Annotated in this window: 46 protein-coding genes and 1 riboswitch (1 of these 47 running past the window's edge); of the genes, 33 read left to right on the forward strand and 13 right to left on the reverse strand. The window is 71.9% G+C overall.

Annotated elements, in window-relative coordinates:
• The 4 genes from ACWD1Z_RS27785 to ACWD1Z_RS27800 all read left to right on the forward strand — a co-directional run.
• Window positions 1–535, forward strand: the final stretch of a protein-coding gene (locus tag ACWD1Z_RS27785; protein ID WP_451122318.1) for a M16 family metallopeptidase. 857 nt of this gene lie to the left of the window's left edge; the window shows 535 of its 1,392 coding nt (coding positions 858–1,392); its start codon lies off the left edge, out of view; the stop codon is at window positions 533–535.
• Window positions 532–1,920 carry a M16 family metallopeptidase gene (locus ACWD1Z_RS27790; RefSeq protein ID WP_451122319.1) on the forward strand — a complete coding sequence of 463 codons (1,389 nt, stop codon included), beginning with the start codon at window positions 532–534 and terminating at the stop codon, window positions 1,918–1,920. The genes ACWD1Z_RS27785 and ACWD1Z_RS27790 overlap by 4 nt, the downstream gene beginning before the upstream one ends.
• 214 nt (window positions 1,921–2,134) lie before the next feature.
• Window positions 2,135–2,294: riboswitch (cyclic di-AMP (ydaO/yuaA leader) on the forward strand.
• A gap of 12 nt (window positions 2,295–2,306) precedes the next feature.
• The gene (locus tag ACWD1Z_RS27795; RefSeq protein WP_451122320.1) at window positions 2,307–3,071 is read left to right on the forward strand and encodes a M23 family metallopeptidase; all 765 of its coding nucleotides are present in this window, start codon (window positions 2,307–2,309) and stop codon (window positions 3,069–3,071) included.
• Between the two features lie 188 nt (window positions 3,072–3,259).
• Window positions 3,260–3,943: a GntR family transcriptional regulator gene (locus tag ACWD1Z_RS27800; RefSeq protein WP_389420046.1), complete on the forward strand. Its 684-nt coding sequence runs from the start codon at window positions 3,260–3,262 to the stop codon at window positions 3,941–3,943.
• A 137-nt stretch (window positions 3,944–4,080) separates the two neighbouring features.
• Here ACWD1Z_RS27800 and ACWD1Z_RS27805 read toward each other — a convergent pair whose 3' ends face one another.
• Window positions 4,081–4,362: an HPr family phosphocarrier protein gene (locus ACWD1Z_RS27805; protein WP_451122321.1), complete on the reverse strand. Its 282-nt coding sequence runs from the start codon at window positions 4,360–4,362 to the stop codon at window positions 4,081–4,083.
• Between the two features lie 181 nt (window positions 4,363–4,543).
• On the opposite strand from ACWD1Z_RS27805, the gene ACWD1Z_RS27810 reads away from it, so the two are divergent.
• The 4 genes from ACWD1Z_RS27810 to ACWD1Z_RS27825 are packed head-to-tail and all read left to right on the forward strand — an operon-like array spanning window position 4,544 to window position 10,107.
• Window positions 4,544–7,582, forward strand: a complete 3,039-nt coding sequence (locus tag ACWD1Z_RS27810) for a bifunctional acetate--CoA ligase family protein/GNAT family N-acetyltransferase (RefSeq protein ID WP_451122322.1) — start codon at window positions 4,544–4,546, stop codon at window positions 7,580–7,582.
• Window positions 7,583–7,632: 50 nt separating this feature from the next.
• Window positions 7,633–8,220, forward strand: coding sequence for a DUF5998 family protein (locus tag ACWD1Z_RS27815; RefSeq protein WP_389420044.1), 588 nt, complete (start codon window positions 7,633–7,635; stop codon window positions 8,218–8,220).
• Complete coding sequence (locus ACWD1Z_RS27820; RefSeq protein WP_451122323.1) at window positions 8,220–9,410, forward strand: alkaline phosphatase family protein; 1,191 nt, start codon at window positions 8,220–8,222, stop codon at window positions 9,408–9,410. The genes ACWD1Z_RS27815 and ACWD1Z_RS27820 overlap by 1 nt, the downstream gene beginning before the upstream one ends.
• 49 nt (window positions 9,411–9,459) lie before the next feature.
• The gene (locus tag ACWD1Z_RS27825) at window positions 9,460–10,107 is read left to right on the forward strand and encodes a thymidine kinase (RefSeq protein ID WP_451122324.1); all 648 of its coding nucleotides are present in this window, start codon (window positions 9,460–9,462) and stop codon (window positions 10,105–10,107) included.
• Window positions 10,108–10,135: 28 nt separating this feature from the next.
• On the opposite strand, the gene ACWD1Z_RS27830 is transcribed toward ACWD1Z_RS27825, so the two are convergent.
• Complete coding sequence (locus ACWD1Z_RS27830) at window positions 10,136–10,939, reverse strand: VOC family protein (RefSeq protein WP_451122325.1); 804 nt, start codon at window positions 10,937–10,939, stop codon at window positions 10,136–10,138.
• Window positions 10,940–11,236: 297 nt separating this feature from the next.
• Here ACWD1Z_RS27830 and ACWD1Z_RS27835 point away from each other — a divergent pair, with 297 nt between their 5' ends.
• Entirely contained in the window at window positions 11,237–12,088 is an 852-nt protein-coding gene (locus ACWD1Z_RS27835; protein ID WP_451122326.1) for a sulfurtransferase, read from the forward strand.
• A gap of 613 nt (window positions 12,089–12,701) precedes the next feature.
• Here ACWD1Z_RS27835 and sepH read toward each other — a convergent pair.
• From sepH to ACWD1Z_RS27850, 3 genes are all read right to left on the reverse strand, one after another.
• Entirely contained in the window at window positions 12,702–13,733 is a 1,032-nt protein-coding gene (gene sepH / locus ACWD1Z_RS27840) for a septation protein SepH (protein ID WP_451122327.1), read from the reverse strand.
• A gap of 393 nt (window positions 13,734–14,126) precedes the next feature.
• A complete protein-coding gene (locus ACWD1Z_RS27845) occupies window positions 14,127–15,446 on the reverse strand; it encodes a D-arabinono-1,4-lactone oxidase (protein WP_451122328.1) in 1,320 nt (439 codons plus the stop codon).
• Complete coding sequence (locus ACWD1Z_RS27850; protein WP_451122329.1) at window positions 15,406–16,650, reverse strand: MFS transporter; 1,245 nt, start codon at window positions 16,648–16,650, stop codon at window positions 15,406–15,408. Before ACWD1Z_RS27850 ends, ACWD1Z_RS27845 begins: the two co-directional genes overlap by 41 nt.
• A gap of 199 nt (window positions 16,651–16,849) precedes the next feature.
• On the opposite strand from ACWD1Z_RS27850, the gene ACWD1Z_RS27855 reads away from it, so the two are divergent.
• Both ACWD1Z_RS27855 and ACWD1Z_RS27860 read left to right on the forward strand, forming a co-directional pair.
• Entirely contained in the window at window positions 16,850–17,977 is a 1,128-nt protein-coding gene (locus tag ACWD1Z_RS27855) for a ferrochelatase (RefSeq protein WP_451122330.1), read from the forward strand.
• Between the two features lie 8 nt (window positions 17,978–17,985).
• A complete protein-coding gene (locus ACWD1Z_RS27860; protein ID WP_451122331.1) occupies window positions 17,986–18,801 on the forward strand; it encodes an inositol monophosphatase family protein in 816 nt (271 codons plus the stop codon).
• 91 nt (window positions 18,802–18,892) lie between these two features.
• Here the strand turns inward: ACWD1Z_RS27860 and ACWD1Z_RS27865 are convergent, their stop codons facing one another.
• A complete protein-coding gene (locus tag ACWD1Z_RS27865; RefSeq protein ID WP_015657365.1) occupies window positions 18,893–19,066 on the reverse strand; it encodes a hypothetical protein in 174 nt (57 codons plus the stop codon).
• A 418-nt stretch (window positions 19,067–19,484) separates the two neighbouring features.
• Here ACWD1Z_RS27865 and ACWD1Z_RS27870 point away from each other — a divergent pair, with 418 nt between their 5' ends.
• The 4 genes from ACWD1Z_RS27870 to ACWD1Z_RS27885 all read left to right on the forward strand — a co-directional run bounded on the left by ACWD1Z_RS27870 (window position 19,485) and on the right by ACWD1Z_RS27885 (window position 23,043).
• Window positions 19,485–20,138: a response regulator transcription factor gene (locus ACWD1Z_RS27870; protein ID WP_009191109.1), complete on the forward strand. Its 654-nt coding sequence runs from the start codon at window positions 19,485–19,487 to the stop codon at window positions 20,136–20,138.
• Window positions 20,139–20,144: 6 nt separating this feature from the next.
• Window positions 20,145–21,380, forward strand: a complete 1,236-nt coding sequence (locus ACWD1Z_RS27875) for a sensor histidine kinase (RefSeq protein ID WP_451122332.1) — start codon at window positions 20,145–20,147, stop codon at window positions 21,378–21,380.
• Window positions 21,381–21,791: 411 nt separating this feature from the next.
• Window positions 21,792–22,088, forward strand: coding sequence for a DUF4193 domain-containing protein (locus tag ACWD1Z_RS27880; RefSeq protein WP_005481602.1), 297 nt, complete (start codon window positions 21,792–21,794; stop codon window positions 22,086–22,088).
• A gap of 13 nt (window positions 22,089–22,101) precedes the next feature.
• On the forward strand, window positions 22,102–23,043 hold the full coding sequence (locus ACWD1Z_RS27885) for a hypothetical protein (protein WP_451122333.1): 942 nt from the start codon (window positions 22,102–22,104) through the stop codon (window positions 23,041–23,043).
• Between the two features lie 43 nt (window positions 23,044–23,086).
• On the opposite strand, the gene ACWD1Z_RS27890 is transcribed toward ACWD1Z_RS27885, so the two are convergent.
• Window positions 23,087–23,545 carry a DUF3093 domain-containing protein gene (locus ACWD1Z_RS27890; protein ID WP_451122334.1) on the reverse strand — a complete coding sequence of 153 codons (459 nt, stop codon included), beginning with the start codon at window positions 23,543–23,545 and terminating at the stop codon, window positions 23,087–23,089.
• A gap of 58 nt (window positions 23,546–23,603) precedes the next feature.
• Between ACWD1Z_RS27890 and ACWD1Z_RS27895 the strand changes: the two genes are divergently transcribed.
• The 5 genes from ACWD1Z_RS27895 to ACWD1Z_RS27915 all read left to right on the forward strand — a co-directional run bounded on the left by ACWD1Z_RS27895 (window position 23,604) and on the right by ACWD1Z_RS27915 (window position 28,930).
• Complete coding sequence (locus ACWD1Z_RS27895) at window positions 23,604–24,188, forward strand: PaaI family thioesterase (protein ID WP_451122335.1); 585 nt, start codon at window positions 23,604–23,606, stop codon at window positions 24,186–24,188.
• Window positions 24,185–24,736, forward strand: coding sequence for a dUTP diphosphatase (dut, locus tag ACWD1Z_RS27900; protein ID WP_451122336.1), 552 nt, complete (start codon window positions 24,185–24,187; stop codon window positions 24,734–24,736). The genes ACWD1Z_RS27895 and dut overlap by 4 nt, the downstream gene beginning before the upstream one ends.
• A 1-nt stretch (window position 24,737) precedes the next feature.
• The gene (locus tag ACWD1Z_RS27905; RefSeq protein ID WP_250071186.1) at window positions 24,738–25,499 is read left to right on the forward strand and encodes a DUF3710 domain-containing protein; all 762 of its coding nucleotides are present in this window, start codon (window positions 24,738–24,740) and stop codon (window positions 25,497–25,499) included.
• Between the two features lie 189 nt (window positions 25,500–25,688).
• Window positions 25,689–28,250: an ATP-binding protein gene (locus tag ACWD1Z_RS27910; RefSeq protein ID WP_451122337.1), complete on the forward strand. Its 2,562-nt coding sequence runs from the start codon at window positions 25,689–25,691 to the stop codon at window positions 28,248–28,250.
• Complete coding sequence (locus ACWD1Z_RS27915) at window positions 28,247–28,930, forward strand: response regulator (RefSeq protein WP_451122338.1); 684 nt, start codon at window positions 28,247–28,249, stop codon at window positions 28,928–28,930. The genes ACWD1Z_RS27910 and ACWD1Z_RS27915 overlap by 4 nt, the downstream gene beginning before the upstream one ends.
• Window positions 28,931–28,940: 10 nt before the next feature.
• Here the strand turns inward: ACWD1Z_RS27915 and ACWD1Z_RS27920 are convergent, their stop codons facing one another.
• Together ACWD1Z_RS27920 and ACWD1Z_RS27925 are read right to left on the reverse strand one after the other, a co-directional pair.
• On the reverse strand, window positions 28,941–30,080 hold the full coding sequence (locus ACWD1Z_RS27920; protein WP_451122339.1) for a GDSL-type esterase/lipase family protein: 1,140 nt from the start codon (window positions 30,078–30,080) through the stop codon (window positions 28,941–28,943).
• 11 nt (window positions 30,081–30,091) lie between these two features.
• Entirely contained in the window at window positions 30,092–30,661 is a 570-nt protein-coding gene (locus ACWD1Z_RS27925) for a TetR/AcrR family transcriptional regulator (RefSeq protein ID WP_451122340.1), read from the reverse strand.
• A gap of 133 nt (window positions 30,662–30,794) precedes the next feature.
• Here ACWD1Z_RS27925 and ACWD1Z_RS27930 point away from each other — a divergent pair, with 133 nt between their 5' ends.
• Window positions 30,795–31,193, forward strand: a complete 399-nt coding sequence (locus tag ACWD1Z_RS27930) for an OB-fold nucleic acid binding domain-containing protein (protein ID WP_250071191.1) — start codon at window positions 30,795–30,797, stop codon at window positions 31,191–31,193.
• A 3-nt stretch (window positions 31,194–31,196) separates the two neighbouring features.
• The gene (locus ACWD1Z_RS27935) at window positions 31,197–31,916 is read left to right on the forward strand and encodes a DUF3159 domain-containing protein (protein ID WP_451122341.1); all 720 of its coding nucleotides are present in this window, start codon (window positions 31,197–31,199) and stop codon (window positions 31,914–31,916) included.
• A 59-nt stretch (window positions 31,917–31,975) separates the two neighbouring features.
• On the opposite strand, the gene ACWD1Z_RS27940 is transcribed toward ACWD1Z_RS27935, so the two are convergent.
• Both ACWD1Z_RS27940 and ACWD1Z_RS27945 read right to left on the reverse strand, forming a co-directional pair.
• Window positions 31,976–32,653: a potassium channel family protein gene (locus ACWD1Z_RS27940; protein ID WP_250071193.1), complete on the reverse strand. Its 678-nt coding sequence runs from the start codon at window positions 32,651–32,653 to the stop codon at window positions 31,976–31,978.
• Window positions 32,653–33,324 carry a potassium channel family protein gene (locus ACWD1Z_RS27945; RefSeq protein WP_389420024.1) on the reverse strand — a complete coding sequence of 224 codons (672 nt, stop codon included), beginning with the start codon at window positions 33,322–33,324 and terminating at the stop codon, window positions 32,653–32,655. The genes ACWD1Z_RS27940 and ACWD1Z_RS27945 overlap by 1 nt, the downstream gene beginning before the upstream one ends.
• Before the next feature lie 403 nt (window positions 33,325–33,727).
• Between ACWD1Z_RS27945 and ACWD1Z_RS27950 the strand changes: the two genes are divergently transcribed.
• The 9 genes from ACWD1Z_RS27950 to ACWD1Z_RS27990 all read left to right on the forward strand — a co-directional run bounded on the left by ACWD1Z_RS27950 (window position 33,728) and on the right by ACWD1Z_RS27990 (window position 45,820).
• Window positions 33,728–35,776 carry an APC family permease gene (locus ACWD1Z_RS27950; RefSeq protein ID WP_451122342.1) on the forward strand — a complete coding sequence of 683 codons (2,049 nt, stop codon included), beginning with the start codon at window positions 33,728–33,730 and terminating at the stop codon, window positions 35,774–35,776.
• Between the two features lie 69 nt (window positions 35,777–35,845).
• Window positions 35,846–37,177: a class I SAM-dependent RNA methyltransferase gene (locus ACWD1Z_RS27955; protein ID WP_451122343.1), complete on the forward strand. Its 1,332-nt coding sequence runs from the start codon at window positions 35,846–35,848 to the stop codon at window positions 37,175–37,177.
• A 363-nt stretch (window positions 37,178–37,540) separates the two neighbouring features.
• Entirely contained in the window at window positions 37,541–37,939 is a 399-nt protein-coding gene (locus ACWD1Z_RS27960) for a hypothetical protein (RefSeq protein WP_451122344.1), read from the forward strand.
• A 162-nt stretch (window positions 37,940–38,101) separates the two neighbouring features.
• Window positions 38,102–40,492: a hypothetical protein gene (locus tag ACWD1Z_RS27965; protein ID WP_451122345.1), complete on the forward strand. Its 2,391-nt coding sequence runs from the start codon at window positions 38,102–38,104 to the stop codon at window positions 40,490–40,492.
• Window positions 40,493–40,578: 86 nt separating this feature from the next.
• Window positions 40,579–42,048, forward strand: coding sequence for a hypothetical protein (locus tag ACWD1Z_RS27970; protein ID WP_451122346.1), 1,470 nt, complete (start codon window positions 40,579–40,581; stop codon window positions 42,046–42,048).
• A gap of 209 nt (window positions 42,049–42,257) precedes the next feature.
• Complete coding sequence (locus ACWD1Z_RS27975) at window positions 42,258–43,328, forward strand: PP2C family protein-serine/threonine phosphatase (RefSeq protein ID WP_451122347.1); 1,071 nt, start codon at window positions 42,258–42,260, stop codon at window positions 43,326–43,328.
• A complete protein-coding gene (locus ACWD1Z_RS27980) occupies window positions 43,325–44,638 on the forward strand; it encodes a protein kinase domain-containing protein (protein WP_451122348.1) in 1,314 nt (437 codons plus the stop codon). Before ACWD1Z_RS27975 ends, ACWD1Z_RS27980 begins: the two co-directional genes overlap by 4 nt.
• A 40-nt stretch (window positions 44,639–44,678) precedes the next feature.
• Window positions 44,679–45,386, forward strand: coding sequence for a vWA domain-containing protein (locus tag ACWD1Z_RS27985; RefSeq protein WP_451122349.1), 708 nt, complete (start codon window positions 44,679–44,681; stop codon window positions 45,384–45,386).
• Complete coding sequence (locus ACWD1Z_RS27990; RefSeq protein ID WP_451122350.1) at window positions 45,383–45,820, forward strand: hypothetical protein; 438 nt, start codon at window positions 45,383–45,385, stop codon at window positions 45,818–45,820. Before ACWD1Z_RS27985 ends, ACWD1Z_RS27990 begins: the two co-directional genes overlap by 4 nt.
• On the opposite strand, the gene ACWD1Z_RS27995 is transcribed toward ACWD1Z_RS27990, so the two are convergent.
• Complete coding sequence (locus tag ACWD1Z_RS27995; protein WP_451122351.1) at window positions 45,802–46,332, reverse strand: hypothetical protein; 531 nt, start codon at window positions 46,330–46,332, stop codon at window positions 45,802–45,804. The genes ACWD1Z_RS27990 and ACWD1Z_RS27995 overlap by 19 nt on opposite strands.
• A gap of 166 nt (window positions 46,333–46,498) precedes the next feature.
• Between ACWD1Z_RS27995 and ACWD1Z_RS28000 the strand changes: the two genes are divergently transcribed.
• Together ACWD1Z_RS28000 and ACWD1Z_RS28005 are read left to right on the forward strand one after the other, a co-directional pair.
• Window positions 46,499–47,020: a hypothetical protein gene (locus ACWD1Z_RS28000; RefSeq protein WP_451122352.1), complete on the forward strand. Its 522-nt coding sequence runs from the start codon at window positions 46,499–46,501 to the stop codon at window positions 47,018–47,020.
• 628 nt (window positions 47,021–47,648) lie between these two features.
• Window positions 47,649–47,777 (forward strand): hypothetical protein, encoded by a 129-nt coding sequence (locus ACWD1Z_RS28005; RefSeq protein ID WP_451122353.1) that lies wholly within the window; start codon window positions 47,649–47,651, stop codon window positions 47,775–47,777.
• 449 nt (window positions 47,778–48,226) lie between these two features.
• Here ACWD1Z_RS28005 and ACWD1Z_RS28010 read toward each other — a convergent pair whose 3' ends face one another.
• Window positions 48,227–48,808: a sigma-70 family RNA polymerase sigma factor gene (locus tag ACWD1Z_RS28010; protein ID WP_451122354.1), complete on the reverse strand. Its 582-nt coding sequence runs from the start codon at window positions 48,806–48,808 to the stop codon at window positions 48,227–48,229.
• Window positions 48,809–49,168: the final 360 nt, after the last annotated feature.

Here is a 49,168-nt window from a genome sequence, read left to right on the forward strand (position 1 = left end):
TCTCGGCGGCGGCGAGTCCTCCCGCCTCTACAACCGTCTCGTACGCCGTGACCGCACGGCCGTCGCCGCCGGGTTCGGCCTGCTGCGGCTGGCCGGAGCGCCCTCGCTGGGCTGGCTGGACGTGAAGACCTCCGGTGACGTGGAGGTCCCGGTCATCGAGGCGGCCATCGACGAGGAGCTCGCCCGGTTCGCGGCGGAGGGCCCCACGGCGGAGGAGATGGAGCGCGCCCAGGCCCAGTTGGAGCGCGAGTGGCTGGACCGGCTCGGCACGGTCGCGGGCCGCGCCGACGAACTGTGCCGCTACGCCGTCCTGTTCGGCGACCCGCAGCTCGCCCTCACCGCCGTCCAGCGGGTGCTGGAGGTGACCGCCGAGGAGGTCCAGGAGGTCGCCAAGGCCCGCCTGCGCCCCGACAACCGCGCGGTGCTCGTCTACGAGCCGACGGTCCCCCCGGAGACCGTCGAGGAGCCCACCGAAGACCTGGAGTCCGCGGCCACCGTGGAAGCAAGCGCCCACAACGAGGAGACGGCCAAGTGACCGAGCTCGCCACCATGGAGTTCCACCCCCGGCCCGAGGCGGGCGAGCCGAAGGTCTGGGCCTTCCCGGCGCCCACGCGCGGGTCGCTCGACAACGGCCTGACGGTCCTGCGCTGCCACCGCCCCGGCCAGCAGGTCGTCGCCGTCGAGATCCTGCTGGACGCGCCCCTGGAGGCCGAACCGGCCGGCCTGGACGGCGTCGCCACGATCATGGCGCGGGCCTTCTCCGAGGGCACCGACAAGCACAGCGCCGAGGAGTTCGCCGCCGAGCTGGAGCGCTGCGGTGCCACCCTCGACGCGCACGCCGACCACCCCGGCGTCCGGCTCTCCCTCGAAGTGCCGGTCTCCCGCCTGCCCAAGGCGCTCGGGCTGCTCTCCGACGCCCTCCGGGCGCCCGCGTTCGCCGACAGCGAGGTCGAACGGCTGGTCCGCAACCGGCTGGACGAGATCCCGCACGAGCTGGCCAACCCCTCCCGGCGCGCCGCCAAGGAGCTGTCCCGGCAGCTCTTCCCGGCGACCTCGCGCATGTCCCGCCCGCGCCAGGGCACCGAGGAGACCGTCGCGGCCATCGACTCCGCGGCCGTACGCGCCTTCTACGAACGCCATGTGCGCCCCGCCACGGCCACCGCCGTGGTCGTCGGCGACCTGACCGGCACCGACCTCGACGCGCTTCTCACCGACACCCTCGGCTCCTGGACCGGCTCCGCCGCCGAACCCCGGCCGGTGCCCCCGGTCACCGCCGACGACACCGGCCGGGTCGTCATCGTGGACCGCCCCGGCGCCGTCCAGACGCAGCTGCTGATCGGCCGCGTCGGCCCCGACCGGCACGACCGCGTGTGGCCCGCGCAGGTCCTCGGCACCTACTGCCTCGGCGGCACCCTCACCTCCCGCCTGGACCGCGTCCTGCGCGAGGAGAAGGGCTACACCTACGGCGTGCGCTCCTTCGGGCAGGTGCTGCGCTCCACCCCCGACGGCACCGGCGCCGCGATGCTCGCCATCAGCGGCTCCGTCGACACCCCCAACACCGGTCCCGCGCTCGAGGACCTGTGGACGGTGCTGCGCACCCTCGCCGAGGGCGGGCTCACCGACGCCGAGCGGGACGTCGCCGTACAGAACCTCGTCGGGGTGGCGCCGTTGAAGTACGAGACGGCCGCCGCCGTGGCGAGCACCCTGGCCGACCAGGTGGAGCAGCACCTGCCGGACGACTACCAGGCCACGCTCTACCGCCGGCTCGCCGAGACCGGCACCGTGGAGGCCACCGCGGCCGTCGTCAGCGCCTTCCCGGTGGACCGGCTGGTGACCGTGCTCGTCGGTGACGCGGCGCAGATCAAGGCGGCCGTCGAGCCCCTCGGCATCGGTGAAGTCACCGTCGTGACGGCCGAGTAGACACACCCTCGGATGTGAACGCGCTGTCACGCGCGTGTGGGGCCCTGGTGACGGAAGCGTCACCAGGGCCCTTCTATGTCCGATTTGAGGGAGAGGTTGCCTGTCTGCCCTGTGGCGTGCGCTACAAAAACCGCGATTCGTTTGGGGATTGAAAGTTGCCGCGTTTAGCGTCATCCGGGCTGTTCGTCAGGCAGTGCGCCGCACCCGCGGCACCGGACAGTCATCGCCGAGTCCCCGTACGGTGCGAGCCAGGGGAGCCGGGGACCCAAGTCCCTGGGGTGAATCGGACGCCCGCGCGTGAGCGAGGGGGTCCGTAGGAGACCTTCCTGCTCCGAACCCGTCAGCTAACCCGGTAGGCGAGAGGGAAGGAAAGGACCAGCCACTACATGGCGTTCACGCGCGCCACCGGGAAGCACCGACGTCCCAGCCGGATGCAGCGCACCACCGCCCGCGCGGCGGGTGTCGCGGCCCTCACCACCACCGGCGTCATCGGCACCCTCGCGAGCCCGGCGCTCGCCGCGGAGGCTTCGCCCGAGCAGACCGGTCTCACCCCCGTCATCACCATCGGCGACTCGGTCGCCCAGCAGATCGACGCCCAGGCCGCCGCCCAGCAGCAGGCAGCCGACGAGGCGGCGGCGAAGCAGGCGGCCGAGGAGGCCGCCCGCCAGAGGGCCGCCGAGGCGGCCGAGAAGGCCCGCGAGGCCAAGGAGCGCGCCGCCCGCGAGGCCGAGCGCAAGCGCCTGAACACCTTCGTCTCCCCGATCTCCGGCTCCTACGTCTCGACGAGCTACAAGGCCGGCGGCGCCGTCTGGTCCTCCGGCACCCACACCGGCATCGACTTCCACGCCGCCACCGGCACCCCCGTCCGCTCGGTCGGCACGGGCACCGTCGTGGAGGCCGGCTGGGGCGGGGCGTACGGCAACCAGGTCGTCATCAAGATGCACGACGGCACGTACACCCAGTACGGGCACCTGTCGTCCGTCGGCGTCTCGGTCGGCCAGAGCGTCACCCCGGGCCAGCAGATAGGCGTCTCCGGCGCGACCGGCAACGTCACCGGGGCGCACCTGCACTTCGAGGCCCGCATGAGCGCGGAGTACGGCTCGGACATCGACCCGGTCGCCTACCTCCGCTCGCACGGCGTGAACATCTGACGGCACCCGCCCCGCGCTGCCCGGACCCCGGCTCACCGAGCCGGGGTTTTGGCGTTTGCGACCCCCCGCTGTCCAAAAAATATGCATGGATTCCGTCCCCCCTTCGGAAATTCCGGCTCATTGGAATAGAGTCACTGAACACACGTCAGGCGTCGACGTTTCACGGGGATTAAAGCGGAGGTCGGGTCATGCGTATTCCGGCGCACTCGGTATGCACGGCGATCCGGGACGACATCGTCGCCGGTGTCTACGAGCGCGGCAGCCGACTCACCGAGGAACTGCTCGCGCGCCGCTACGGCGTCTCGCGCGTCCCCGTCCGGGAGGCCCTGCGCACGCTGGAGGCGGAGGGCTTCGTGGTGACCCGGCGGCACGCGGGCGCGTGCGTCGCGGAACCGACCGAGCAGGAGGCCGCCGACCTGCTGGAGATGCGCTCGCTGCTGGAGCCGCTCGGCGCCGCCCGGGCCGCCCAGCGGCGCACCGAGGCGCATCTGAAGGTGCTGCGCGGCCTGGTGCGGCTCGGTCAGGAGCGGGCCAGGCGGGGCAACAGCGAGGATCTGCGCTCCCTGGGCGGCTGGTTCCACGAGACGCTCGCCCAGGCCTCCGGCAGCCCCGCCCTGACCTCGATGCTGACCCAGCTGCGGCACAAGATCGCCTGGATGTACTCGGTGGAGGCGTCGGCCGCCCCCGTGGACGCCTGGGCGGAGCACGGGGCGATCGTGGACGCGGTGGCCCGCGGCGACAGCGAACGCGCGCGGGCGATCACGGCCGTGCACACCGAGCGCTCCAGCGGCACGCACCGGCTGCGGTTCCCCGCCGGGGAGCGTGTGAGGAATTCGCAACATCCCGTAAACATGTCGGGCCTCCGGCATTAACATGCGCGCCGTATACAAAGAGGGCGTAATTCCCGGGGGATTATTTCCGCTGCCCAGATCCGGGAAATGCGAAGGGCCCGCCCGGTAATTCGGACGAGCCCTGCGAGGAGGCGGCGGCTGCCGCGCCCGGTATTCGCTCAGACGGTCTCGGGGAGTTCTTCGAGACCCTCGGAGACCAGCTTCGCCAGACGGTCGAGAGCGGCGTCCGCGCCCTCGGTGTCGGAGGCGAGCACGATCTCCTCGCCGCCCTGGGCGCCCAGGCCCAGCACCGCCAGCATGGAGGCCGCGTTGACGGGGTTGCCGTCGGCCTTGGCGATCGTCACCGGGACGCCTGTGGCCGTGGCGGCTCGGACGAAGATGGAGGCGGGGCGGGCGTGGAGGCCCTCGGCCCAGCCGACGTTGACGCGGCGCTCAGCCATGTGATGCTGCCCTTCAGGTTCTCAGGTTGTCTAGACCAGTGTTCCACAACGTGAAGCGTGCCCGGTACGGTCCTGCGTCCCGTCCCGCGCGCGTGACCCTCGGACCGCGGCCTCGATCCGACACCCGTCCTCCACAGACTGCCCCGCGCCGTTGTCGTACGCGAGCCGTAGTCTGGGCCCCATGCAGAGCGCGTCGGACCGGCACGAGTACCCCGCCCACTGGGAAGCCGACGTGGTGCTGCGCGACGGCGGCACCGCGCGCATCCGCCCCATCACCGTTGATGACGCCGAGCGCCTGGTCAGCTTCTACGAGCAGGTCTCGGACGAGTCGAAGTACTACCGCTTCTTCGCGCCCTACCCGCGTCTGTCCGCCAAGGACGTCCACCGCTTCACGCACCACGACTTCGTGGACCGGGTGGGACTCGCGGCCACCATCGGCGGCGAGTTCATCGCCACCGTACGCTATGACCGCATTGGCGCCGACGGAATGCCCGCCTCCGCGCCCGCCGACGAGGCCGAGGTCGCCTTCCTCGTCCAGGACGCCCACCAGGGACGCGGAGTCGCCTCCGCCCTGCTCGAACACATCGGCGCCGTCGCGCGGGAGCGCGGGATCCGCCGGTTCGCGGCCGAGGTGCTGCCCGCCAACACCAAGATGATCAAGGTGTTCACGGACGCCGGGTACACCCAGAAGCGCAGCTTCGAGGACGGTGTGGTCCGGCTGGAGTTCGGCCTGGAGCCGACGGACCGCTCGCTCGCCGTGCAGCACGCGCGCGAGCAGCGCGCCGAGGCGCGGTCCGTGCAACGGCTGCTGGCTCCCGGGTCGGTGGCCGTCATCGGCGCCGGCCGGACCCCCGGCGGTGTGGGCCGCGGAGTCCTCGACAACATCCGGCAGGGCGGCTTCCGCGGTCCGCTGTACGCCGTGAACCAGGCGTTCCCCGAGGACCTGAAGGAACTCGGCGGGGTGCCCGCGCACCGCTCGGTGCGCGACATCGACGGGCATGTCGACCTCGCGGTGGTCGCCGTGCCCGCCGAACAGGTCCCCGAGGTCGTCACCGAGTGCGGTGAGCACGGCGTGCAAGGGCTGGTCGTGGTCTCCGCCGGCTACGCCGAGAGCGGCCCCGAGGGCCGGGAGCGCCAGCGCGAACTCGTCCGGCACGCACGCGCGTACGGCATGCGCATCATCGGGCCGAACGCCTTCGGCGTCATCAACACCTCGGCGGACGTACGGCTGAACGCCTCCCTCGCGCCCGAGATGCCGCGGCCCGGGCGGATAGGGCTGTTCGCCCAGTCCGGTGCCATCGGCATCGCGCTGCTGTCCCGGCTGCACCGGCGCGGCGGCGGGGTCACCGGGGTCACCGGGGTGTCCACCTTCGTCTCCTGCGGCAACCGCGCGGACGTGTCCGGCAACGACGTCCTGCAGTACTGGTACGACGACCCGGACACCGATGTCGCCCTGATGTACCTGGAGTCCATCGGCAACCCGCGCAAGTTCACCCGGCTCGCCCGGCGTACGGCCGCCGCGAAGCCGCTGGTCGTGGTGCAGGGCGCGCGGCACGGCGGGGCGGCTCCGCAGGGGCACGCGGTACGGGCGACGCGGCTGCCGCACGCCACCGTGTCGGCGCTGCTGCGGCAGGCCGGGGTGATCCGGGTGGACACGATCACCGAACTGGTCGACGCGGGGCTGCTGCTCGCGCGCCAGCCGCTGCCGGCCGGGCCCCGGGTGGCGATCCTCGGCAACTCCGAGTCGCTGGGGCTGCTGACGTACGACGCGTGCCTCTCCGAGGGGCTGCGGCCGCTGCCGCCGCTGGACCTGACGACGGGGGCGTCGGCACGGGACTTCCGGGCGGCGCTGTCGCGGGCGCTGGCCGACGACGCCTGCGACTCCGTCGTGGTGACCGCGATTCCGGCGCTGGGGGAGCCCTCGGTGGGGGAGGCGGTCCTGGCGGAAGCACTGAGGTCGGCGGCGGAGGAAGTGCCGGGCAAGCCGGTGCTGGTGGTGCATGTGGAACTGGGCGGCCTGGCCGAGGCACTGTCCGCGGCGGCGAGCACAGCACCACAGACGGCGCCCGCGCCCGTCGGAGCTATGGCTGAGGCGGGGCCGGACGCGCAGCCCGGCGCTGACGCGGTGCCGCCCGCGCCCATCCGTGCCGCCCCAGGCGGCACGACTGCCCGCGGCGAGGCGGAAGAGGCGGCCCGCGGTGGAGCCGAAGGGGGTGTCGGCGGTGGGGCCGAACCCGGTGGCCACGGTGGAGCCGAACCTGCTGCCCGCGGTGCGGTGGAAGCCGCTGCCCGCGGCCCCGTGGGACCAGGTGTCCGTGGTGGCGAGGAGGGGGGTGAGGGAGAGTCGGCACCCGCGGGCCGGCTCATTCCTGCCTACCCCGCCGCCGAGCGGGCCGTTCGCGCGCTCGCCGAAGCCGTCAAGTACGCCCAGTGGCGCCGGGAGGCCGCCGAGCCCGGGCGGGTGCCCGAGTACGACGACATCGACGAGCGCGGGGCCGCCGCCCTCATCGACGGGCTGCTCGCCAGGGGCCAGGGACTCACCCTCGGCTCCGAGGACACCTGTGACCTGCTCGGGAAGTACGGCATCCACGTGCGCCGGGCCCTGCCCGCCCCCACCCCTGACGCCGCCGCGGAAGCCGCCCGGACCGTCGGCTACCCGGTCGCCCTCAAGGCCACCGCACCGCACCTGCGCCACCGCGCCGACCTGGGCGGCGTACGGCTGGACCTCGCCGACGAGGAGCAACTGCGCAGGGCGTACACCGAGTTGGTCGAGCTGTTCGGGACGCCGGCGGAGCTGCGGCCGGTCGTGCAGGCGATGGCCCCGCGCGGGGTCGACACCGTCGTACGGGCCGTGATCGACCCGGCGGCCGGTGCCGTGCTGTCGTTCGCGCTCGCCGGGGCCGCCTCCCAGCTGCTCGGGGACATGGCGCACCGGCTCATCCCGGTCACCGACCGGGAGGCGGCCTCGCTGGTCCGCTCGATCCGGACCGCGCCCCTGCTGTTCGGCTGGCGCGGCTCCACCCCGGTCGACACACCCGCCCTGGAGGGACTGCTGCTGCGGGTCTCCCGCCTGGTCCACGACCACCCGGAGGTCGTCGCGGTGACCCTGGAGCCCGTCGTCGTCGCCCCGCACGGCCTGACCGTGCTCGGCGCGACCGTACGGCTGGCCCCGCCGCCCGCCCGCGACGACCTCGGCCCGCGCACGCTGCCCGCCTACTGACCGGCGCGAGCGGTCCCTCGCAGTCAGTGGGCCCCCGTAGGATGGGGGCCATGGCCAAGACCAGTACGACGACCCAGGGGCTGCGAGCGGCGATCGAGCGCAGCGGCTACTACCCGGCCCTCGTGGCCGAGGCGGTGGAGGCCGCCGTGGGCGGCGAGCCCATCCGGTCGTACCTGGTCCACCAGGAGACCACGTTCGACCAGAACGAGGTGCGCCGGCATGTCACCGTGCTGGTCCTCACCGACAACCGCTTCATCGTCAGCCACACCGACGAGCAGGCCGCCGACACCACCTCTCCCACCCCGTACGCCACCACCTCCACCGAGTCGGTCAAGATCGGCCGGATCTCGTCGGTCGTCCTGAGCCGGATGGTCGCGAACCCGGAGTCGTACACGCCCGGCACCCTGCCCCGCGAGGTCGTGCTGACCATCGGCTGGGGCGCGGTCTCCCGGATCGACCTGGAGCCGGCCGCCTGCGGCGACCCCAACTGCGAGGCCGACCACGGCTACACGGGCAGCTCCACGGCCGACGACCTCAGCCTCCGCGTCAGCGAGGCCGGCGACGGACCGGAGACCGTGCGCCAGGCGCTCGCCTTCGCGCAGGCGCTCTCCGAGGCGACCGCGGACACCGCCCGCTGATGGCCCAGCCCGCCTGGGAGCACGACCCGCAGCCGCTGCCCCTCGACTCCGCCCCCCTGCCCGAGTACGGCGCGGGATCGCTCGCCGACCTGCTGCCCACGCTGGCCGCCGGCATGGACGTACCCGGCATGACCGCCGCGATCAGCGAGCTGGCCCCGGCCGACCGGAACTGCGTGTTCCTGATCGACGGCCTCGGCTGGGAGCAGCTGAAGGCGCACCCCGACGACGCCCCGTTCATGACGTCGCTCCTCGCCAGCTCCCGCGGCGGCACCGGACGGCCGCTCACCACCGGCTACCCGGCGACCACCGCGACCTCCCTCGCCTCCGTCGGCACCGGCCTGCCGCCCGGCGCGCACGGACTGCCCGGATACACCGTGCGCGATCCGGCGACCGGCGCGCTGATGAACCAGCTGCGCTGGCAGCCCTGGACCGCGCCGGGCCCCTGGCAGCCGTACCCCACCGTCTTCCAGCTCGCCCACGACGCCGGTGTGCACGCCGCGCAGGTGTCGTCCCCCGCCTTCGAGAACACCCCGCTGACCAAGGTGGCGCTGAGCGGCGGCACCTTCCACGGGCGGCTGAGCGGCGAGGAGCGGATGGACCTCGCGGCCGATCAACTGGCCGCCGGCGACCGCTCCTTGGTCTACACGTACTACGCCGAGGTGGACGGCGCCGGACACCGCTTCGGCGTCGACTCCGACCTGTGGCGCGGCCAGCTCATGTACGTCGACCGGCTCGTCCAGCGCCTCGCCGAGCAGCTGCCGCCGCGCACCGCGCTGTACGTCACCGCCGACCACGGCATGGTCGACGTGCCCTTCGACGAACAGCACCGCATCGACTTCGACGAGGACTGGGAGCTGCGCGCCGGGGTCGCCCTGCTCGGCGGCGAGGGCCGCGCGCGGCACGTCTACGCGGTGCCCGGCGCCGAGAACGACGTCCTGACCTGCTGGCGCGAGGTGCTCGGCGAGCAGTTCTGGGTGGCCTCCCGGGAGGAGGCGATCGCGGCGGGCTGGTTCGGCCCGCGGATCGACGAGCGGGTGTACGCCCGGCTCGGCGACGTGATCGCGGCCGCTCGCGACGATGTGCTGATCATCGCCTCCGAGCGGGAGCCGAAGGAGTCGGCGATGGTCGGCAACCACGGCTCGATGACCCCGGCGGAGCAGCTGGTGCCGCTGCTGGAAGTACGTTCCTGAAGACTCTCCCCCCGCTACGACCCTGTTGCCGAAAGGTGCTCAACACCCCATGCCCGAGCTGGTGTTCTTCTCCGGAACGATGGACTGCGGGAAGTCGACGCTGGCTCTCCAGATCGAGCACAACCGCTCGGCGCGCGGCCTGGCCGGCATGATCTTCACCCGGGACGACCGTGCGGGCGAGGGCAAGCTCTCCTCCCGCCTCGGCCTGGTCACGGACGCGGTGGAGGTCGAGGACGGACAGGACCTGTACGCGTACCTGGTGGACCACCTCTCCCAGGGCGGCCGCGCGGACTACGTCATCGCGGACGAGGCGCAGTTCCTGGCCCCGCAGCAGATCGACCAGCTCGCGCGCGTGGTGGACGACCTGGGCCTCGACGTCTACGCCTTCGGCATCACCACCGACTTCCGCTCCAAGCTCTTCCCCGGCTCGCAGCGCCTGGTGGAGCTGGCCGACCGCGTGGAGGTCCTCCAGGTGGAGGCCCTGTGCTGGTGCGGCGCCCGGGCGACCCACAACGCGCGCACGGTGGGCGGCGAGATGGTGGTGGAGGGCGCCCAGGTGGTCGTCGGCGACGTCGACCAGTCGGACACCATCGGCTACGAGGTCCTCTGCCGTCGCCACCACCGGCGCCGCATGACAGCGGCCACCGCGCGGGCGGCGGCCCTCTCCCCGGACGTCCTGCCGGTGCCTTCGGCCTAGCGGGAGCGGCGCCGGCCGCGGGCCGGGGTCAGGGGCGGCTCTGCAGCAGCGAGAACCTCGCGCCCTCCGGGTCCGTCACCGTGGACATGCGGCCCAGGGCGCTGTCGTGGGGCGGGGTCAGGATCTGGCCGCCCAGGGCTTCGGCCTGGGCCGTCGACGTGTCGGTGTCGGCCACCTCGAAGAAGGTCATCCAGTGCGGGCCCCGGTCGCGGGGAAGGGACGGGCCGAGGCCGAGGATCGCGGCGATGGTGCGGCCGGCGAGGTGGAGGGTGACGTAGTCGAAGTCCGCTGAGACCACTTTCCGCTGTTCGTGGCCGAACACCGTCTCGTAGAACTTGGTCACGGCGACCGTCTCGAAGGTCAGCAGCTCGTTCCAGACCGGGGTGCCCGGGACTCCGGTGAGGGCGCTGCCGAGGTGGGACGCGGCCTGCCAGACGCCGAAGACGGCGCCGGAGGGGTCGGAGCAGATCGCGAGCCGGCCGGCCTCGGCGGCGTCCAGCGGGCCCACTCCCACGGTGCCGCCGCACAGCCGTACCGTCTCGGCCGTCAGGTCCACGTCCGTCGAGGCGAAGTAGGGCGTCCAGGCGATGGGCAGATGCCGGTCCGGCGGCAGCTGGCCGATGCCGGCGACTTCCTTGCCGTCGAGCAGCGCCCGTACGTACGGGCCGAGCTGCTGCGGTCCGGGCCGGAACTCCCAGCCGAACAGCTCACCGTAGAACTCCTGGGTCGCGGCCACCCCGTGCGCCATCAGACTCACCCAGCAGGGCGAGCCGGGCGCGTGCTGAGCGTGCGCTTCGCCGTTCAGGCCGGCCGACCCCCGTGCCTCGGTCATCGTCACTCTCTCCTCGGCCCCTCGCGGTGGCCGCGTCGATTCCGCTCTCCGGACGCCCGTGCCGATGCTCGCACCACCCGTGGTGCCGTGCGTCCCGGGCGCGCCGCGGTACCGCGCGCTGTGCCCGGAGGATGCCCGGTGTGCCGCTTCTCGTCCGTTTCCGCGTGATGGCCCACGGGTGTCGATCGGCTGTACAGCATGTGCCCGATCCCGTACGCGTCGTGATCGGGGCTGTCCGGCCGAGCAGAGTAGCCGGACCTGGACTTTGCGGCCACCCCGTACGCGAGGATGGGAGCCATGAACGCCATCATCTCCGCAACCGAACTCGCGGGCGACCTGGGCGGATCCCGTCCGCCGGTGCTGCTGGACGTCCGCTGGCAGTTGAGCGTGGCTCGAGCGGCGGGCGAGCCGCCCTTCGACGGACGGGCCGAATATGCGGCCGGACACCTTCCCGGCGCGGTCTTCGTCGACCTGGACGAAGAGCTCGCCGCCGCACCCGGAACGGCCGGCCGGCATCCGCTGCCGGATCTCGCGGAGTTCGGCTCCGCGATGCGCCGCGCTGGTGTTTCGGCCGAGCGTCCCGTGGTCGTGTACGACGGCGGCCAGGGCTGGGCCGCGGCCCGCGCGTGGTGGCTGCTGCGCTGGACGGGTCACCCGGACGTGCGGGTCCTCGACGGCGGGTTGCCGGCCTGGGACGGGCCGCTGGAGACGTCGGTCCCGACGCCTGCGGAGGGTGACTTCCGGCCGGACCCGGCCGCGGCCGGCCTGCTCGACGCGGACGGCGCCGCCGCACTGGCCCGCTCCGGGCTGCTGCTGGACGCCCGCGCGGGGGAGCGGTACCGGGGCGAGGTGGAGCCGATCGACCGCGTCGGCGGGCACATCCCGGGCGCGGTGTCCGCACCGACCGACGAGAACGTCGCCGCCGACGGCCGCTTCCTCCCCGCCGAGGAACTGCACGCCCGCTTCAAGGCCCTCGGCGCCGACGAGGGCACGGCGGTCGGCGTGTACTGCGGCTCGGGCGTCTCCGGGGCGCACGAGGTCCTGGCCCTCGCCGTCGCCGGCATCCCCGCCGCGCTCTACGTGGGCTCCTGGTCGGAATGGTCCACAGACCCTTCCCGTCCGGTGGCAACCGGCCCGGATCCGCAGTAGCGCACGGCAGCGGGCGGGGCGGGCGGGGCGGGCGGGGCGGGGCGGGCGGGAGATTCTTCCCGGTTCCGCGGCACTGCTGGGCGGGGTGGACTTGGCTTCGGCCCCGGGCGCCGGCGGTGGTGGGCCCGGGGCGGCTGTGGTGGCTGGGGCTGGCGTCGGGTGGCGTCGGGTGGGGTGGTCTCGGAACCGGGTCGGCCGGGTGGTCGGTCCGCGGTGCGGCCTGGGCCGGTTCGGCCTGGGGCGGGTGGGTGGGGCCGGTGTTGGCCGGCGTCGGGTGGAGTCGTTTCGGACCGGGGTCGGTCGGCGCGTCGGGCCGGTTGCACCGTGGGGCAGAGCGGCGGGGGGTGCGGTCCTGGGCCGGTCCGGCTGGGGTGGGTGGGGTGGGGTGGGGTGGTCTCGCACTTGGTCCCGGCCCGCATGACGGTTTCGGGCGGGGCGGGCGGAGCGGATGGTGCTGGCTGGCGGGGTTCTCGGACCTGGGCCGGGTGGGCCAGGGGGTGGCCTGGGCCCGCGCCGTGTGGGGCGGGCCCAGGGGAGAGCTGGCCGCGCCGGGTAGTGGGGCTCAGGGCGCGGGCGGGTGCGTTACGGCGCCCTCGGCGGCGTAACGGCCGCATTACTCCTGCTTCTTGCGGCGGGTGCCGAAGACGATCTCGTCCCAGCTCGGGACCGCCGCGCGGCGGCCGGGGCGGACGCCGTCGGCCTCGGCCTGGCGGTCGGTCGAGCCGATCAGCCGGTCGCGGTGGCTGCCCACGGAGCGGGGCATGAGGACATCGGCGTAGGCGGAACCGGCCGACGCCGCGGGGGCGGGCGGTTCCTCCGCCTCGGGCTCGACCGGGGGCTCCTCCGCCTCGGGGGCCTCCGAAGGGCGCTCCGGCACGACGAGGTCGCCGCGGAAGCTGGGCACGGCTTCCAACAGGCTGGTCAGCGAGTCCCGTTCGCTCACGGTCTCCTCGACCGGCTCGGGCGCGGGCAGACTCGGCCGCTCCCGTTCGATCCTGCCGTCCAGCGGACGGTCACGGGGCAGCCGGGCGATACGCGGGACGAACGGAAAGCTGGGCTCGGGCGCCGCGAGGTCCTCGGATTCGCCGATCAGCGAGCGGGCCTCGTCGTCGACGGCCTGGACGAGCCGCCGGGGCGGGTCGTACGTCCAGCTCGCCGAGTGCGGTTCGCCCGCCACCCGGTAGACCAGCAGCACCTCCCAGGTGCCGTCGTCACGGCGCCAGGAGTCCCACTGCACGCTGTCCTTCTCGGCGCCGCGCAGCAGCAGCCGCTCCTGAACGGCCTCACCGAGCTGGGGCCCGGCGTTCTCGCCGGGGCGGCGGACCGGGGTCTTGCGGGCCCGCTCGGCCATGAAGGCACGCTCGGCCAGCACGGGGCCCTCGAAGCGCCGGACGCGGTCGACGGGAATGCCCGCCATCTGCGCGACTTCCTCCGCCGTGGCACCCGCGCGTATACGCGCCTGGATGTCGCGGGGGCGGAGATGGCTCTCCACCTCGATCTCGATCTGGCCGAGGCGGGGACGGTCGCCGCGTACCGCGGCACGGAGACGTTCGTCGATCGGAAGCGTGTACTCCGTCGCGTCGGCAGCCTTCAGCACCAGCCGTGTGCCGTCATTGGAGACGGCCACGACACGCAGTTCGGGCATGGGGACCTCCCGGGTGGTGCCTGCCGACGTCACGTGCGTCGCTGCTTCCGCTAGTCGAGTGTGGCCTGCCCGGGTGCAGCCTGCCACAACCTTGCCGAGTTGCCCGGCGTGTCGGGCACGGGCCCTGGATCGCCGTTATGGCACGGTTACCTATTCGCAACGCTAAGTGACCAACTCCGTCACCCTGTGCAACTAGCCCCCTCCAGGCGGTCCTTGAAGGCCACGGACGCCCTGGCGGGAGACCGGACCCAGGGCTCGCAACAGTACTCCATTTGGGCCACGTGCGTGGATTGGCGCGCCGCCCGAGTTGGCGCAAGAGGCGGGAGTCGGCCGCCGGGCAAGGGAGTTGGGGGATCTGGAATGTGGCGTACCTCACGCGGCCCGGCGCTTGTGCTAGGCGCCCAGGACCCGCCGCAGGTAGTCGTTCTGGAACAGCCGGTCCGGATCCAGCCGGTCCCGGAGCGCCGTGAACTCGCCGAAGCGCGGGTAGACCCCGGCGAAGTACTCGGCGTCCCGTGTGTGCACCTTGCCCCAGTGCGGCCGCCCCTCGTGCGCGGTGAAGATGCGCTCCGCGGCGGTGAAGTACCGCTGGTACGGGGTCCCCTTGGCCAGGTGGACGGCGATGTACCCGCTGTCCCGGCCCGCGGCGGTGGACAGGGCGATGTCGTCGGCCGGGGCGGTGCGCACCTCCACGGGGAAGCTGACCCGCAGGTCCGAGCGGTCGAGCATCGACTTCAGCTCGCGCAGCGTCTCGACGACGGCCGCGCGCGGGACGGCGTACTCCATCTCCATGAACCGCACCCGGCGCGGCGAGGTGAAGACCTTGTACGGGATGTCCGTGTACGTCCGCGCGGACAGGGCCTTGCTGGAGATCCGGGCGATGGCCGGGACCGCGGGGGGCGCCGCGCGGCCGACCCACTGCGCGGCCTGGAAGACGCCGTTGGAGAGGAACTCGTCCTCGAACCAGGCCTTGAGCCGGCCCACCGGACGCTCCGGGCCCGCGCTGCGGTTGTTGCGCTTGGTGTTGGTGCTACCGGTGTGCGGGAACCAGTAGAACTCGAAGTGCTCGTTCTCGGCCCACAGTTCGTCGAAGTCGCGGGTGACCCGGTCGAAGGTCATCGGCTCCTCGCGGGCCGTCAGCAGGAAGACCGGCTCCACGGCGAAGGTGATCGCGGTGACGATGCCGAGCGCGCCGAGGCCGATCCGGGCCGCGGCGAAGACGTCCGGGTTCTCCTCGCGGGAACAGGTGAGGACCGAGCCGTCGGCCGTGACCAGTTCAAGTGCCGTGATCTGGGCGGCTATCGAGCCCGACTCCCGGCCCGTGCCATGGGTTCCGGTGCTGGTGGCTCCGGCGACCGTCTGCTCCATGATGTCGCCCATGTTGGTCAGCGACAGACCCTCGCGGGCCAGGGCCAGGTTGAGCCTCTTGAGCGGGGTGCCGCCCTCCACCGTGACGGTCATGGCGTCCCGGTCAATATGGCGGATGCCGGTCAACAGCTGAGGACGGATCAACACACCGTCGGTGGCGGCGATCGACGTGAAGGAGTGCCCGGTGCCGACGGCCTTCACCTTCAGGCCGTCCTCGGCGGCCCGGCGCACGGCCTGAGCCAGTTCCTCGGCGGAGGCGGGCGTGACCTCCCGCGCGGGGCGGGCGGAGACGTTTCCTCCCCAGTTACGCCACGTGCCGTTCTTCCCGCTCGCTGTGCTGCTCAACGGTGCCTCCCCGACGCGGATCCGGCCGCTTGAGCCGGCGGTACCCGAGGAAACCGACCGCGACCGCGACGGCTCCGGACACCGCCGGAACCCCGTACCCGGCCTGCGCGCCGGCCGCGTCGATCACCCAGCCGGCCGCGGAGGAGCCGAGCGCGACCCCGACCGCGAGCCCCGTGCTCACCCAGGTCATGCCCTCGGTCAGCTGCGCGCGTGGTACGTGCTGTTCGATGAGGGACATCGTCGTGATCATCGTCGGAGCGATGCAGAGCCCCGCAAGGAACAGCGCCACGGCCAGAAACGGCAAGTTTCCGACCAGTAGGAGGGGGATCATACTCACGGCCATCGCGCATATGCCCAGCAGCCAGCGAGGTTCGGGCGCCCCCTTGAGGTGCAGCAGCCCGAACACGGCGCCCGCCGCACAGGAACCGGCCGCGTACACGGCCAGGACGATGCTCGCGGCCCCCTTGTGGCCCTGCTCCTCGGCGAAGGCCACGGTGACCACGTCGACGGCCCCGAAGATCGCTCCCGTCGCCACGAAGGTGGCCACCAGGACCTGGAGGCCGGCGGAGCGCAGCGCGCTGGTGCCGCGCCGCTCGTGCCGCGCGCGCGGGTGCGGCTCGGGCTCGGTGGCGCGCTGGGAGGTCAGCCAGAAGACGCCGGCCGCGAGGAAGCAGGCGGCGAGCAGCGGACCCGCCTCCGGGAACCAGGCCGTGGACAGACCGATCGAGAAGATCGGCCCGAAGATGAAGCAGACCTCGTCCACCACCGACTCGAAGGAGTACGCGGTGTGCAGCTGCGGGGTGCCCCGGTACACGGCCGCCCAGCGGGCGCGGATCATCGCGCCGACGCTCGGCACACAGCCGATGCCGGCGGAGAACACGAACAGCGTCCAGTCCGGCCAGCGGTAGTGCGCGGCCAGCAGCAGTCCGGCCGCCGCGATGAGCGAGACCAGGGTCGCCGGCCGCAGCACGCGCCGCTGGCCGTACTGGTCCACCAGCCGGGAGACCTGCGGCCCGGCCGCCGCCGCGGCCAGCGCGATGGTGGCCGACAGAGCACCGGCCAGGCCGTAGCGCCCGGTCAGCTGGGACACCATCGTCACCACGCCGATCCCCATCATCGACAGGGGCATCCGGCCGAGGAAGCCCGCGGCGGAGAAGGCCTTGGAGCCGGGGGCGGCGAACAGGGCGCGGTAGGGGCTGGGCACTGGGGTCTCCGGTCGAGAGGCGGGCGGCTCGTCGAGGACGCGCCCGGCACGGCGCGCACCTCTGCGCCCGTAAGGCGCGAACACAGCTGATACAGCTTACGAGTAAGGCAACCCTAATGCACCCGATCGGCCGGTCGGAGGCCCAGGTCGACCCCCCGCCCTGTCCCGGCTGTCAGTGCCGGGTGGCAGGATCGGACCCATGCCAGACGCGCTCGATGCCAGCCCCTACGACGCCCTCCTGCTGCTCTCCTTCGGTGGCCCCGAGGGCCCGGACGACGTGGTTCCGTTCCTGGAGAACGTGACGCGGGGGCGCGGCATCCCCAAGGAACGCCTGAAGGAAGTCGGACAGCACTACTTCCTGTTCGGCGGGGTCAGCCCCATCAACGACCAGAACCGCGCACTCCTCGACGCCCTGCGCAAGGACTTCGCCGGCCACGGCCTGGACCTGCCCGTCTACTGGGGCAACCGCAACTGGGCGCCGTATCTCACGGACACCCTGCGCGAGATGGTGCGCGACGGCCGCCGCCGCATCCTGGTCCTCGCCACCAGTGCCTACGCCTCGTACTCGGGCTGCCGCCAGTACCGCGAGAACCTCGCCGACTCGCTCGCCGCCCTGGAGGCCGAGGGCCTGGAGCTGCCGAGGATCGACAAGCTGCGGCACTACTTCAACCACCCCGGCTTCGTGGAGCCCATGACCGACGGCGTGCTGCGGTCCCTGGCCGACCTCCCGGAGGAGATCCGGGACGGCGCCCAGATCGCGTTCACGACCCACTCCATCCCCCTCTCCGCCGCGGACACCTCCGGACCGGTCGAGGACCACGGCGACGGCGGGGCGTACGTCAGGCAGCACCTGGACGTGGCGCGGCTGATCGCCGAGGCCGTCCGCGAGCGCACCGGCGTCGACCGCCCCTGGCAGCTCGTCTACCAGTCCCGCTCCGGCGCCCCGCACGTCCCGTGGCTGGAGCCCGACATCTGCGACCACCTGGAGGAGCGGCACGCCGCCGGTGCCCCGGCCGTGGTCATGGCGCCCATCGGGTTCGTCTCGGACCACATGGAGGTGCTGTACGACCTCGACACCGAGGCCACGGCCAAGGCCGCCGAGCTCGGTCTTCCGGTCCGCCGCTCGGCCACCGTCGGGGCCGCCCCGCGGTTCGCCGCCGCCGTCCGCGAACTGGTCCTGGAGCGGGCCGCCGCCGAGAGCGGCCGGGCCGTCACCCCGTGCGCCCTGGGCGCGCTCGGCCCGAGCCACCATCTCTGCCCGGTCGGCTGCTGCCCGGCCCGCGCCCCCCGGCCCGCCGCCGCGGGCGCCGACAGCCCCTACGCCTGAGGAGCCCCGTGACCGACCCCGTCCACACGGACCTGCTCCGTCTCGCCCGGCAGGCCGCGCGCCGCGCGGGCGACCTGCTGCGGGACGGCCGCCCGGCCGATCTCGCGGTGGCCAGGACCAAGTCGAGCCCGATCGACGTGGTCACCGAGATGGACATCGCCGCCGAGAAGCTGATCACCGACCTGATCTCCGACCAGCGCCCCGACGACGGCTTCCTCGGTGAGGAGGGCGCCTCCACCGAGGGCACCAGCGGGGTCCGCTGGGTGATCGACCCGCTCGACGGCACCGTCAACTACCTGTACGGCCTGCCGACTTGGGCCGTCTCCATCGCCGCCGAGCAGGACGGCGAGACCGTCGTCGGAGTCGTCGCCGCCCCCATGCGCGGCGAGACCTACCACGCCGTCCGCGGCGCCGGCGCCTTCGCCACCGGTGTCTGGGAGGGCGAGCGCCCCCTGGCCTGCCGGCCGGCGCCGCCGCTGGACCAGGCGCTGGTCTCCACCGGCTTCAACTACGTGACCGGCGTCCGGGTCCACCAGGCCGAGATCGCGCACCGGCTGATCCCGCTGCTGCGGGACATCCGGCGCTCCGGCTCGGCGGCGGTCGACCTGTGCGACGTGGCCGCGGGCCGGCTGGACGGTTACTACGAGCGGGGCCTGCACCCCTGGGACCTCGCGGCGGGCGACCTGATCGCCCGGGAAGCGGGGGCCCTGACCGGTGGACGGCCCGGAGAGGGCCCCACGGGTGATCTGGCGATCGCGGCCACCCCGGGCGTCTTCGAGCCCCTCCAGCGGCTGCTGGAGGACTTCGGCGCCTGGCACGACTGACCCGCGTCCGGCACGGCACGCGAGCGGGCCCCCGGCGCTGGATTCGCCGGGGGCCCGCTCCTGTGCGTAGGTCTCTGTGCGTAAGTATTGATCAGACGCTGTACGCGCCGACTTCCACACCATGCTCCGCGGCGAGGCGGCGCAGGTCGTCGAGCTCGCCCTGCTCCACCTCGACGAGGAAGTCGTCGCCCTCGTCGCGGGCCCGCGTCAGGTCGGACTCGGTCGCCCTTATGCGCTGCAGAAGCCCTGCGGTGAATGCGTCCATGCTGTGCCCCCTCGTCCTGGGTCGTGGGTCGGTGGCACCGGGGTGTGCCGTTCGGAAGGGGCGATCACGTCCCCTGTGGGTGCCCGGCGCTGCCCCAGCCGGGCGGCGACGGTGCCGGACATCCACGACCGCTCTGCGGAAAGCGGATTGCCGCGTACCGCATGGTGGTGCGGCACAAGCGGAGCGTGATCGCGGGGTGTAAAGCCGTCCTCCCCCCGCGCTTCCTCACGGAAACCTCAACCCCAGCGGAAAATCTCGCATTCCCGGGCCCGCACAGCCGCCCTTCATGCGCCCCTCACCCGCCTTACCGCCGACTTATGGCCGAAAAGGGCAGGATGGACGCCGACACACCCCACCAGACCCCTGCTCGCGCGTCCCAGCGGCGCTACGCGGGTGGACCTCAGGAAGGAACAGCGACGTGCGCGTACTCGTCGTCGAGGACGAGCAACTGCTCGCCGATGCGGTGGCCACCGGACTGCGCCGGGAGGCCATGGCCGTCGACGTCGTGTACGACGGTGCGGCCGCCCTGGAGCGCATCGGCGTCAACGACTACGACGTGGTCGTCCTCGACCGTGACCTCCCGCTCGTGCACGGCGACGACGTCTGCCGCAGGATCGTCGAACTCGGCATGCCCACCCGCGTGCTGATGCTCACGGCGTCCGGCGATGTGAGCGACCGGGTCGAGGGCCTGGAGATCGGCGCCGACGACTATCTCCCCAAGCCCTTCGCCTTCAGCGAGCTCACGGCACGCGTGCGTGCCCTCGGCCGCCGCACCAGCGTGCCGCTGCCGCCCGTCCTGGAGCGCGCCGGGATCAAGCTCGACCCCAACCGCCGCGAGGTCTTCCGCGACGGCAAGGAGGTGCAGCTCGCGCCCAAGGAGTTCGCCGTCCTGGAGGTGCTGATGCGCAGCGAGGGCGCCGTCGTCTCCGCGGAGCAGCTGCTGGAGAAGGCCTGGGACGAGAACACCGACCCGTTCACCAACGTCGTCCGGGTCACCGTCATGACGCTGCGCCGCAAGCTGGGCGAGCCCCCCGTGATCGTCACCGTCCCCGGCTCCGGCTACCGGATCTGATCCCCCGTGGCAGCCACCCCCGCACCGCCCCAGGCGCCCCCCAAACCGACCTGGGACCCCAGGAAGCCGGTGCAGCCCTTCCCCTGGCTGCGCCCCACCATCCGGATAAGGCTCACCCTGCTCTACGGCGGCATGTTCCTGATCGCCGGCATCCTGCTCCTGTCGATCATCTATCTGCTCGCCGCGAGCGCGCTGAACGTCGGCAGTGATCTGCCGTTCAGGGTCCTGTCCGGCCAGGTGTCCAGTGACATGTGCAACATGCGTGCCACCCAACTGCCCGCGGACGAGCTCAACCGCGCGCTGAACGAGTGCGTGAACGAACAGCGGCAGAACGCCCTGGACACCCTGCTCAGCCGCTCCCTGCTGGCCCTGCTCGGCCTCGCCGTCATCGCCTTCGCGTTCGGCTACGCCATGGCGGGCCGCGTCCTGTCGCCGCTCGGCCGGATCACCCGTACCGCCCGCGCGGTGGCCGGCTCCGACCTGTCCCGGCGGATCGAGCTGGACGGCCCGGACGACGAGCTGAAGGAGCTGGCGGACACCTTCGACGACATGCTGGAGCGCCTCCAGCGGGCCTTCACCGCCCAGCAGCGCTTCGTCGGCAACGCCTCCCACGAACTGCGCACCCCGCTCGCGATCAACCGCACGCTGCTGGAAGTGCATCTGTCCGACCCGAACGCGCCGGTGGAGCTCCAGCAGCTCGGCAAGACCCTGCTGGCCACCAACGAGCGCAGCGAGCAGCTCGTGGAGGGCCTGCTGCTGCTTGCCCGCAGCGACAACCAGATCGTCGAGCGCAAGCCGGTCGACCTCGCCGAGGTGGCCGAGCAGGCCGTCGACCAGGTGCACGGCGAGGCCGAGGCCAAGGGCGTGGAGATCCGCGGCAAGCGGGACCCCGCGGTGGTCCAGGGCAACGGCGTCCTGCTGGAGCGGATCGCCCTGAACCTCGTGCAGAACGCCGTGCGGTACAACATCCCCGAGGGCGGCTGGGTCGAGGTCACCACCGAGCTGCAGCACGGCCAGGCGATCCTGGTCGTGTCCAACACGGGGCCGGTCGTCCCGGCGTACGAGATCGACAATCTCTTCGAGCCGTTCCGGCGGCTGCGCACGGAGCGCACGGGCAGCGACAAGGGCGTAGGGCTCGGTCTGTCCATCGCGCGGTCCGTGGCCCGGGCGCACGGCGGGCACATCGCGGCACAGCCGCGCGAGGGCGGAGGGCTGGTGATGAGAGTGGCTCTGCCGGTCTGAAAGAGGCGGCCCAACGGAGATCGATAAGGCGACACTCGGACTTGTTCGCTTTGCGCGGAATTTTCTGGACGTGAAGCAAGAGGTACCGTGTGTGATCGATCACAAGGGCGAATTTCCAGCCATCTACTCTCCGTGATCATGCAAGCCGCCGGAAAGCCGGGAAAATCCGGGTTTTCGGGGGTCCTGATCACGGGAAGTACACGGTGAGACGCCTTTGAAGTGCGGCATTGGGACCGTGTACGGTCCGCATCGCCATCCAAGCCGATCACTCTTGAGGAGTCCGGTTGGGTGTCGATTGAGTAACAGACCTTGATGTGAGGCAAAATCTCCGCCTCGGGTCGGGCACAAGTCCGGCCTCTCACGCGTTACGTGCGCTGGAGACACCGCAGACACCCAGAGGGGGAGAGCGACATGGCAACGGATTACGACACCCCACGCAAGACCGACGACGACGTCGACTCGGACAGCCTTGAAGAGCTCAAGGCCCGCCGGAACGACAAGTCGACCTCCGCAGTGGATGTCGACGAATTCGAGGCCGCGGAAGGCCTCGAGCTGCCCGGCGCGGACCTCTCGAACGAGGAGCTGGCCGTCCGGGTGCTGCCCAAGCAGCAGGACGAGTTCACTTGCATGAGCTGCTTCCTGGTGCACCACCGCAGCCAGCTGGCCCGGGAGAAAAACGGTCAGCCGATCTGTCGCGACTGCGACTGAGGGCGGGTCGGCCGTGACTGGCTCGACCCCTCCCTGGAAGCGCCGCTTCCCCGGCCGGGGAGCGGACCAAGGGCCGCCCGGCGGCCCCTACGGCGCGCGTGACGACGGGCGAGGCTCATCCGCTGACGGATCGGCCTCGCTCGAACCGGCGGCCGGCTCCGGCAATCCGCCGGTGCCGGCTCAGCCTCCGGCTCCCGTCGCCCGGCGACGGGCCGCGGTGATCCGCGACAAGGCCGTGGAAGGCGTCCGCAAGGGCGGCAGCCGCGCCAAGGCGGGCCTCGCCTACCTCGCCGACCGGATCATCGACAACGCCCCGCGAGTGCCCGTACGGGACCTCGCGACCCTGCGCAGACAGTTCCCGGGGCTCGGCCCCGAACAGCTCGCCGACAAGCTCGTGGCGGGCGCGATGACCGCGACGTCCACGGTCGGTGCGGGCGTCGGTGCGGCGGCGATGCTGCCCGTGCCGCCGGCCATGCCGGCGGAGCTGGCCGCGGAGGTCACCGGAGTCGCCGCGATCGAGCTGAAGCTGATCGCCGAACTCCACGAGGTCTACGGCGTACGCCCGCCGGGGAACCTGAAACAGCGCTCCACCGCCTACCTGGACTCCTGGTCGGGGGAGCGCGGCATCGACGTGACCAAGCCGGCCACGGTGAGCACGGCGCTGAACAGCCACATGAAGCACCAGCTGCGCCAGCAGATCATGAAGCGGATGGTGCGCAACCTGCCGAACCTGATGCCGTTCATGGTCGGCGCGGCCGTGGGTGCGCTGATGAACCGCCGGGACACCAAGAAGCTGGCCGACCGGATCCGCGCGGACCTGCGCCGGATCCAGGTGCCCTGGGACGCGCTGCCCGATCTCCCGCCGCTGGAGACACCGGCCGACCCGCTGACGCTGGGGGACGTCGCGAAGGAGGTCCGCCCCAGACGTCTCGGGCGCGGATGGCCAGGGAAATGACCTGCTCCGGGTCCCCGTTCCGGGGACCCTTCGACCCTGTGTGCTAGGCCGCCTTCGCCGCCTGGATGGCCTCCGCCAGGGCCTCCGGCCGCCGCGTCGACAGGTACAGGTACGGCGTCGGGTCCTCGGGGTCGGTGACCTGCACGCGCAGCGCGGTCGGGATGTAGGCCCGCAGCAGCAGGAAGGCGCGGGTGTCGGCCTTGTACGTACGCCAGGCCCGGGCCTCCTCGCGGTCCAGCACCTCCGCCTCACCCAGCGCCGTGACCGGGATCTTCGCGTCGCCCGCGATCAGCGAGCCGCCCACCACCCGGATCCGCACCGCGCCGTAGGAACTGGCCACCACGGCCGCCGCGGCGGTGCCGCCGACCAGGCCGCCGAGCATCGGCAGGGTGCCGAAGGGCAGCAGGATCAGCGCCAGCGCGAGGCCGGCCAGCACCGACACCAGCCACCACGAGCGGGGGGCGGTGAGGCGTTCTTCGTACGGGGTGGCGGAGAGCTGCATGGATCCAAGCTTGGCACGGTGTCCGGAAGGCGCCGACGCGCGGGTAAGGTCTGCGCCTGTGAGTGGTACATCCGCAAACCTTCAGCCCCCGGCCGACGCCGTGAAACCGGTGCGGCACCCGGACGCCCCCGCGCCCGGTGAACTGCTCGGCGCGCACTACGGCCAGTGCTTCGGCTGTGGCGGCGAGCAGCCGCACGGGCTGCACCTGCAGGCGCGGGCGGGCGAAGGGGTCACCCTCACCGCCGAGTTCACCGTGCGCCCCGAGCACCAGGGCGCGCCGGGCCTCGCGCACGGCGGCATCCTCGCGACCGCGCTCGACGAGACCCTCGGCTCGCTGAACTGGCTGCTGCGGACCATCGCCGTGACCGGCCGCCTGGAGACCGACTTCCGGCGGCCCGTGCCGGTCGGCACCGTGCTGCATCTCGAGGCCGAGGTGACCGCGGTGGCCGGGCGGAAGATCTACTGCACCGCCACCGGACGCGTCGGCGGCCCCGAAGGACCCGTCGCCGTCCGCGCCGACGCCCTCTTCGTCGAGGTCAAGGTCGACCACTTCATCGACAACGGCCGCCAGGAGGAGATCCAGGCCGCCATGAACGACCCGGACCAGGTGCGGCGGGCCCGCGCCTTCGAGGTGAACCCGTGAGCCGTGACCCCCTGAACGTGCTGATCCGCCGCGTCGACCCGGACGTACCGCTTCCGTCGTACGCGCATCCCGGCGACGCCGGCGCGGATCTGCGCACCACCGAGGACTGTGAACTGAAGCCGGGCGAGCGGGCGGTGCTGCCGACGGGGGTGTCTGTGGCGCTCCCCGAGGGGTACGCGGCCTTCGTGCACCCACGTTCCGGTCTGGCCGCCCGCTGCGGTGTCGCCCTGGTGAATGCCCCGGGGACGGTTGATGCCGGGTACCGTGGGGAGATCAAGGTGATCGTGGTGAATCTCGACCCGCGCGAGGCCGTGCGGTTCGAGCGCTTCGACCGGATTGCCCAACTGGTCGTCCAGCAGGTCGAGAGGGTCCGCTTCCAGGAGGTCGCGGAGCTTCCCGGCTCGGCGCGGGCCGAGGGGGGCTTCGGGTCCACCGGTGGGCACGCCGCCGTGGACGGCGGGCGCGGCACAAGGGGTCAGGCCGCCGAGGGCGGCACGACGGGTGGGACTAGATACGCTTCGGTCGTATCCGACCGGGAAGGACAGTGACGTGTTCGGACGTCGCAAGAAGAAGGGTGCCGCCGAGGACGCGGCCGGCGAGCCCGAGCAGGTCGTCGACGGCGTCGACACCGAGGCGGACGACGAGGGCACGCGCGAGCGCGTGCGGCTGGAGCCGGAGCCGCGGCCCGACGGGCCGTGGGACAGCACCGAGGTGCGCGAGCCCGGCGAGGGCCGGGTCGACCTGGGCGGGCTCTTCGTGCCCGGGGTCGAGGGCATGGAGCTGCGGGTCGAGGTCGCGGGCGACGCGATCGTCGCGGCGACCGTCGTCCTGCGCGACAGCGCCATCCAGCTGCAGGCCTTCGCCGCTCCCAAGCGCGAGGGCATCTGGGGCGAGGTGCGCGAGGAGATCGGCTCCGGCATCACCCAGCAGGGCGGCATCATCGACGAGGTCGAGGGCCCGCTGGGCTGGGAGCTGCGGGCGCAGGTCCCGGTGCAGCTGCCGGACGGCACGGGCGGCTTCCAGGTCGTGCGGTTCGTCGGTGTGGACGGGCCGCGCTGGTTCCTGCGCGGCGTGATCTCGGGCCAGGGCGCGGTGCAGCCGCAGGCGGCCGGGCTGCTGGAGCAGATCTTCCGGGACACGGTCGTGGTCCGCGGCGAGGGCCCGATGGCGCCCCGCGACCCGATCGTCCTGAAGCTGCCGAACGACGCCCAGATGGTCCCCGAGGGGGTCCAGCAGGAGGACGCCGGATCCCGGTTCTCGGGCGGCATGGGGCAGTTGCAGCGCGGACCGGAGATCACCGAGGTCCGTTAGACAGTCGTGAGCGAGAGGGCCGTACCCCCGAGGGGGTACGGCCCTCTCGCATGCGCGGGGTCTTGACGGCGTACGAACCGGACTGCTCGCGGCCGCCGCCGGGCGCGGTGCGTCAGGGTTGTGTCAAGGACGCCCCGGCTGCCGCACCCGGCGCCATATGCCCGGTTTGCGGGTCGTAAGGTCGACGCTGTGGGACGCGGCAGGCTCAGGATCTATCTCGGTGCGGCACCGGGCGTCGGCAAGACGTACGCGATGCTCTCCGAGGCGCACCGGCGCGCCGAGCGGGGCACCGACTGCGTGGTGGCGTTCGTGGAGCACCACGGCCGGCCGCGCACCGAGGTGCTGCTGCACGGCCTGGAGCAGATCCCGCGCCGGACGCCGGGCTACCGCGGCGGCACCTTCTCCGAGATGGACGTCGACGCCGTCCTCGCCCGGCGGCCCCGGGTGGCGCTGGTGGACGAGCTCGCCCACACCAATGTCCCCGGCTCCCGCAACGCCAAGCGCTGGCAGGACGTCGAGGAGCTGCTCGCGGCCGGGATCGACGTCATATCGACGGTCAACATCCAGCACCTGGAGTCGCTGGGCGACGTCGTGGAGTCCATCACCGGCGTACGGCAGCGGGAGACCGTGCCGGACGAGGTGGTGCGCCGCGCCGACCAGATCGAGCTGGTCGACATGTCCCCGCAGGCCCTGCGCCGGCGGCTGGCGCACGGCAACGTCTACCGGCCCGACAAGGTCGACGCGGCCCTGTCCCACTACTTCCGGCCCGGCAACCTCACCGCCCTGCGCGAGCTGGCGCTGCTGTGGGTGGCCGACCGGGCCGACGAGTACCTGCGCGTCTACCGCGGCGAGCACCGGGTGTCGAGGATCTGGGGCTCGCGCGAGCGGATCGTGGTCGGAGTCACCGGCGGCCCCGAGGGCCGGACCCTGATCCGGCGGGCCGCGCGGCTGGCCGAGAAGGGCGCCGGCGGTGAGGTCCTCGCCGTCTACATCGCCCGCAGCGACGGCCTGACCTCGGCCTCACCCGAGGAACTCGCCGTACAGCGCACCCTCGTGGAGGAGCTGGGCGGCACCTTCCACCATGTCGTGGGCGACGACATCCCGGCCGCCCTGCTGGACTTCGCGCGCGGGGTGAACGCCACCCAGATCGTGCTCGGCTCCTCGCGCCGCAAGACCTGGCAGTACGTCTTCGGGCCCGGCGTCGGGGCGACCGTCGCCCGGGAGTCGGGGTCCGACCTCGACGTGCACATCGTCACCCACGAAGAGGCCGCCAAGGGGCGCGGGCTGCCGGTCGCCCGGGGAGCCCGGCTCGGCCGGTCCCGGATCGTGTGGGGCTGGCTGGCCGGGGTCGGCGGTCCGGCCCTGCTCACCCTGCTGCTGACCCACGTCGACGCCGACCTGGGCCTCACCAACGACATGCTGCTGTTCCTGGCCCTGACGGTGGCGGCGGCGCTGCTCGGCGGACTGCTGCCCGCGCTGGCCTCGGCGCTGACCGGGTCGCTGCTGCTGAACTGGTTCTTCACCGCGCCCGTGCACCGGATCACCATCGCCGACCCGAAGAACATCCTGGCCCTGGTGATCTTCGTGGCCGTGGCGGTGTCGGTGGCCTCGGTGGTCGACCTCGCCGCCCGCCGCACCCACCAGGCCGCCCGGCTGCGCGCCGAGTCCGAGATCCTCTCCTTCCTCGCCGGGGACGTGCTGCGCGGCGAGACCAGCGTGGAGGCGCTGCTGGAACGGGTCCGGGAGACCTTCGGGATGGAGTCGGCGGCCCTGCTGGAGCGGGCGGGCGACCTCGATCCGTGGACCTGCGCGGGCAGCGTCGGCCAGGGCGGGCCCGTGCGGCGGCCCGAGGACGCGGACGTGGACATGCCGGTCGGCGATCACCTGGCGCTGGCGCTGACCGGCCGGGTGCTCCCCGCCGAGGACCGCCGGGTGCTGGCCGCGTTCGCCGCGCAGGCCGCCGTCGTCCTGGACCGGCGCCGGCTCCACGAGGAGGCCGAGCAGGCCCGCGCGCTGGCCGAGGGCAACCGCATCCGTACGGCGCTGCTGGCCGCCGTCAGCCACGATCTGCGCACCCCCCTCGCCGGGATCAAGGCGGCCGTGAGCAGCCTGCGCTCGGACGACGTGGCCTGGTCGGAGGAGGACGAGGCGGAGCTGCTGGCGGGGATCGAGGACGGCGCCGACCGCCTGGACCACCTGGTCGGCAACCTGCTGGACATGTCCCGCCTGCAGACCGGCACGGTCAGCGCGATCGTCCGCGGGACCGGCCTGGACGAAGTGGTGCCGGTGGCGCTCGGCGGGGTGCCCGAGGACAGCGTCGAACTCGACATCCCCGAGACCCTGCCCATCGTCGCCGTCGACCCCGGGCTGCTGGAGCGCTCGGTCGCCAACGTCGTCGAGAACGCCGTCAAGTACAGCCCGCCCGGCGCCCGTGTCCTCGTCTCCGCCAGCTCCCTCGCCGACCGCGTCGAGGTGCGGGTCGTGGACCGCGGGCCCGGCGTCCCCGATGACGCCAAGGAGCGGATCTTCGCGCCCTTCCAGCGGTACGGTGACGCGCCGCGCGGGGCCGGCGTGGGACTCGGACTCGCGGTGGCGCGCGGGTTCGCGGAGGCGATGGGCGGGACGCTGAACGCGGAGGACACCCCGGGCGGCGGCCTGACGATGGTGTTCACGCTCCGCGTCGCCGCCGACGAGTTCGTTCAGCCCGCCGTACTGGAAGTACCGGAACCCGAAAGGCAGGAGGCCCCATGACCCGGGTGCTCGTGATCGACGACGATCCGCAGATCGTGCGGGCCCTGGTGATCAACCTCAAGGCCCGCAAGTACGAGGTGGACGCCGCGTACGACGGTGCCGGCGCCCTCCGGCTCGCCGCCGCCCGCCACCCGGACGTGGTCGTCCTCGACCTCGGTCTGCCCGACATGGACGGCGTCGACGTCATCCGGGGTCTGCGCGGCTGGACCCGGGTGCCGGTCCTCGTGCTGTCCGCCCGGCACTCCTCCGACGAGAAGGTCGAGGCGCTGGACGCGGGCGCCGACGACTACGTCACCAAGCCGTTCGGCATGGACGAGCTGCTGGCCCGGCTGCGGGCGGCGGTCCGGCGCGCCGAGCCCCTCGGCGGCGGCGAGGAAGAAGTGATCGTCGAAACGGGGACGTTCACCGTCGACCTGGCCGCGAAGAAGGTCAACCGTGCCGGGGCCGACGTCCGGCTGACGCCGACCGAGTGGCACCTGCTGGAGGTCCTGGTCCGCAACGCCGGGCGGCTGGTCGGCCAGAAGCAGCTGCTGCAGGAGGTCTGGGGGCCGTCCTACGGGACCGAGACGAACTATCTGCGGGTGTACATGGCCCAGTTGAGACGGAAGCTGGAGGCGGACCCCTCGCACCCGAAGCACTTCGTCACGGAACCCGGGATGGGGTACCGCTTCGAGCGCTGACCAGGGCTGACTATGCCTGGAGGACGAGTTTCGCGAAGCGGTCGCCGATCAGGCGGTGGGTGGCCGCGTCCGGGTGGAGGTCGTCGGGGAGGGGGAGCTCGGCCCAGTCCTGTTCGCCGTAGAGGTCCAGGCCGTCGAGGTAGCCGAGGTTCGGGTCCTCGGGGGTGCGCTGTTCGACGATCCGGGACAGCTCCTCGCGGATCACCTTGAGGGTCAGTTTGCCGGTGGCCCGTTCCGCGGGGTCGCCGAGGGCCTGGAACTTCAGGTGTCCGGTGCTCAGGGCGGCCGGGTCGAAGGCGCCGGGGCCCGGGGTGTCCTCGTGGATGGGGCACAGGATCGGGGAGACGACCAGCAGCGGCGTGTCGGGGTGCCCGTCGCGGATGATGTCCAGGAAGCCGTGGACGGCGGGCGTGAAGGCGCGCAGCCGCATCAGGTCCAGGTTGACCAGGTTGATGCCGATCTTGACGCTGATCACGTCGGCCGGGGTGTCCCGCATCGCGCGGGCGGTGAAGGGGTCCAGGAGGGCGCTGCCGCCGAAGCCCAGGTTGATCAGCTCCACTCCGGCCAGGGTCGCGGCGCGGGCGGGCCAGATGCCGGTGGGGCTCGCCGCGTCGGAGCCGTGGCTGATGGAGCTGCCGTGGTGCAGCCACACCTTGCGGCCGCGGTCGGGCAGGGGCTCGACGGGGGCGTCGGCGCGCAGGGCCACCAGTTCGGTGGTCTCGTTGTGCGGCAGCCAGATCTCCACGTCCTTCTCCCGGGCCGGCAGCCCGGAGAAGAGCACCGTGGCGACCGGTCCGGGGCGGTGCTCGGTGGTGCCGGCGGCCATGTCGACGATCAGGGTGTTGCCGCCGGCCGCCACGGCCTGGTGGGTCAGCGTGCCGTCGACGAGCAGGTCGTACAGGCCGTCCGGACGGGGCGGGACGCCGACGTAGGACCGCTTGGTGGGCAGCGTGTCCAGTTCGACGGTGGTGGCCCGGGTGCGGAGGGCGAGCCGTACGCCGGAGGGCTGGGACTCGACCATGGCGAGCTGCGGGTCGGCGCACTGGGCGCGGGCCCGCGCGGGGAGCCGGTGCGGCAGCAGGCCGTGCTCGGTGCGCTCCAGGTCGAGGGCGCCGCGGACGAAGGCGGGGGTGAGGGGCGTGGTCTGCATGGAGTGGGCTTTCAGGAGGGGGGCCAGGTGCGCAGGGTGGCGTCGAGGGCGTCCAGGATCCGCGTCCAGGACTCCTCGCTGCCGGGGGAGCTGTGGCTGAAGCCGCCGGCCAGTTCCAGGTCGACGTAGCCGTGGAAGACGCTGCCCAGGAGGCGGACGGCGTGGGTCTGGTCCGGCTCGGCCAGGTCGTAGCCGCGCAGGATCGCCCGGGTCATCTGGGCGTGCCGCACCCCCGCGCTGCGGGCGGCCGTCTCGGCATCGAGGCGGTAGCGGGTCGCGGCGTAGCGGCCGGGGTGGGAGCGGGCGTAGTCGCGGTAGACGTCGGCGAACGCGGTCAGGGCGTCCTTGCCGGCCCGGCCCGCCAGGGCGTCCGCCGCCCGGTCGGCTAGCTCCTCCAGGGCGAGCAGGGCGATCCGGGTCCTGAGCTCGTGGGAGTTCTTCAGATGCGAGTACAGGCTCGCGACCTTCACGTCGAACCGGCGGGCCAGCTCCGAGACGGTCACCCGGTCGAAGCCGACCTCGTCGGCGAGCTCCGCCCCGGCCCGGGTCAGCAGCTCCGGGGTGAGTCCTGCACGTACCATGACCGCCCTTCCTTTTGCCGAAAGCCATTATGGGATTGCCTAAAGGCTTTAGGCAAGTCGGGGCCGATCCCGCTGTCTCCCGCCGCTCCCCGGGGGTTACGTAGGTGTCGGTGTGCCCCGGTACGCTTCAGACATGAGTTCTGTTCCTCGATCCGAGAAGCCGGCGGGCCGGTTCCGGCGCATGCTCGACCGGCTCTCCTCGTCGCAGGAGGACCTGGAGTCCGAGGAACTGCGCGAGGACTCGGCGACGGCCGGCTGTACCCGCATCGGTGACTGCCGGGACCGACAGATAGTCACGGTTACTGGTACCTTGCGCACGGTCACCCTGCGGCCGCGTGCCGGGGTCCCGGCCCTGGAGGCCGAGCTGTTCGACGGCTCCGCCGCGCTGGACGTGGTGTGGCTCGGCAGACGCTCCATCGTGGGCATAGAGCCGGGGCGCAAGCTGATCGCATCGGGCCGGATCTCGATGAGCCGGGGCCGCCGGGTGCTGTTCAACCCGAAATACGAACTGAGACCGCTCGGACGGGAGTAGCCGGTGACGTCGCTCGACAAGCCGACCGAAGACACCACCGCAGAAGGCGGGCACGACTCCCGGGCAGTGACCCAGGACGCGCTGTTCGAAGCCTTCGGCGGCCTGCGCGGCATGATCGAGACGGTGCTGCCCGGACTGCTCTTCGTCACGATCTACACCATCAACAAGGACCTGCACCTGTCGGCGATCGCCGCGCTCGGTGTGTCCCTGCTGCTCGTCGCCGTCCGCCTGGCGATGAAGGACACCGTCAAGCACGCCTTCAGCGGTGTCTTCGGTGTCGCCTTCGGTGTCGTCTTCGCGATGATGACCGGCAACGCCAAGGACTTCTACCTGCCCGGCATGCTCTACACGCTGGGCCTGGGCCTGGCCTACATCATCACCACCCTGTGCGGTGTCCCGCTGATCGGCCTGATCCTCGGCCCGGTCTTCAAGGAGAACCTCTCCTGGCGCACCCGCAACCCCGGCCGCAAGAAGGCGTACGCCAAGGCCAGTTACGCCTGGGGCGCGATCCTGCTGGCCAAGTGCGCGATCCTCTTCCCGCTGTACTGGTGGGCGGACACCGAGCAGTTGGGCTGGGTCCTGGTCGCCCTGAAGATCCCGCCGTTCCTGCTGGCCGTCTGGCTGACGTGGGTCTTCCTCGCCAAGGCCCCCGCGCCGATCGACGTGTTCGCGGAGATGGAGGCGGCGGAGAAGGCCGAGAAGGACCGGCAGGCCGCCGGCTGACGGTGAGCGAGGAAGGGCGCCCCGGGTGATCCCGGGGCGCCCTTCGCCGTCGTACGGCCTCAGTCGGCCGGCTGCTCGCGGCGCACCGAGAGCAGGTCCTCCAGCTGTTCCTCGCGGGCCTGGGCGGCCACGAACAGCAGCTCGTCGCCCGCCTCCAGGGAGTCGTCGCGGGTCGGGGTGAGCACCCGGGTGCCGCGGATGATGGTGACCAGCGAGGTGTCCTGCGGCCACTCCACATCGCCGACCTGGGTGCCGGCCAGCGCCGACTCCTCGGGCAGGGTCAGCTCGACGAGGTTGGCGTCGCCGTGGCTGAAGCGCAGCAGCCGGACCAGGTCGCCGACGCTGACCGCCTCCTCGACCAGGGCGGACATCAGGCGGGGGGTGGACACGGCGACGTCGACGCCCCAGGACTCGTTGAAGAGCCACTCGTTCTTGGGGTTGTTGACGCGGGCGACGACGCGCGGGACGCCGTACTCCGTCTTCGCCAGCAGGGAGACGACCAGGTTCACCTTGTCGTCGCCGGTCGCGGCGATCACGACGTTGCAGCGCTGGAGCGCGGCCTCGTCCAGGGACGTGATCTCGCAGGCGTCGGCGAGCAGCCACTCCGCCTGCGGGACGCGCTCGACCGAGATGGCGGTCGGCGCCTTGTCGATCAGCAGGACCTCGTGGCCGTTCTCCAGCAGCTCGCCCGCGATCGAGCGGCCGACGGCGCCGGCACCGGCAATGGCGACCCTCATCAGTGACCGCTCTCCTCTTCGGGACCCTGGGCGAACGCCGCCTCGACCTTGTCGACCTCGTCGGTGCGCATCATCACGTGCACCAGGTCGCCCTCCTGCAACACCGTCTGCGAGCTGGGCAGGATGGCCTCACCGAGGCGGGTCAGGAACGCCACGCGGACGCCCGTCTCCTCCTGGAGCCTGCTGATCTTGTGGCCCACCCAGGCCGGGGAGGTGTGCACCTCGGCGAGCTGGACGCCGCCGGTGGGGTCGCGCCACAGCGGCTCGGCGCCCGAGGGGAGCAGCCGGCGCAGCATCTGGTCGGCGGTCCAGCGCACGGTCGCCACGGTCGGGATGCCCAGACGCTGGTAGACCTCGGCACGGCGGGGGTCGTAGATACGGGCCGCGACGTTCTCCACACCGAACATCTCGCGGGCCACGCGCGCGGAGATGATGTTGGAGTTGTCGCCGCTGGAGACGGCGGCGAAGGCACCGGCCTCCTCGATGCCCGCCTCGCGCAGGGTGTCCTGGTCGAAGCCGATGCCGGTGACCCGGCGGCCACCGAAACCGGGGCCGAGTCGGCGGAAGGCGGTGGGGTCCTGATCGATCACAGCGACCGTGTGCCCCTGTTGCTCCAGGGTCTGGGCGAGAGCGGAACCCACTCTTCCGCAGCCCATGATGACGATGTGCACGACCGTCCTTCCGAAGTCAAGAGTTACTGCTCAGCCAGATCAGGGTCTCAGATCGACGCCCAAGCTACACACGCGCGGTAGGACGTCGGCACCCCTGTGCACGGTTGCCGTGAGGACGGGTCGGTCAGCGGCGGCTGATGCTGCGAACGCTGGCAAGTGTGAGGATTCCGAGGCCGACGAGCGCCGCGGCGGCGCCGATCAGCTGGGCGGTGCTGTCCATGGGACCTCCGGAGGGCGGCAACGGCGGGAAGAACCAGCGGGTTTAGTCATATAGACATGCCGACGCCCCGGCCTGCGGAATCCGCAGCTGCGCCACCCCCGTTTTCACCCGGAGAGCAGGGGCCGCCCGTAAGGGGGGTGGCGGGTGGGCGGCAGCCCGTTCGAACGCCTACGATCCTCTGTTGTGTCCAAACTGACCGACGTGCCCAAACGGATCCTGATCGGGCGCGCACTGCGCAGTGACCGGCTCGGGGAAACGCTCCTGCCGAAGCGCATCGCACTACCCGTCTTCGCCTCCGACCCGCTGTCCTCCGTGGCCTACGCGCCCGGCGAGGTGCTGCTGGTCCTGTCCATCGCTGGCGTGTCGGCGTACCACTTCAGCCCCTGGATCGCGGTCGCGGTCGTCGTCCTGATGTTCACGGTCGTCGCCTCCTACCGGCAGAACGTGCACGCCTACCCGAGCGGCGGCGGCGACTACGAGGTGGCCAACACCAACCTCGGCCCCAAGGCCGGGCTGACCGTGGCCAGCGCGCTGCTCGTGGACTACGTGCTCACCGTGGCCGTGTCCATCTCCTCCGGCGTGGAGAACCTGGGCTCCGCCATCCCGTTCGTCGTCGAGCACAAGGTGTTCTGCGCGATCGGCATCATCGTGCTGCTGACGCTGATGAACCTGCGCGGGGTGAAGGAGTCCGGCAAGCTCTTCGCGATCCCGACGTACGTCTTCGTCGCCGGTGTCTTCCTCATGATCGCCTGGGGCGCCTTCCAGGGCCTGGTCCTCGGCGAGAACATGAAGTCGCCCACCGCCGACTTCGAGATCAAGCCCGAGCACGAGGGCCTGGCAGGCTTCGCGCTGGTCTTCCTGCTGCTGCGCGCCTTCTCCTCCGGCTGTGCCGCGCTCACCGGTGTCGAGGCGATCAGCAACGGCGTCCCCGCCTTCCGCAAGCCCAAGTCGAGGAACGCGGCGACCACCCTCGCCCTCATGGGCGGCCTCGCGGTCACCATGTTCTGCGGCATCATCGGGCTCGCCATGGCCACCGATGTGCACATGGCGGAGAACCCGGCCAAGGACCTCATCGAGGACGGCGTGCCCGTCGGCAGCGACTACGTCCAGCACCCGGTGATCTCGCAGGTCGCGGCAGCCGTCTTCGGCGACGGCACGTTCTTCTTCATCCTGCTCGCCGCCGCCACCGCCCTGGTCCTTTTCCTCGCGGCGAACACGGCGTACAACGGCTTCCCGCTGCTCGGCTCGATCCTCGCCCAGGACCGCTACCTGCCCCGCCAGCTGCACACCCGCGGCGACCGCCTGGCGTTCTCCAACGGCATCGTGCTCCTGGCCGGCGCGGCCATCCTGCTGGTGTGGATCTACGGCGCCGACTCCACGCGGCTGATCCAGCTCTACATCGTCGGCGTGTTCGTCTCCTTCACGCTCAGCCAGACCGGCATGGTCCGGCACTGGAACCGCCATCTGCGCACCGAGACCGACCCGGCCAAGCGCCGCCGTATGATCCGCTCCCGCGCGATCAACACCTTCGGCGCCTTCTTCACCGGCCTGGTGCTGGTCGTCGTCCTGGTCACCAAGTTCACCCACGGCGCCTGGGTCGCCCTGCTCGGCATGGTGATCTTCTACGCGACCATGTCCGCGATCCGGAAGCACTACGACCGGGTCTCCGAGGAGATCGCGGCGCCCGACGGCCCGACCGACGACAGCGTCCGCCCCTCCCGGGTGCACTCCGTGGTCCTGGTCTCCAAGATCCACCGGCCCACGCTGCGCGCCCTCGCGTACGCCAAGCTGATGCGCACCGACACCCTCGAAGCGCTCAGCGTCAACGTCGACCCGGCCGAGACCAAGACCCTCAAGGCCGAGTGGGAGCGGCGCGGCATCGACGTACCGCTGAAGGTCCTCGACTCGCCCTACCGCGAGATCACCCGGCCGATCATCGAGTACGTCAAGAACCTGCGCCGCGAGTCGCCGCGCGACGCCGTGTCCGTGATCATCCCCGAGTACGTCGTCGGCCACTGGTACGAGCATCTGCTGCACAACCAGAGCGCCCTGCGGCTGAAGGGCCGGCTGCTGTTCACGCCGGGTGTCATGGTGACGTCGGTGCCCTACCAGCTGCAGTCCTCCGAGGTCGCGAAGAAGCGGGCCCGCAAGCGGCAGGACTGGAACGCGCCGGGTTCCGTGCGGCGGGGGCCGGCTCAGGAGCGGGCGAAGGAGTCCTCGAAACAGTCGTAGACTGGTGGGCTGTTGTCCCGGCGGCTGTTGTCCCGGCTCGAACCTCTATGCATCTGGAGTCACCCCGCCATGCAGGCAGAACCGAAGAAGTCGCTGGTGGGGCTGGAGTACGAGGTCGAGGTCGGCCCCGTCGCCCACGGCGGCCACTGCATCGCCCGCACCGACGAGGGCCAGGTCCTCTTCGTGCGGCACGCGCTGCCCGGGGAGCGGGTCGTCGCCCGGGTCACCGAGGGTGAGGAGGGCGCCCGCTTCCTGCGCGCGGACGCCGTCGAGGTGCTCGACGCGTCCAAGGACCGCATCGAGGCGCCCTGTCCGTACGCCGGCCCCGGCCGCTGCGGCGGCTGCGACTGGCAGCACGCCAAGCCGGGGGCGCAGCGGCGGCTGAAGGGCGAGGTCGTCACGGAGCAGCTGGCGCGGCTCGCCGGGCTCACGCCCGAGGAGGCCGGCTGGGACGGCACGGTGATGCCCGCCGAGGGCGACAAGCTGCCCGCCGGGCAGGTGCCGCAGTGGCGCACGCGCGTGCAGTACGCGGTGGACGCCGAGACGGGCCGGGCGGGTCTGCGCCGGCACCGCTCGCACGAGGTCGAGCCGATCGAGCACTGCATGATCGCGGCCGAGGGCGTGAGCGAGCTGGGCATCGAGGACCGTGACTGGTCCGGGATGGCGTCCGTGGAGGCCATCGCGGCGACCGGCTCCCAGGACCGCATGGTCATCCTGGAACCCAGGCCGGGCGCGCGGCTCCCCCTCGTCGAGCTGGACAAGCCGGTGTCCGTCATGCGGGTCGAGGAGAAGGACGGCGGCGTTCACCGCGTCCACGGCCGCGCCTTCGTCCGTGAGCGGGCCGACGGCCGGACGCACCGCGTGGGCAGCGGCGGCTTCTGGCAGGTCCACCCGAAGGCGGCCGACACCCTGGTCACGGCGGTGATGCAGGGACTGCTGCCGCGCAAGGGTGACATGGCGCTCGACCTGTACTGCGGCGTCGGCCTCTTCGCGGGCGCCCTCGCCGACCGCCTCGGCGACCAGGGCGCGGTGCTCGGCATCGAGTCCGGCAAGCGCGCGGTGGAGGACGCCCGCCACAACCTCGCGGAGTTCGACCGGGTCCGGATCGAACAGGGCAAGGTCGAGGCGGTGCTGCCGCGCACGGGCATCACGGAGGTCGACCTCATCGTCCTGGACCCGCCGCGGGCGGGCGCGGGCCGGAAGACGGTGGCACACCTGTCGTCCCTGGGCGCCCGGCGCATCGCGTACGTGGCCTGCGACCCGGCGGCGCTGGCGCGGGACTTGGGGTACTTCCGGGACGGGGGGTACCGGGTGCGGACGTTGCGGGTGTTCGATCTGTTTCCGATGACGCATCACGTGGAGTGCGTGGCGATTCTGGAGCCTGCCGAGAAGGGCATCTGACCTGCTGTTTTGTAGTCCAGGTGGTCGGTTCGACCTGTTTTCGCTCGCGGAATGCGTCGACTGAGGTTCGCTTGTGCAGCGTGAAGCACCGGCTGGTCTTCGTCGACCGGCTCCCGGCCACCCTCGCGCCTCTCCCACACGGTGCCACGCATGACGTGCCGGCCCGCTGGTTCGACGTGGACCGTCCCACCATCACCCGCGCCTTGGACGGGTCGTCGCCGAGGTGGAGCAGGGTCGATCATTCCAGGCCAGCGGACCGATCAGGTCGGCGACTTTCAGTCACTGTGAGAGGAACCGCTCCGCACTGCTCGCTGCTCCCTTAAATTTACTCACCGGCTTTGGGCGGGAACACGGGGGAACGGCATGGATCCGGTGACGGCCGTCGCGGCGGCAGGAGTGGCACTCGTGGTGAAAGGCGCGCTCGAGACGGCAGGGCAGGAGGCCGGCCGCTCCGGTTGGACCGGCGGAGCGCGGCTTGTGGAGCGGATCCGCGCGCGTTTCCGTGGTAACGCCGAGGCGCAGGGCGCCCTGGACCGGGTGACCACCACCCCCGAAGACGAGAGCGCCCAGGAGGATCTGGAGCGGCAGCTCGCCGCCCAGATGCTGCTCGACGAGGGCTTCGAGACGGAGATCCGGCGGCTGGTCGACGAGGCCGTCGCGGCACAGGGCCGGTCCGGTGCGCAGATCAGCGCCGCGCTCATCAAGAACGCCCAGGTGTTCAACGGCAAGGTCGAGGTCCAAGGGGACTGGACGACGTCGTAGCGCCCCGCCCACCCGGGGCGCGAGAGCCGCGCGCCGCGCGGGCCGGATCGTGGCCCCTTGGTCCCACCCGTCCCCGGGCCGGATCGGGCGTGATCGCCATGACGCGCGGACGAGTGGGGCGCAGGGAACCGCCCCGCAGCAAAGAGAACCTGAGAGCAGGCCATGAGTGAGGACACCTCCACCGAGGGACCCCGCGCCGGGGGCAGGACCGTGGAGCGCACCGACGAACCGCCGCGGGGGGCTGCGGGACCCGAGTGGGATTCCGCCAAGGACGCCAGGAACGCCAAGATCGCCACGGGCACCGTGCCGCCCGGCGCGAAGGACAGGACGGACGAGGACGACGACGGCAAGGCGGTCGTCGCGGAGCCGCGTACCCCCGTCGACGAACGGGACGGTCCGGTCAGCGAGAAGGACGCGCTGCTCTCCCTCACCGAGGGCGGCGGCCACGAGGACCCCGAGCGGTCCGAGGCGCTGCGGGCGGGTGCGATCGCCGACGAGATCGCACGCCGGCTCAACGCCGACGCCTCCGGCACCCGGATCGGCACCCTCGCCCTGTTCAACGAGACGGTCAGTTTTGGCGGCGGCTTCCACCCGGGTGGCGCGCGCCATGCGGAACCGAGGCCGGGCGGGGCATCGTTGGTCGCCATCGACCTTGCCGAACTTGCGGATCACACCGAGCTGTTCGTGCAACCCGACGGGTACGAGGAGGCCGTGGACGCCCTGCGTGAGCGACGGCTGCTGGTCCTCACCGGTCCACCCGGCAGCGGGCGGGAAGCCGCCGCCGTAAACCTGCTCGGCGAGGCACTGGCGATCGACGGAAGCGGTGCCGGCGGCTGCCACCGGCTGCTGATGCCGTCGGCGGTGCTGGAGCCGGGCTGGGAGCCGCCCGTGAAGCACTCCGGCTACCTCGCGGCGCTCGACGACGGTCCGGCCGCCGTGGAGAGGTTCACCTCCGCGTTCGGCGGTGGGGGTGCCCGCGGCATCGCCCAGTGGACCGCCGTCGTCGCCGCCCTGCGCGACTCCGGCTCGCTGCTGGTGCTGACCGGCGGGCACGATCTGGAGGTGCTCGCCGCCGGGCCGGGCGGTGAGCACCTTGCCCACCATCCCCTCACGCCCGTGGACCCGGTAGCCGTCGTGGAGCGGCGCGTCCTCGGCCATGGCGGCAGCCCGGACGCCTGCACCGACCTGCACGCGCTGCTGGAACGTACCGGTGCCGCCGTGGCCCTGCGTGAACAGCCCGCAGTCCGCAACGCCGCCCGCCTCGCCTCGGTCATCAGCGCGGACGGCGACGTGGCGGCCGAGGTGGCCCGGCTGCGCGACCCCAGCGAGCAGGTCCGCGCGTGGTTCAACCGGTTCCGGGAACCCGAGGCGGTCGCTTTCGCACTCGCCGCGGCCGTCCTGGAAGACAGCGGATACCTCACTGTCGCGGATGCCGCCGTGAAGCTGCGCGCCGCACTGACGGAACCCGAACCCGCTCCGCCGGACCTCCGGTTCGGCGACCGGCTCGGCCACGAGCAGCAGTGGATCGAGCTGCACCTGCCCGACGGCTCGGGTCTCGCCGCCGGCCCGCCCCGGGTGCGCTTCCGCAACGGGCTGTTGGGCCAGACCATCCTCGGCTACGCGTGGAACGCGCTCGACGGACGCCGCGAGGCCGTACTGGGCTGGCTGCACAGCCTGTTGCGCCACCCCGACCTGGAAGTGCGCGCCCGCGCCGCGGTCGGCGCGGGTGTACTGGCTCTCGTCGACCCGCAGTACGCCGTGCACCGCTTCCTCACCGGCTGGGCGGGCAGCACCTCCTGGCCCCTGCGGCAGGCCGCCGCCACCGCGCTGGGCGTCGCGGGCAGCCGCCCGGAGACGGCCGACGCCGTGTGGGGCCTGCTGCATCACTGGGCGCGTGGCGGGTCCTCCGCCCAGCAGCGGCGGCTTGCCGGTACCGCCGCCAACGCCGTGGGTGGTCTGCTCGGCCGGACCGCTCCTGAGCGGGCCGTGGCCGTGCTGCACGACGCACTGGACCGCGGTGACGACTGGGGCACCCTGCCCGCGGTGGCCTGGGGCGGTGTCCACCTCGTAGAACAGGGGCAGGTGGCGCCGCTGCTCAACGCCTACCTGGCATGGTCCGAGCCGCAGGACCTGTCCCCGCTGGTCGTCAAGACGCTGTCCGCCTTCGTGTTTGCGGTGTCGCGCCCCTACGAAGCGCCGGTCACCGGCCCTGCGGCGCCCGCGCCGGGCGGCGTGCGTGTCCCCGACGTACCCGTGCTGCTGAGCGAACTGCCGCGGCACCACGAACGGCTCGCCGAGCTGTGGGCGCGTGCCCTCGCGCGCCGGCCCGTGCAGGACACCGCCCTCGACGCCCTCCACCAGTGGATCGACGAGTACGCGGACCGCTGTCCCGGCGCGCTCGACGCCATCGCTCACCTCCTGGTCTCCGTGGCCCGTCGACCGGGACGCCACCGCGAGCGGCTGGTGTGGTGGCTGGACAAGTGGGCCCGCGACCGCGACCACCCCTCGAAGAACGCCGCCCGCCTGCTGCGCGCCCTCGACCACGGCCGGTGAGCGCCCGGCACGCGACGACCCGCCGACGTCCTCCACGAACAGCACGACGAACAGCACGACGAACAGCGACAGAGAGAGGGGGAGACATGGAGAAACAGACCTACGATCCGGTCCTCTGCAGCGAGGACCTGCCCAAGTGGCGCCTGACGAACCCGCTGCGGCCGCCGGCTCCCGGCCGGGCCCTGGTCCTCGTCCGGGACAGCGGACCCTCGCTGACGATCCGCAGTGGCGAGGAGATCCCGTCGTCCCGCTTCGGGACGTACCGCAGCGTCTTCACGGTCGACCTGACCGAGCACCGCCTGATCCTCGACATCCCCCTGCTCAGCCGCGACCCCACCTTCTCCTTCCGCAGCCGGGTCGACCTGGTGTGCAAGGTCGCCGACCCCGCCGAGGTGGTCGCCCGCGGCATCCGCGACATGAGCGGCGCGCTGTACGGCTATCTGCGCAAGACGCTGCGGTCGGTCGCCCGCGACTACGACGTCGCCGAGTTCCACGAGGCCGAGCGGGCGCTCAACACGGCACTGACGGGGTTCGGCGGGGACGACGCCGTCCGGCTGCGCAACATACAGGTGGAACTGCTCGTCGACGAGGACGAAATCGCCTCGAGCGGCCGCGAGTTCCGGGACGTCGTGCGGGAGACCAGGCTGGAGGGCATGCGGCGCCGGCGCCACCTGGACATGATCCGGGAGGAGGGCGTCGACGGCCTGATCGCGGACATCATGGAGAAGGAGGGCCCGCGCGCCGCGCTCGCCTGGATCGAGAAGGGAGAGGCGGAGAAGCGGGAGGTCCGGCGCGAGGTCATGCGCATGGTCCTGGAGCGCGGCGACGCCGACCGGGAACCCTTCGAGCAGGCGGAGCTGGAACGCGCCGTACTGGAGGAGGTACTGCGCGACGGCGACGGTCTGTTCGAGAGCGCCACCCGGCGCGGCTGGCTCCGCGGCAGCCTGGCTCGCGCTCTGGAACCCAGTACCGCCGAGGACGACGAACGCGAGCCGCTCGCGGGCGAGGTGCTGAAGGAGCGGCGGTACGACGACACAGGGCGACCGCCCGAGCCGGCGCCCCGCGAGGAGCGGACGGCCAAGCCCCGGCCCCGGATCACCGGCGGCGCCCCGGCCCGGCCGCGGTTCAGCGGACCGCCCGGTGACGAACCCCTGCCGGACACTGGGGTCTCCGGCGGCACGGGTGACCGGACCGCGGGCCTCGGAGCGCGGGACGAGGCGGCGGCGCGTTCCGCGGACCGGCGGGGCGGCGGCTGGAGCTACGGGGAGCGGGGGGAGGCCGGCGGCGGGGGCACCCGTCCCGAGGACCGGCCCGATACCGGCCGCACTCCTGCGGCCCGCTACTCCGACGACGGGCCGACCACGGACAGCCCCCCGTCGGACGAGCGGAGGAGCACCGGCGACGACGCCGCGGGCAGTGGCCGAACCCGGGACGGCGGCTGTGCCCCCGAAGACGGCCGTGGCACGGACACCGGGCCCCGGGTCAGCCGGGTCCGCGGCACTGCCAAACGACCCCGTGGGGGCGGCAGCGGTACGCACGACGGGGAGCGACGATGACCGACCACGAGCCCGCGGCACGGTACCCGGCCCCGGCCGGGCCGACCGGCTACCCGGCGCGCTCAATCGGGCCGGCCGGTGGCCCGGCACCATCGCCCTGGACACCGCCACCCCCAACGTCCCCGCCCGCGCCCGGTCCGGCTCCCGCCCCCGTGGACGGACCGCGCTCCGAGATCCCGGGGAAACCCGTTGAGACTGCGCAACGCCCCGTGTCGCAGCGGATCTGGTGCGAGAGCCGGGAAGAGCTTCAGGCGCTCTCGGTGTGGACCGAGCAGGTGCCGGACCGCGGAGAGGACGCCGAACCATTCGTCGCACACCACCTGGCACGCTCCCGGGGGCTGCTCGCCGTCTTCGACGGATCCGGCGGTGCCGGTGCCGCACCCTTGTGGCAGGCGCCCGACGGGACCCAGCGCACCAGCGCCTGGGTCGGCGCCCGGGTGGCCCGCCTGGCCACCGACTGCTGGTTCCGCGACGTGGCGACACGCGACGCGGAGGTCACGACGGAAACCCTGCGCGACTACCTGGAGTACTTCCTGGCCGCGGCACCACAGCGCCAGAGCAAGATCGGCGGGACCATGCGCCGCCAACTGCCCACCACTCTGGCCGCGGTGCACTACACCGTGCTGTCGACGGACGACGGACAGCGGCTGGAACTGCACTCGTTGTGGGCCGGTGACTCCCGCGCGTACGTCCTGCGCCCCGACACCGGACTGCACGTGCTCACCCGCGACCACACCAGGGAGAGCGACGCCCTCGAACTCCTGCGCTCCGACCCGCCGATGACCAACCTGGTCTGTGCCGACCGGGAGTTCGTGATCGACAGCCACCGGCTGGAGCATCCGCTGCCCTGCGTCGTACTGGCCGCCTCCGACGGGTTCTTCGGCTATGTGCACACCCCGGCCGACTCCGAGTTGCTGCTGCTGCGCACCTTGCACGGGGCGGGGTCGGTCGGCGAGTGGGCGGACCGGATCTGCCGCGAGGTCCTGCGCTGCACGGCGGACGACGCGTCCCTCGCCCTCATCGCCTTCGGCTACCGCGACTTCGAGAGCCTGCGCACCCGGTTCGCCGACCGGCTCACGCACCTGCACGACCGCTACGTACGCACCCGGCCCCACGGCCTGGACCGGTTCTCTCACGCATCCGAGGCGGGCACGGCCTCCGCGACGGAGGACAGCGCCGGTCTCCCGGCCCGCGTCCGCGAGTGGCAGGACGCCACCTGGCGCGCCTACCGCGCCGGATACGAGACCCACCTGCCCCCCGCACCCGAGGAGCGCGCATGAAGAAGGGCGATGTCATCGGGGGCTACCGCATCACCAGCGAGCCCACGAACGCCAACGGCGGCAAGTGCGTCTGGGCGTTCGCCGAGAAGGACGGCGGCCAGTACTTCGTCAAGAGGTTCCTGGAACCCAAGCGGCCTCGCGACGACGACACGAGAGACACGCCGAGCCTGCGCATCCGTCGCCAGCTCGCCCGTGAGTTCGAGGATCGGCACCGCACGATCATGAAGCGGCTGCGTCCGGACGCTCGCGGCGGCGGCAACCTAGTGCTCGCGACCGACTTCTTCCACGAGGGCAGCACGTACTACAAGGTCACCGAGCGGATCGACACCTCCAGCCTGGAAAAGCCGCAGAGTCTGGAACCTCGGCAGAAGATGGTGCTGCTCAAGACGCTCGGCATGAGCCTGAAGCAGCTTCACGACATCGACATCGTGCACGGCGACCTCAAACCCCTCAACGTGCTCGTGCAGAAACGGGACGGTGCCGCGTTCCACACCGCGAAACTGATCGACTTCGACGATTCCTACGTCGCCGGGAACCCGCCGGGGCCCGAGGAGATCGCGGGCGACTCGCTCTACGGGGCTCCCGAGTGGCGCCGCTACCTGCAGGGCGACGGATCCACCGGCGCAGAACGACTGACCTGCGCGGTGGACGTGTTCGCGCTGGGCCTGATGACCCACCTGTACCTGACGGGCGAACTCCCGCACCACGACAGCCGGTACGGTTCACCGGCCGACGCGGTCAACGCGGGCGAGCGGCTGGAGCTGGACACCCGGCTCTCGGACACCATGCTCGGTCTGCTCCGCTCGATGACCGGGCAGGCTCCGGCGAACCGGCCGCGCATGGCGACGTTCCTCAAGACGCTGTCCGACCCGATGGTGTGCGCCCTGCAGCACCGGCGACCGGGCACCACCCGGACCTCGACAGCCTCACGGCCGAAGTCCGCCGGTGCACCGGGCAGCCGCACACCGTCCTCGGGCACCACCAAATCCGCCGGCGCCCCCACGTCGTCCGACACCGCGACGCCTTCGGGCAGCGGGCCCCGGAGCAGTCGGATCAGGTCCACGATGAGGTCGGCGGGACCTGCGGTCGAGAGCGGTGGGGCACCCCGTGTCCCCAGGGCCGCGGCGGAGCCACCCCGGCCGTCGGCGGCGGCGGACGACAGGACCTCCCCGCCGCCCGCCGCACCCGACTCCCCGCCACCCGCCGCCCCCGCGACTCCGCCGCCGTCCGGCGAGGCCGCGCCACGCGCCTCCCGCGTCCGGATCAACCTCGGCGACCGGAAGCGCGACCGCGGCCGCGGCTCCTCGTGACCCCGTCCCACATCCGCTCGCACCAACCAGGAGACACCGCATGAGCAACATCGAGCAGTATCAGGGCAACCTCCAGTACGCCGTGGACATCGTGCTGTGCGTCGACGCGACCGGCAGCATGTTCCCCGTCCTCGACACCGTCAAGAGAAGCGCCCTGCAGTTCCACGACCGGCTCAACGACGTGATGGCCAAGAAGGGCAAGGCGATCAGCCAGCTCCGCCTCAAGGTCATCGCTTTCCGTGACTTCGGCGACAACGCCTCCGACGCCATCGAGCAGACCGACTTCCTGCATCTTCCCGACCAGGCACGGGACTTCGAGAGCTTCGTGCGCGGCATCGACGCGGGCGGGGGCGGTGACATCCCCGAGTCGGGCCTGGAGGCGCTGGCCTTGGCGATCAACTCCCCTTGGGAGACGGGTCTGGACCGCAGGCGCCATGTCATCGTGATGTTCACCGACGCTCCGGCTCATCCCCTGGGCACGGTGGGCGTCTCCGCCCAGTCCTACCCGGCGGAGATCCCGCGCAGCCTCGATGACCTGTTCGAGCAGTGGGGGTACGCGCGCAGCCAGACGGCCGTGATGGAGCAGTCGGCGAAGCGGCTGGTGCTGTTCGCGCCGGACCTCGCCCCCTGGTCCGATCCGATCGCCGAGGAGTGGGACCTCACACTGCACTTCGCGTCCAAGGCGGGCGAAGGTCTGGAGGAGTTCGAGATGGACGAGATCATCGAGACGATCGCGAACAGTCTGTGAAGCTCGACTGGCCCGAGTTCCAGCTGCAGTGCCACGACGACGGCCATCTCGTCTTCCTGTGGCGCCACTACGGACTCGTCGAGTCGAACGTGGAGCACTGCACCCGCGTCCAGTTGCTCCCCCAGGGCCCGGACGGTCTGTGCCAGTGGCTGTTCCACCTGCGGTTTCCCGGAGGGCCGACCCCTGGCCTCCTCGTGGTCCGGGTGGACGTTCCGGCGGGCCGGTTGCGGGAGGCGGAGGAGTACACCGAGCTGCTGCGACGGCGCTACGCCGTACCGGAGCAGCCGGACGACCGGGAGGAGACGGAGGACGTGGCCGAGGAGACCGGATTCCAGCGGGTTCCCCTGGACGCTCCGGAGTGGCTCGTCGCGCCCGCGGGAGCCGCGTCGGAGGAACTGTTCGGGACCGTCATGGCTTACGTCGACAGCGACTGACCGCATCGAGACACGAGGGAGGAGGCACGGAAGGTGACGGCATCGGCCAACTGGCAGTGCGCGGACTGCGACACGTTCAATGATCCGGGAGAGGCGTCCTGCGAGGGCTGCGGCGGGACCCGGCGCAGTACAGACAGGAGCCCGCGGGCGAGCACGCCGCCGACCACCCGGACGTCCGAGCGTGAATCCTCCTCCGCGACCCGCTCCGGACCGGCGGCCGCGGCCAGGCCGAAGTCCGGTACGAAGCGGGCCCCGAAACCGGCCGCCGGATCGGCCCGGAAGCCCGCCCCGAAACGGCTCGGCACCTCCGGCCCGCCCGCTTCCTGGCGGTGCTCACTGTGCGACACGAACAACGCGCGTACGGATCCGTCCTGCATCGCGTGCGCCACCGCCTGGAATGCCGCGGCCAAGACGCCACCACCGAAATCACCATCCGCCGCGAAGCCTTCGAAAGCCTCCAAGTCCTCGTCCTCCTCTGCCGGCGGCGCGGGCGCCGGCGCGAAGAAGACCACCGCACCCCGTCGGACACCGCCCCGGAAGCCCGCCCCGAAACCGGCTTCGGCCGCCTCGTCGACGCCCCGGACGGCTCGGGGGGCAGCGGGGACCTCCGGCGCGAGCCGTCCCCGCAGCGAGGACGCGGTCTTCTTCCCGTCGGCTCCCGTCACGGGATACCGGCCCATGGCGACGCCCGCCCCGGCGGCCGCACCACGGCCGGCGTACGTGCCCCGCCCCGTCCCGCCGCGCCCCGCGCCCGCCAAGAGGAAGTCCGGCTGCTTCGGCAACTGCTTCGGGCTCGTTGTCGTCTTCGGCCTGCTCTCGCTTGCCGGCAAGGCGTGCGACGGCTTGGACAGCCGTGACCCGTCGAACGACGATGGGCGGACCGTCCAGTCCACCCCTTGCCCCGAGCGCATCGCGGCGCAGCTGCCCGGCGGAACCGGCTCCGAGCTGGTGGAAGCCTTCCGCACGAAGAACAAGCAGATCACCCTGTGCCGTACGGCGTCCGGCGCGCTCTACTACTTCGGTGAGTTCAGCGACCGGCGTGAGGAGGGCATCGCCATGCAGGCCGAGGACACCGGCGACGGTTACACGGCGCGCAACGCCCCGTACCGCTACGAGATCCACGACGGGGTCGTCACCATCTACCGGTCCGGCGAGCAGATCGGCGAGGAGAGGCTCGCCCCGGAACCGTCGCCGTCCTGAGCCCGAGCCGGGCACCCCGGCCGGCGCGTGCCTCCTTGCGGACGCCGCGACGAACGATGGTGGGAACCTTGGGAAACCTCGGGCGTCCCGAGGGCGTCGACCTCGGGACGCCGGACTGCCAGGGATCTTGCGTGTAACCCGGTCGAGTTGACGAGGACGGTCCAGGACGTCGGTGGTCGGCACCGGCGGTGGTTGAGCGGCCTTCTTGGCTTCCTCGTTGACCAACGTGAAGACGCAGTCACCCCGCTGCCGTCCGGTCCAGCGCAGCTTGTGCTCTCCCGGTGCGTGACCGTGGAGCGGGTCATAGTAGGCCCGCCACCGCCACCGCCACCGGGTCCGCGGTCCCGGATCAGAGAGGGTCAGCTCCCGGTAGTGGCGGACTGGCGTCGAGCGATCAGCTCGGCTCCGTCGGCAGGAGCGCGCTCAGCCTGTTCGGTATCACCAGCCAAGCGCTCCTTCTCGGCTTGGACCTCCATGGGATGCTGCCGTGCTTGAGGAAGTAACGGCCGTCCGAAGTCACCACTCCGTCGTGCCCGCTATCGCGCCAGCTTCGCTTGATCAACTGAAGGCAGGACCCCCTGGTCTCTGTACACATCATCCCGAGCCCCTCTCCCACAGTCGACCTGTCGTGCGAGCCAGCATCGTGACGGTCACGGGCGTCAGAAGCGCGCACAGACGGGTCGAGGACATCGCGCAGGACCATATCGATGTACCGGCCATCGCCAAGCGCCTGGCGGCCTGGTTCCCCGTTTCCTGACGTTCGACGTCGTCGCATACGGGGCTGAATGAGGTTGCGTGAGCGATGGTGGCCTCTGGCAGTCCGCACGTGGTGGCCGTTCTGTGGCATCTGGTCGAGCTGCAGTCGGCTCAGAATGAGCTGCTCGACCGTGTTCTCACATCACCGCTGGTCAGTGTCGCCGAGTTGCAGCGTCGGAACATCCTGAAGGAGTTCCGCGGCCGACGCTCCCACGCAGCCACGGAGGATCAGGAATACCGGCGCCACGCAGTCGTCCCGCAGAAAACGACAAGATCCATAGAGCTCTTGACGCTCATTTGACGCTCTGGGCGCCCTAATCCTGCTCGGTGAGCCGAGAAGGCTGCTCTGAACTGGTCTTTTCCGCGACCCACTCAGGCCGACATCTTTCGATGACGCATCATGTGGAGTGCGTGGCGCTGAGCCACTCCGGAGCATCCGTGCCGCCGTGGCTACGCGCCGCGTACGCCTTGCCTCTCCAGGGCCTTGCGCAGTTCCCGCACGGCGTAGAAGGCACGGCTCTTGACGGTGCCGGGCGGGATGCCGAGGTGCTCGGCGGCCTGGGCCCCGCTGCATTCCAGGTAGTACATGAGCCGGATGACGGTCCGGTGCTGCTCCTTCAGCTCCCGCAGTGCCTCCAGCACCGCGTGGGAGGTGATCGTGGACTCCGTGCTGTCCCAGCAGGTGTCCAGATCCTCGACCGGCATCAGATCCAGCGGGCGGACCTGGTGGGCCCGGTGGTGGTCGATGACCAGGTTCCTGGCCACGGTGAACAGCCACGGCCGGATGTGTTCGCCGCGGGCGCTCAGGAGCCGGGCGTGCTTCCACGCGCGCGCCGCGGTCTCCTGGAGGATGTCCTCCGCCCGGTGCCAGTCACCGTCCAGCAGCCGCGCGGCATACCGGACCAGGAGAGGGCCGTACTGCTCGTAGATGTCCCGTACGAAGGCGTCGCAGTCGGTGTCCGAGGCGACGCGGCGGGCAGGTGCCCGAGTCGGGGCGAGGGTGGCCGTCCCCGCCTGCATGGTCCCGTTCATGGGTGGTGCCCGATTCTGTTCAAGTGTTCCGTGGCGTGCTCACCCCACGTGCGCGGGTGAGTGGCTCCACACTCGGCGGGACCCCTTCGCCAAACCTTGTCGTCTCCTTGTCGCCAGACCTGCACCCGGTGCCTGCCGCGCTCACCCCGCCACCGTCGGCCACCTGATGACAGCCGTCGAGGTGTACGAGAGGCTTGAGAAGTAATCAGGCCCGTACCCGCGGATCGCGTCAGCAGGTGCTTTTTCGGCCGACCGGTGAACCGCGTGACGGCGGCCATGACAAGCTCCCCATAGGCGGCCATTTACCGCCCCACTGATGGCCAAGGGTTTCCCCACGTACGGCCAGATATCTCCCCGCTC

This window comes from Streptomyces sp. NPDC002784 (genome assembly GCF_053592135.1).

What these genes read in the sequence shown, in the direction of transcription:
- ACWD1Z_RS27795 (WP_451122320.1), top strand. Translation starts at nt 2,307, where the DNA reads ATGGCGTTCACGCGCGCCACCGGGAAGCACCGACGTCCCAGCCGGATG.
- ACWD1Z_RS27800 (WP_389420046.1), top strand. Translation starts at nt 3,260, where the DNA reads ATGCGTATTCCGGCGCACTCGGTATGCACGGCGATCCGGGACGACATC.
- ACWD1Z_RS27805 (WP_451122321.1), bottom strand. Translation starts at nt 4,362, where the DNA reads ATGGCTGAGCGCCGCGTCAACGTCGGCTGGGCCGAGGGCCTCCACGCC.
- ACWD1Z_RS27810 (WP_451122322.1), top strand. Translation starts at nt 4,544, where the DNA reads ATGCAGAGCGCGTCGGACCGGCACGAGTACCCCGCCCACTGGGAAGCC.
- ACWD1Z_RS27815 (WP_389420044.1), top strand. Translation starts at nt 7,633, where the DNA reads ATGGCCAAGACCAGTACGACGACCCAGGGGCTGCGAGCGGCGATCGAG.
- ACWD1Z_RS27820 (WP_451122323.1), top strand. Translation starts at nt 8,220, where the DNA reads ATGGCCCAGCCCGCCTGGGAGCACGACCCGCAGCCGCTGCCCCTCGAC.
- ACWD1Z_RS27825 (WP_451122324.1), top strand. Translation starts at nt 9,460, where the DNA reads ATGCCCGAGCTGGTGTTCTTCTCCGGAACGATGGACTGCGGGAAGTCG.
- ACWD1Z_RS27830 (WP_451122325.1), bottom strand. Translation starts at nt 10,939, where the DNA reads ATGACCGAGGCACGGGGGTCGGCCGGCCTGAACGGCGAAGCGCACGCT.
- ACWD1Z_RS27835 (WP_451122326.1), top strand. Translation starts at nt 11,237, where the DNA reads ATGAACGCCATCATCTCCGCAACCGAACTCGCGGGCGACCTGGGCGGA.
- sepH (WP_451122327.1), bottom strand. Translation starts at nt 13,733, where the DNA reads ATGCCCGAACTGCGTGTCGTGGCCGTCTCCAATGACGGCACACGGCTG.
- ACWD1Z_RS27855 (WP_451122330.1), top strand. Translation starts at nt 16,850, where the DNA reads ATGCCAGACGCGCTCGATGCCAGCCCCTACGACGCCCTCCTGCTGCTC.
- ACWD1Z_RS27865 (WP_015657365.1), bottom strand. Translation starts at nt 19,066, where the DNA reads ATGGACGCATTCACCGCAGGGCTTCTGCAGCGCATAAGGGCGACCGAG.
- ACWD1Z_RS27880 (WP_005481602.1), top strand. Translation starts at nt 21,792, where the DNA reads ATGGCAACGGATTACGACACCCCACGCAAGACCGACGACGACGTCGAC.
- ACWD1Z_RS27890 (WP_451122334.1), bottom strand. Translation starts at nt 23,545, where the DNA reads ATGCAGCTCTCCGCCACCCCGTACGAAGAACGCCTCACCGCCCCCCGC.
- ACWD1Z_RS27915 (WP_451122338.1), top strand. Translation starts at nt 28,247, where the DNA reads ATGACCCGGGTGCTCGTGATCGACGACGATCCGCAGATCGTGCGGGCC.
- ACWD1Z_RS27920 (WP_451122339.1), bottom strand. Translation starts at nt 30,080, where the DNA reads ATGCAGACCACGCCCCTCACCCCCGCCTTCGTCCGCGGCGCCCTCGAC.
- ACWD1Z_RS27925 (WP_451122340.1), bottom strand. Translation starts at nt 30,661, where the DNA reads ATGGTACGTGCAGGACTCACCCCGGAGCTGCTGACCCGGGCCGGGGCG.
- ACWD1Z_RS27930 (WP_250071191.1), top strand. Translation starts at nt 30,795, where the DNA reads ATGAGTTCTGTTCCTCGATCCGAGAAGCCGGCGGGCCGGTTCCGGCGC.
- ACWD1Z_RS27940 (WP_250071193.1), bottom strand. Translation starts at nt 32,653, where the DNA reads ATGAGGGTCGCCATTGCCGGTGCCGGCGCCGTCGGCCGCTCGATCGCG.
- ACWD1Z_RS27955 (WP_451122343.1), top strand. Translation starts at nt 35,846, where the DNA reads ATGCAGGCAGAACCGAAGAAGTCGCTGGTGGGGCTGGAGTACGAGGTC.
- ACWD1Z_RS27960 (WP_451122344.1), top strand. Translation starts at nt 37,541, where the DNA reads ATGGATCCGGTGACGGCCGTCGCGGCGGCAGGAGTGGCACTCGTGGTG.
- ACWD1Z_RS27965 (WP_451122345.1), top strand. Translation starts at nt 38,102, where the DNA reads ATGAGTGAGGACACCTCCACCGAGGGACCCCGCGCCGGGGGCAGGACC.
- ACWD1Z_RS27970 (WP_451122346.1), top strand. Translation starts at nt 40,579, where the DNA reads ATGGAGAAACAGACCTACGATCCGGTCCTCTGCAGCGAGGACCTGCCC.
- ACWD1Z_RS27980 (WP_451122348.1), top strand. Translation starts at nt 43,325, where the DNA reads ATGAAGAAGGGCGATGTCATCGGGGGCTACCGCATCACCAGCGAGCCC.
- ACWD1Z_RS27985 (WP_451122349.1), top strand. Translation starts at nt 44,679, where the DNA reads ATGAGCAACATCGAGCAGTATCAGGGCAACCTCCAGTACGCCGTGGAC.
- ACWD1Z_RS28000 (WP_451122352.1), top strand. Translation starts at nt 46,499, where the DNA reads ATGGCGACGCCCGCCCCGGCGGCCGCACCACGGCCGGCGTACGTGCCC.
- ACWD1Z_RS28010 (WP_451122354.1), bottom strand. Translation starts at nt 48,808, where the DNA reads ATGAACGGGACCATGCAGGCGGGGACGGCCACCCTCGCCCCGACTCGG.